This window comes from Pseudoxanthomonas gei, from assembly GCF_010119615.1.
Lineage (GTDB): Bacteria > Pseudomonadota > Gammaproteobacteria > Xanthomonadales > Xanthomonadaceae > Pseudoxanthomonas_A > Pseudoxanthomonas_A gei.
Genome location: NZ_QOVG01000009.1, coordinates 70001 through 126547, shown reverse-complemented (window position 1 = coordinate 126547; position 56547 = coordinate 70001). Strand labels below are relative to the sequence as shown.

Annotated in this window: 48 protein-coding genes, 1 tRNA gene and 3 rRNA genes (2 of these 52 only partly in view); 28 read left to right on the top strand and 24 right to left on the bottom strand. The window is 66.0% G+C overall.

The window, feature by feature from the left end:
- The 3 genes from DT603_RS13435 to DT603_RS13425 form a co-directional block, all read left to right on the top strand.
- Positions 1-193 carry the end of a tryptophan halogenase family protein gene (locus tag DT603_RS13435; protein ID WP_162350485.1) on the top strand. It extends 1319 nt beyond the left edge of the window, so 193 of the gene's 1512 nt are visible here — the last part of the coding sequence; its start codon lies off the left edge, out of view; its stop codon occupies positions 191-193.
- Between the two features lie 5 nt (positions 194-198).
- Positions 199-1443 (top strand): cation:proton antiporter, encoded by a 1245-nt coding sequence (locus tag DT603_RS13430; protein ID WP_162350484.1) that lies wholly within the window; start codon positions 199-201, stop codon positions 1441-1443.
- Positions 1444-1609: 166 nt separating this feature from the next.
- Positions 1610-1816 (top strand): hypothetical protein, encoded by a 207-nt coding sequence (locus DT603_RS13425; RefSeq protein ID WP_162350483.1) that lies wholly within the window; start codon positions 1610-1612, stop codon positions 1814-1816.
- A gap of 74 nt (positions 1817-1890) precedes the next feature.
- On the opposite strand, the gene DT603_RS13420 is transcribed toward DT603_RS13425, so the two are convergent.
- The 4 genes from DT603_RS13420 to DT603_RS15980 all read right to left on the bottom strand — a co-directional run bounded on the left by DT603_RS13420 (position 1891) and on the right by DT603_RS15980 (position 7168).
- Entirely contained in the window at positions 1891-2511 is a 621-nt protein-coding gene (locus DT603_RS13420) for a DUF6891 domain-containing protein (protein WP_162350482.1), read from the bottom strand.
- Between the two features lie 281 nt (positions 2512-2792).
- Positions 2793-3203 carry a VOC family protein gene (locus tag DT603_RS13415; protein ID WP_162350481.1) on the bottom strand — a complete coding sequence of 137 codons (411 nt, stop codon included), beginning with the start codon at positions 3201-3203 and terminating at the stop codon, positions 2793-2795.
- Positions 3204-3283: 80 nt separating this feature from the next.
- Positions 3284-4345: a hypothetical protein gene (locus tag DT603_RS13410; RefSeq protein WP_162350480.1), complete on the bottom strand. Its 1062-nt coding sequence runs from the start codon at positions 4343-4345 to the stop codon at positions 3284-3286.
- A gap of 3 nt (positions 4346-4348) precedes the next feature.
- Positions 4349-7168 (bottom strand): hypothetical protein, encoded by a 2820-nt coding sequence (locus DT603_RS15980; RefSeq protein WP_211368437.1) that lies wholly within the window; start codon positions 7166-7168, stop codon positions 4349-4351.
- A gap of 376 nt (positions 7169-7544) precedes the next feature.
- Here DT603_RS15980 and DT603_RS13400 point away from each other — a divergent pair, with 376 nt between their 5' ends.
- The 4 genes from DT603_RS13400 to DT603_RS13385 all read left to right on the top strand — a co-directional run bounded on the left by DT603_RS13400 (position 7545) and on the right by DT603_RS13385 (position 11154).
- On the top strand, positions 7545-8117 hold the full coding sequence (locus DT603_RS13400) for an NADPH-dependent FMN reductase (RefSeq protein WP_162350479.1): 573 nt from the start codon (positions 7545-7547) through the stop codon (positions 8115-8117).
- Between the two features lie 47 nt (positions 8118-8164).
- Positions 8165-8971, top strand: coding sequence for an NAD-binding protein (locus DT603_RS13395; RefSeq protein WP_162350478.1), 807 nt, complete (start codon positions 8165-8167; stop codon positions 8969-8971).
- A gap of 518 nt (positions 8972-9489) precedes the next feature.
- A complete protein-coding gene (locus DT603_RS13390) occupies positions 9490-9705 on the top strand; it encodes a hypothetical protein (RefSeq protein WP_162350477.1) in 216 nt (71 codons plus the stop codon).
- A gap of 333 nt (positions 9706-10038) precedes the next feature.
- Positions 10039-11154, top strand: a complete 1116-nt coding sequence (locus DT603_RS13385) for a sensor histidine kinase (RefSeq protein ID WP_211368436.1) — start codon at positions 10039-10041, stop codon at positions 11152-11154.
- Positions 11155-11241: 87 nt separating this feature from the next.
- Here the strand turns inward: DT603_RS13385 and DT603_RS13380 are convergent, their stop codons facing one another.
- A complete protein-coding gene (locus DT603_RS13380) occupies positions 11242-11745 on the bottom strand; it encodes a hypothetical protein (protein ID WP_162350476.1) in 504 nt (167 codons plus the stop codon).
- 289 nt (positions 11746-12034) lie between these two features.
- Here DT603_RS13380 and DT603_RS13375 point away from each other — a divergent pair, with 289 nt between their 5' ends.
- Positions 12035-12295, top strand: a complete 261-nt coding sequence (locus DT603_RS13375) for a hypothetical protein (protein ID WP_162350475.1) — start codon at positions 12035-12037, stop codon at positions 12293-12295.
- Between the two features lie 512 nt (positions 12296-12807).
- Here the strand turns inward: DT603_RS13375 and DT603_RS13370 are convergent.
- The 5 genes from DT603_RS13370 to dtd all read right to left on the bottom strand — a co-directional run bounded on the left by DT603_RS13370 (position 12808) and on the right by dtd (position 18942).
- A tRNA-Ile gene (locus DT603_RS13370) sits at positions 12808-12883 on the bottom strand.
- A gap of 66 nt (positions 12884-12949) precedes the next feature.
- Positions 12950-14842 carry a glucans biosynthesis glucosyltransferase MdoH gene (gene mdoH / locus DT603_RS13365; RefSeq protein ID WP_343037761.1) on the bottom strand — a complete coding sequence of 631 codons (1893 nt, stop codon included), beginning with the start codon at positions 14840-14842 and terminating at the stop codon, positions 12950-12952.
- Positions 14839-16368 (bottom strand): glucan biosynthesis protein, encoded by a 1530-nt coding sequence (locus DT603_RS13360; protein ID WP_162350474.1) that lies wholly within the window; start codon positions 16366-16368, stop codon positions 14839-14841. Before DT603_RS13360 ends, mdoH begins: the two co-directional genes overlap by 4 nt.
- A gap of 170 nt (positions 16369-16538) precedes the next feature.
- Entirely contained in the window at positions 16539-18392 is a 1854-nt protein-coding gene (gene rpoD / locus DT603_RS13355) for an RNA polymerase sigma factor RpoD (RefSeq protein ID WP_162350473.1), read from the bottom strand.
- 109 nt (positions 18393-18501) lie between these two features.
- Complete coding sequence (gene dtd, locus DT603_RS13350; protein WP_162350472.1) at positions 18502-18942, bottom strand: D-aminoacyl-tRNA deacylase; 441 nt, start codon at positions 18940-18942, stop codon at positions 18502-18504.
- Positions 18943-19084: 142 nt separating this feature from the next.
- Between dtd and DT603_RS13345 the strand changes: the two genes are divergently transcribed.
- Genes DT603_RS13345 through DT603_RS13330 form a run of 4 tightly spaced genes read left to right on the top strand, consistent with a single transcriptional unit; the run spans position 19085 to position 22643 of the window.
- On the top strand, positions 19085-19585 hold the full coding sequence (locus DT603_RS13345) for a hypothetical protein (RefSeq protein ID WP_162350471.1): 501 nt from the start codon (positions 19085-19087) through the stop codon (positions 19583-19585).
- A 55-nt stretch (positions 19586-19640) separates the two neighbouring features.
- On the top strand, positions 19641-20555 hold the full coding sequence (locus DT603_RS13340) for a lauroyl acyltransferase (protein WP_162350470.1): 915 nt from the start codon (positions 19641-19643) through the stop codon (positions 20553-20555).
- Positions 20552-21091: a PH domain-containing protein gene (locus DT603_RS13335; RefSeq protein ID WP_162350469.1), complete on the top strand. Its 540-nt coding sequence runs from the start codon at positions 20552-20554 to the stop codon at positions 21089-21091. Before DT603_RS13340 ends, DT603_RS13335 begins: the two co-directional genes overlap by 4 nt.
- Positions 21092-21134: 43 nt before the next feature.
- Positions 21135-22643 (top strand): PH domain-containing protein, encoded by a 1509-nt coding sequence (locus tag DT603_RS13330; RefSeq protein ID WP_162350468.1) that lies wholly within the window; start codon positions 21135-21137, stop codon positions 22641-22643.
- A 5-nt stretch (positions 22644-22648) separates the two neighbouring features.
- On the opposite strand, the gene DT603_RS13325 is transcribed toward DT603_RS13330, so the two are convergent.
- A complete protein-coding gene (locus tag DT603_RS13325) occupies positions 22649-23632 on the bottom strand; it encodes a glycosyltransferase (RefSeq protein ID WP_162350467.1) in 984 nt (327 codons plus the stop codon).
- Positions 23633-23873: 241 nt separating this feature from the next.
- Here DT603_RS13325 and DT603_RS16265 point away from each other — a divergent pair, with 241 nt between their 5' ends.
- Positions 23874-24944 carry a glycosyltransferase family 9 protein gene (locus DT603_RS16265; RefSeq protein WP_162350466.1) on the top strand — a complete coding sequence of 357 codons (1071 nt, stop codon included), beginning with the start codon at positions 23874-23876 and terminating at the stop codon, positions 24942-24944.
- On the opposite strand, the gene DT603_RS13315 is transcribed toward DT603_RS16265, so the two are convergent.
- The gene (locus DT603_RS13315) at positions 24923-25978 is read right to left on the bottom strand and encodes a CDP-glycerol glycerophosphotransferase family protein (protein WP_162350465.1); all 1056 of its coding nucleotides are present in this window, start codon (positions 25976-25978) and stop codon (positions 24923-24925) included. The two genes, DT603_RS16265 and DT603_RS13315, sit on opposite strands and share 22 nt — an antisense overlap.
- Before the next feature lie 4 nt (positions 25979-25982).
- On the opposite strand from DT603_RS13315, the gene DT603_RS13310 reads away from it, so the two are divergent.
- Positions 25983-26804 (top strand): glycosyltransferase family 2 protein, encoded by an 822-nt coding sequence (locus DT603_RS13310; protein ID WP_162350464.1) that lies wholly within the window; start codon positions 25983-25985, stop codon positions 26802-26804.
- Between the two features lie 15 nt (positions 26805-26819).
- Here the strand turns inward: DT603_RS13310 and rsmB are convergent, their stop codons facing one another.
- From rsmB to def, 3 genes are all read right to left on the bottom strand, one after another.
- The gene (gene rsmB / locus DT603_RS13305; RefSeq protein ID WP_162350463.1) at positions 26820-28127 is read right to left on the bottom strand and encodes a 16S rRNA (cytosine(967)-C(5))-methyltransferase RsmB; all 1308 of its coding nucleotides are present in this window, start codon (positions 28125-28127) and stop codon (positions 26820-26822) included.
- Positions 28124-29044 carry a methionyl-tRNA formyltransferase gene (fmt, locus tag DT603_RS13300; RefSeq protein WP_162350534.1) on the bottom strand — a complete coding sequence of 307 codons (921 nt, stop codon included), beginning with the start codon at positions 29042-29044 and terminating at the stop codon, positions 28124-28126. The genes rsmB and fmt overlap by 4 nt, the downstream gene beginning before the upstream one ends.
- Positions 29045-29132: 88 nt before the next feature.
- On the bottom strand, positions 29133-29654 hold the full coding sequence (def, locus tag DT603_RS13295) for a peptide deformylase (protein ID WP_162350533.1): 522 nt from the start codon (positions 29652-29654) through the stop codon (positions 29133-29135).
- 131 nt (positions 29655-29785) lie between these two features.
- Between def and DT603_RS13290 the strand changes: the two genes are divergently transcribed.
- From DT603_RS13290 to DT603_RS13250, 9 genes are all read left to right on the top strand, one after another.
- A complete protein-coding gene (locus DT603_RS13290) occupies positions 29786-30970 on the top strand; it encodes a LysM peptidoglycan-binding domain-containing protein (RefSeq protein ID WP_162350462.1) in 1185 nt (394 codons plus the stop codon).
- 81 nt (positions 30971-31051) lie between these two features.
- Entirely contained in the window at positions 31052-32179 is a 1128-nt protein-coding gene (dprA, locus tag DT603_RS13285) for a DNA-processing protein DprA (protein WP_162350461.1), read from the top strand.
- A gap of 41 nt (positions 32180-32220) precedes the next feature.
- A complete protein-coding gene (locus tag DT603_RS13280) occupies positions 32221-32694 on the top strand; it encodes a DUF494 family protein (protein WP_162350460.1) in 474 nt (157 codons plus the stop codon).
- A gap of 50 nt (positions 32695-32744) precedes the next feature.
- On the top strand, positions 32745-33434 hold the full coding sequence (locus DT603_RS13275; RefSeq protein ID WP_162350459.1) for a pilin: 690 nt from the start codon (positions 32745-32747) through the stop codon (positions 33432-33434).
- A gap of 53 nt (positions 33435-33487) precedes the next feature.
- A complete protein-coding gene (locus DT603_RS13270) occupies positions 33488-34411 on the top strand; it encodes an RDD family protein (RefSeq protein WP_162350458.1) in 924 nt (307 codons plus the stop codon).
- 157 nt (positions 34412-34568) lie between these two features.
- Complete coding sequence (locus DT603_RS13265) at positions 34569-37124, top strand: DNA topoisomerase I (RefSeq protein WP_162350457.1); 2556 nt, start codon at positions 34569-34571, stop codon at positions 37122-37124.
- A gap of 78 nt (positions 37125-37202) precedes the next feature.
- Complete coding sequence (tsaC, locus tag DT603_RS13260; protein WP_162350456.1) at positions 37203-37772, top strand: L-threonylcarbamoyladenylate synthase type 1 TsaC; 570 nt, start codon at positions 37203-37205, stop codon at positions 37770-37772.
- A 91-nt stretch (positions 37773-37863) separates the two neighbouring features.
- Complete coding sequence (locus tag DT603_RS13255) at positions 37864-38529, top strand: DUF4124 domain-containing protein (RefSeq protein ID WP_162350455.1); 666 nt, start codon at positions 37864-37866, stop codon at positions 38527-38529.
- On the top strand, positions 38529-39194 hold the full coding sequence (locus tag DT603_RS13250) for a DUF4124 domain-containing protein (protein WP_162350454.1): 666 nt from the start codon (positions 38529-38531) through the stop codon (positions 39192-39194). Before DT603_RS13255 ends, DT603_RS13250 begins: the two co-directional genes overlap by 1 nt.
- Before the next feature lie 310 nt (positions 39195-39504).
- On the opposite strand, the gene DT603_RS13245 is transcribed toward DT603_RS13250, so the two are convergent.
- Positions 39505-40281, bottom strand: a complete 777-nt coding sequence (locus DT603_RS13245; protein ID WP_162350453.1) for an SDR family oxidoreductase — start codon at positions 40279-40281, stop codon at positions 39505-39507.
- Positions 40282-40350: 69 nt separating this feature from the next.
- Between DT603_RS13245 and DT603_RS13240 the strand changes: the two genes are divergently transcribed.
- Positions 40351-40587: a hypothetical protein gene (locus tag DT603_RS13240; RefSeq protein ID WP_162350452.1), complete on the top strand. Its 237-nt coding sequence runs from the start codon at positions 40351-40353 to the stop codon at positions 40585-40587.
- A 54-nt stretch (positions 40588-40641) separates the two neighbouring features.
- Here the strand turns inward: DT603_RS13240 and sppA are convergent, their stop codons facing one another.
- On the bottom strand, positions 40642-42543 hold the full coding sequence (gene sppA, locus DT603_RS13235) for a signal peptide peptidase SppA (protein WP_162350451.1): 1902 nt from the start codon (positions 42541-42543) through the stop codon (positions 40642-40644).
- 51 nt (positions 42544-42594) lie between these two features.
- Positions 42595-43989, bottom strand: a complete 1395-nt coding sequence (locus DT603_RS13230; protein WP_162350450.1) for an MATE family efflux transporter — start codon at positions 43987-43989, stop codon at positions 42595-42597.
- Between the two features lie 165 nt (positions 43990-44154).
- On the opposite strand from DT603_RS13230, the gene DT603_RS13225 reads away from it, so the two are divergent.
- A complete protein-coding gene (locus tag DT603_RS13225) occupies positions 44155-44466 on the top strand; it encodes a DUF4286 family protein (protein ID WP_162350449.1) in 312 nt (103 codons plus the stop codon).
- Here DT603_RS13225 and DT603_RS13220 read toward each other — a convergent pair.
- The gene (locus DT603_RS13220) at positions 44460-45098 is read right to left on the bottom strand and encodes a DUF3106 domain-containing protein (protein ID WP_162350448.1); all 639 of its coding nucleotides are present in this window, start codon (positions 45096-45098) and stop codon (positions 44460-44462) included. The genes DT603_RS13225 and DT603_RS13220 overlap by 7 nt on opposite strands.
- Positions 45085-46086: a hypothetical protein gene (locus tag DT603_RS13215; RefSeq protein ID WP_162350447.1), complete on the bottom strand. Its 1002-nt coding sequence runs from the start codon at positions 46084-46086 to the stop codon at positions 45085-45087. Before DT603_RS13215 ends, DT603_RS13220 begins: the two co-directional genes overlap by 14 nt.
- A 457-nt stretch (positions 46087-46543) precedes the next feature.
- Between DT603_RS13215 and DT603_RS13210 the strand changes: the two genes are divergently transcribed.
- The 3 genes from DT603_RS13210 to DT603_RS13200 all read left to right on the top strand — a co-directional run bounded on the left by DT603_RS13210 (position 46544) and on the right by DT603_RS13200 (position 51602).
- Positions 46544-48772 (top strand): primosomal protein N', encoded by a 2229-nt coding sequence (locus DT603_RS13210; protein WP_162350446.1) that lies wholly within the window; start codon positions 46544-46546, stop codon positions 48770-48772.
- 236 nt (positions 48773-49008) lie between these two features.
- Positions 49009-50325, top strand: a complete 1317-nt coding sequence (locus DT603_RS13205) for an MFS transporter (RefSeq protein ID WP_162350445.1) — start codon at positions 49009-49011, stop codon at positions 50323-50325.
- Complete coding sequence (locus tag DT603_RS13200) at positions 50322-51602, top strand: NAD(P)/FAD-dependent oxidoreductase (RefSeq protein ID WP_162350532.1); 1281 nt, start codon at positions 50322-50324, stop codon at positions 51600-51602. The genes DT603_RS13205 and DT603_RS13200 overlap by 4 nt, the downstream gene beginning before the upstream one ends.
- 499 nt (positions 51603-52101) lie before the next feature.
- Here the strand turns inward: DT603_RS13200 and rpoH are convergent, their stop codons facing one another.
- From rpoH to DT603_RS13180, 4 genes are all read right to left on the bottom strand, one after another.
- On the bottom strand, positions 52102-52974 hold the full coding sequence (gene rpoH, locus DT603_RS13195; protein WP_162350531.1) for an RNA polymerase sigma factor RpoH: 873 nt from the start codon (positions 52972-52974) through the stop codon (positions 52102-52104).
- An 800-nt stretch (positions 52975-53774) separates the two neighbouring features.
- Positions 53775-53889: ribosomal RNA gene (gene rrf / locus DT603_RS13190) — 5S ribosomal RNA — on the bottom strand.
- Between the two features lie 111 nt (positions 53890-54000).
- Positions 54001-54115 (bottom strand): 5S ribosomal RNA (gene rrf / locus DT603_RS13185).
- Positions 54116-54247: 132 nt separating this feature from the next.
- A 23S ribosomal RNA gene (locus DT603_RS13180) occupies positions 54248-56547 on the bottom strand; it runs 566 nt beyond the window's last position.

The window sequence follows — 56547 nt, the reverse complement described above, 5'->3', positions numbered from 1 at the left end:
CTGGATCCAGGTGATGATGGGCCAGGGCATCGTGCCGCAGCAGTACCATCCGATAGCCGACGTGATGAGCCAGCCCGACCTGACCCGCTTCCTCGGCGACATCAAGAGCAACGTCGACAACACCGTGCGCCAGCTGCCGGCGCACATGGACTACCTGCGCGGTTATTGCCCGGCGCCCGTTCCGGTGCGCTGACCGCCATGCACACGTTGTTTTCCACCGCCACCGACGCGCTGATCTTCATCGGCCTGGCCTGGGGCCTGTGGCGCCTGCTGGGCCGCTCGATTCCCATTGCGGTGATCCCGATAATCATCGGCCTGGTGCTGGCCGCGACCGGCGGGCTGCCCGAATCGTGGGGCGTGCCCTCGCCGCTGGGCGACAACATCGGCTGGGTAGGCGTGCTGTTGCTGGCCTTCACCGCTGGTCTGGAGACACGGCAGTCGCGGCATGACGACGGTCCCGACGATGCGCGGCCGCCCACCCGTGCCCGCCGCGTGCGCTTCCTCGGCAGCGCCGGCCTGGCCCTGCTGCTGCCGTTCGCGGTAGGCGCGACCCTGGCCTACAGCTACTTCAGCGGCCTGCCCAACTGGGCCGCACCCAACGGCAACCGCGTGCTCGGCGCGATCGCCATCGGCCTGTGCATCGCGGTCAGCGCCCTGCCGGTGCTGATCGGCATCGTCCGCGAGCTGGGTCCCTTGCACCGCCCGCTCACCCGCGTGGCGGTCAGCATCGCGGTGTTCGACGATGCGGTGCTGTGGATAGGCCTGGCGCTGTTGTTGCTGGTGGCCGACGCCAGTCCTGATCCGGCGCGCTGGTCGGGCGTGCACGTGCTGGCGCTGGTGGTGCCGGTGGTGCTGGCCGCGCTGTCGGCGCTGGTGCAGCGACGCGGCTGGGTACCGCCGCGCGCGGTGATCTGGCTGGCGTTGCCGCTGTACCTGGCCGCCGGCGCCTGGGCCAGTTCCAAGCTGGGCCTGCATGCCCTGCTGGGCGCTTATTTCGCCGGCGCCATCGTGGCCCCGCTGTGGGCGCAGCAGTTGCCGGTCGAACGCCTGGGCCGGTTCGCCTTGCTGGGCCTGGCGCCGCTGTTCTTCGGCCACAGTGGTCTGAAGATCGATGGCGAGGCGCTGGGCTGGGCTTCGCTGCAGATCGCCGGCGCGCTGCTTCTGGTTTCGGTGCTGACCAAACTCGCCGCCGCGCTGCTGTGCCCGCCGGTGCCGGGCCTGTCGCGGCGCGAAGCCCTGGCCATCGGCGCGCTGTTGCAATGCAAGGGCCTGATGGAAATCGTGGCCGCCACCATCCTGCGCGACAAGGGCCTGCTGTCCGAACACGCCTTCGCCGCGCTGGTCACCCTGGCGGTGCTGTCGACCCTGCTTACCGGTCCGTTCTTCCGCTTGATGCTGCGCGACCGCGCCGCGCAGAACCACACTGCAAAACAAACTGCATAAGTGGATGACCCTGCACCAGCAATGCGAGCGCAAAAAAAAACACGATCTGCAGTCTGGTTCAGGCCAGTGCTCACGCAACGCTACCTGGCAACCCCGTAGGCTTGCTTCACCCGATGCGGTTGGGCTCTCGGGATTTGCTAGCCCAGCTAAGTCGGGTCAACCATGAATGGAAAAGAACAATGATGCCGAGCTCCAGCTCCGCAATCTCGCGTGCCTGGTTCCGCAGCTGCACGCCAGGGATGTCGCCGCCTCGCTGGTGATTGCGGCACGCCTACGTGAAGAGATCCAGACCTATCCCGACGACCAGCAGGGACCGCTGCTGATCCGGCTGGAGTACATCGTGGACGAACTCACCAGACTGACCGGCGGCTAATGAGCCTGTTGAGGTAGGGCCTGTCTTGGTGTCCAAGGATGGGTAGTCACCTTCGCGCTACGCCACCGCGCAACTCATTCCTCTTCCGACCACGGCCGCCGCCGCTTCCAGTCCAGCCACACGGTGATGCGCGTTTTCCAGCTGCCGCTCCAGTCCACGGCCAGGCCCTGCAGGCGCAGGGCATCGGCGACTTCGTTGCCGATGCGCACGGCACCCTCTTCGCTTTCGTTGCGGCTGCCGGTGCCGAAGCTGATGCACAGGCCGCCGCCCTCGACGGCCACGGCGACATCCAGGCGGTGGTAGAAGGCATAGCCACGCGCACGCTTGCCGCTGGCGATGACCTTGTCCATTTCATCGACGATATCCTCGATGTATTCCTCGTCGTCCAGGTCGCACTCGAAGTTGTGGCGGGTGACGATGTCTTTACCGGCCAGCTTGTCAAATGCGATGTCCAGGCGTTCGCAGTCGGTGACCAGCGGCCAGCCGATCTGCGCCTTGTAATGCTTGTAGAAACTGGATGCCGCCATTTCCTGGGCCAGGGCACGCAGTTCGCTTTCCTTGGCTTCGCCCTCGAACCTGTCAACGGCCAGCTTGATGATCTCCGCGCGCGTGGAGAAGCCGGCTGCCACTTCACGCCTGACCAGCAGGCCTACTTCGCCGACCAGTACGAATTCCGGGTCCATGTCCATATCCATGCAGTGCACCTCCTTCCTTGTGGGGTAGGGGGCAGGATAGCGCGAGGTTCGCAGGAAAATGCCTCCGTAAGGCGCCGCGATGAGCCCCTCCCTTGCGAACCAGGGGAGGGTTGGGGAGGGGTTGCTCTTGGCGGTGCAACAGGTGGCCTTGATACTCAATGCCGTACGCCGCAACTACCCAATCACTGCAGGGTCATCGCGAAGAGCACCCCTCCCCAGCCCTCCCCTTTGCTGCGCAAAAGCGAGGGGACCACCGCGCAGCTCCGCCCAGGCCAAGACCCTTAATCGCCGGTCGGCATCGCCTCCATATCCATCCAGAACGGTCCCCACACATGGCCGTCGGGATCGGCGATGTCGCGGCCGTACATGAAGCCGAGATCCTGGACCGGGTTGATGTCGCCGGTGCCGCCATTGGCCGCGGCCGCGGCGTTGAAGGCATCGACGGCGGCGCGGTCGTCCATGGCCAGGGCCAGCGACACTTCGCTGGACGTGGGGGGACAGATGGGGCGGGTAGTGAAGCTCTTCCACTTGTCGTGGCTCAGCAGCATGACGTGGATGGCCTCGCTCCAGACCATGCAGGCAGCGGTGTGGTCGGTGAATTGCGGGTTGTTGCTGAAACCCAGCGCCTCGTAGAACTTCATCGAGGCGGCAAGATCGGTGACGGGCAGGTTGACGAAGATCATGCGGGGCATGGAACGGTTCCTTGGGGTGGCGTAGTCCTGTCGGCGACGAACGACGGTGTCGCGGATCGACAGGCGCGCACCGTTGGCGTTCAACCCACCCGCATCGCCTCGATGCGGTCGGTCAGCCGCCGCTGCAGGTCCCGCGGCGAATCGAACGGCCCCTTCTCCACGCGGGCGGTGGCCACGCGCCTCGCGTCGTCGAACCAGGCCTTGCGGTGCTCGACGAAATCCACCGCGTCGATGCGCGCCTTCAGCACGTCGGTGTAGAAGCGCGCGCCGCGGTCCTGGTTGCGGAAGAACCAGCTGACCCGCCACCAGCGGTCCTTGCCCAGGTCCGGCGGGAATTTGCCGCGGTACACCACTTTCTTTTCCCCGCCGGTGACCGGCACCACCGGCCCCGGTTCGGAACCGTAGCCGATCGGCGCGGCCCACACCGCCAGGTTCAGTTCGCTGGCCATGACCATCGGGAAGCTGTCGCCGATCGAGCCCAGGTAATCGGCCAGGTGCGCCTTGCGCGCCGCGTCGCCGCTGCTGCCCTTCGGCGCCTTCAGGTAATTCTGCATCTGCTGGCGGATGCCATCGGGCGCCACGCAGCCCCACAGCTTGATCAGCGCGTCGCTGGCGAAGGCATCGGCGAACTTGCGGCCCTCGGCGCCGGCCAGCGGGTTGGAGCCGAAGAAATCGCGGATGCGGAAGTCGGTGTCGTTGGGGTCGCGCGGCTTCTGGTCCAGCGGCTCCAGCTTTTTCCCGGCCGGATCGTATTCGGCGCTGTTCCAGACGATGGGCCCGCCCATCCAGCCGTGGCTGAAGACCTGCAGGCTGCGGATCGACTGCTTCGGCTGTTGCTTGACCCAGTCGTACATCAGGGTGATCGAGGGGCGCTCCCCGCCCAGGGTGCCGTCGGCATTGCGCATCTTCACCAGCGGCAACAGCACCGTTTCCGAGTCCGGCGCGGCGGTCGGCGCGCTGCCGCGCTTGAGCAGGATGTTCTTCCAGATCTTCAGCTTGGCATTGGGATAGTCGAAGAACACCAGGCACACCGATTCGGGCGCGGCCTCCTGGTCCGGGTCCAGGTGGAAGAACATCCACGGGAAGTCGGCCTCGTTCTTCTTGCCGCCCTGCACGAACACCACCGTCCTGGCCTTGGCCACGGCTCAGCTGCCCTCGTCCGGCACCCACTCCCAGGCCTTGGGCGCGGTGCGTTTCCACTTCGGCAGGTCCGAGTCCGGGCGCACCAGCACCAGCGCGGTGGGCACGCGGTTGTCCCAGGGCTCGCCGACCGGGATCTCGCCACGCGGGGCGCCGGTGCGTTCGCGGATCTCGTCGATGATCGACACGTACAGCGGGTTGTGGATGCGCGGTGGTTCGCCCTCGCCGCCCCACAGCTTGCCGGTCTGCAGGAAATGGCTGACCGCCGCCTCGAAGCCCGGCCGCGCCGGCACCACCACCCGCGCCGAACCGGCGCGCAGGAATTCCAGGAACAGCGGGTCGATCTCCTGCTTGCTGAAGCGCTCCACCCAGGTCGCCTTGCGCGCCCAGAAATACGGGTAGAACACGTACTGGATCTGGTCCCATTCGAAGGCCTGCTCGAAGAAGCGGATGTAGGCACCCTCGGCGACGGCTTCGGCGAAATCGAAGTAAGGCGGGCTGGCGTCCCTGGTCGCATCGAAGGCGTCGTAGCGCTGCTGGGTCAGCATCGAGATGCAGTGCTTGCGCAGTTCGGTGGTGATGGTCTGGCGGTTGGTGGCCGGCGGCGCGCCGAACGGCAGGCGGTTGTCGCGCTCGGCCCGGGCCTCGGCATCAGCGCGCAGCTGGGCGACCTTGCCGTCGTACTCGCGCACGCGGTCTTCGTAGGCGGCGCGGAGCTTGTTGTAGGTGGCCAGGCGCCAGCGGTCCTCGGCTTCGTCGGTGCGCTGGGCCACCACCACCAGGTCCAGCGACCAGGTCGCGGTCTCGTGGGCCAGGATCGACACGCCCAGCTTGGAGTCGGTGCTCAGCGCATAGGGTTCGGCCGCCAGGTACAGGTACAGCGCCGGCTGGTAGGCCAGGGTATGGCCGCCGCTCATCGCCACCCGGCCCGCCGCCGTAGGCTGCCACAGCGCCCGTTCGCTGCCGATGGCCACGGCGATGACCGGGTTGTCGTCGCTCAGCGCCAGGCCGCGTGCATGCGCGCGCAGCGGCCGGTAGCCGGCCGGCACGGTCAGGTCCAGGCGCTGCACGCCGCGCGGCTGGCCGCTCTCGCTGGCGTTGTCCTCGCCGTGTTTGGCGCCGGCGGCGATCAGCAGGTAGGGCGCGGGCATGGCGTCGATCTCGGCGCCGAACTCGGCGGCCAGGGCGAAGGCCAGGTCGTCTTCCAGGTACGAGGCATTGGGGCAGACCAGCTCGAGCTTCTGCGGCGCCGGCGGCAGGTCCACGTCCAGGGTCGGGTTCTTTTCCACGTACCAGAAGAACGAGGCCGGTTCGGGAATCATGAAGTCGAACATCTCGCGGATGCCGTAGTTGAACACCTGCGTTTCGTAGACCTTGTCCAGGAACTGGTAGACGCCGTTGATGTGCTTGCCGGTGCCGTTGGCGCCGCCGTTGTCCAGCTCGTGCAGGCTGGTTTCCTCGGTCTCGCGGATCAGGGTGCGGGTGCGCACCTCGCGCACCCGTTCGGTCAGCCGTTCCAGCGAGCGGCTGACCACATCCTTGGCGTATCGCGAGGAATTCTTGCTGGCATCCTCGCTGGAGGAAGAATCCTCGATCACCACGCTGTTGGTGAACTCCACGGTGGGCCCGTACTTGCCCGACAGGCTCAGGCCGAAGCCCTGCTTGTGGTCGTTCTTGACCGTACGCGAGGCTTCGCGGTTGAGTTCGAAGCGGTCGGTGGTCTGGACTTCGGTTTCCTGGCTGCGGGTACTTTCGGTTTCGTTGAGGACGGTCTCCTCGCTGCGCTCGAGCTGGCGGTGGGCGCGCGATTTCTTTTCGCCGATCAGCACGTTCTCGATGTGGGCGATCTCGGCGCCTTCGTAGCGCTTGATCTGCTGCTTGACCACCAGCAGGTCGGCCACCCCGGCCGGTTGCACCAGCGCCTGCCGCGGCGCCGGTGGCAGGGTCACGCCCGGCTGGGTGGTGACCACCGGCCGCGGCCAGTGCACGCCCTTGCCCGGCAGCCGCCATTTGTCGGCGAACAGGCGCTGCACGGCGGTGTCGATCGGGGTCACGGCCAGGTCCACGCCCTGGCGCTGCAGCACGGCCTGGGTGGGCGCCGAGACGTTCCTGCGCGCCTTGGTGGTCAGGGTGAAGGGAATGCTGCCCTCGCGCGCGCCGCCGTTGGCGTCTGGCTGTTCCAGCAGTTCGCGCCGGTCCAGGCGCAGCAGTTCGGTGATTGCCACGGTCAGGGCCTGGCGGCCCTGGTCGGGGGCCGTCGCCGGCAGCGGGGGTGGCGGCGTGGATTCGTCCTTGCGCTCGATCTGGGGGGCCAGCAGCGAGCGCCCCAGGTAGTCGGACAGCAGTACGGGCGGGTGGGCCGTTTCGCCATCGGGCGACAGGGCATCCGGCAAGCGGTAGACGCGATAGAGGTCCTGCAGGGCGCGCAGTCCTTCTGGAAAACCGCCGCTGGCGAAGAACGAGGCCAGCAGCAGGTCCGACAGGGCCGCGACGCGGGCGGGGAAGTCGCGTGCGCTGCGAGCATCGCCCAGGCCGGGCAGGCGCGCGCGCAGGTCCTCGAGGGTGGCTTCGGCATTGCCGCGCAGTTCGGCGATGGCGGCCACGATGTCGGTACCCAGCGGCAGGTCGGCGGGGCCATGGATCGTGGCCGACTGCAGGAAGGCATTGGCGGTGGCCACGCGCTTGGAGACGCTGCCGGCGCCGGCCAGTTGCTTGACCAGGGGCGTGTCGGCCACCAGCAGGATGGGCTGGGCTTCGTCGACGGGGCGCCGGGGGCGCAGCTGCACGAAGCGGAAGACGTCGTTGAGGGAGGTTTCGTCGGTCATCTCGAACCCATGAATGACAGTATGTGACTGGCCCCCCGACTCTTGAGTCAACGCGGCATCCTGGCGCATGCGGCCATCACCCTACGCCGTGGGCGCCGGCTTCCCGAGCGGCCAGTTGCGGTGAATGTGGGATGGCAATGGCGGGGCAACACCCGCCGTACGTCATTCCCCCCTTCGCCGCCTACCCACTGACCCACGGGTCGTCATCCCGGCGTGCGACGGGATGAGGGCTTTGAATCTTGCGCCGCTCCCAAGACAAGCCCGCCCGCCAATAGGCAGCGACCGGCGGCACCGCGCCTTCCTCGTAACGTCTGTTTAATCGCACTGCGTCCAAGCTGCGGGGGCCAACTCGTGGCGGCCGATGGGAGCAGCGCGAATGACCACTTACAAAGTGGGGTACCTGATCGGCAGCCTGTCGACCACCTCGATCAACCGCCTGCTGGCCAGGGCCATGATCAAGCTGGCGCCGAAGGAGCTGGAGTTCGTCGAGATCCCCTTCGCCGACCTGCCGATCTACCGGCCCGAATACGACGCCGACTACCCGGCCCCGGCCCGGGCCTTCAAGGAAGCGCTGGCGGCCGTGGATGCCTTCCTGTTCGTGACCCCCGAATACAACCGCTCCATTCCCGGCGGGCTGAAGAACGCGATCGATTTCGCCAGCCGCCCGTACGGGCAGAACTCGTTCGCGCGCAAGGCCTCGGCGGTGATCGGCACTTCTCCGGGGGCGATCGGTACGGCCGTCGCCCAGCAGCACCTGCGCAGCCTGCTGGGCTACTGCAATTCGCCGCAGATGAATTCGCCCGAGGCCTACATCCAGTTCAAGCCGGGCATGATCAGCGACGACGGCAGCGTCACCATCAAGGACACCGAGGATTTCCTGCGCAATTACATGCAGGAACTGCATGCCTTCATCGTGCGGGTGACGACAGTGCACCCGCGCAAGGCGTAGGCTGCAGGCAATGCAGTGAGTGCAACGACCCGCAGGAGGAACGCCCCATGCATCTGTTGATCGGGCTCGGGCCCATTGGCGGCAATATTGTCGAACAACTGGCCAGCCCGCCGCAGCCGCGGCGCAAGACCGACGGCGATGGCAGCGGCTTCCACGCCGTGCCGCTGAGCAACTGGTCGCAGCCCCCGCAGCAGCCGGTCAATGTCGACCTGGACGCGGTGGACTGGCATGCGGTGCGCAGCGTGCACATCTCGGTGCCGAATGCGGCCCAGGTTGAGTCGGTATTCGAATCGCTGCTGGATACCACCGCGCTGCCACTGACCGTGTTCGTGCACACTACCCTGGCCCCGCACGATGCGCGCGAGATCCTGTCCTCGGCGCCGGACACCTGGCGCACCTTCGAGGCGCCGCTGGCCATGGGTCCGCAGGGCGCACGGGCCGAGGCGATGACCGTGCTGCTGGCCGGGCCGGCGACCACTGCTGCCGAAGACAGCTTGCTGGCCAGCATTTCCGGGCGCGTGGTGCGCATGGACGCTTACGGGCAACCCGCACTGGTGAAGCTGCTAAACAACACCCTGGCCGCTTACAACCTGGCCGCCACCGCGCGCATGCTGACCCTGGCCTCGCAACACGGGGTGCGACCACGCGATGTGGTCGAGGCCATCGGCGTGTCCAGCGGACGCGGTTGGCTGAGCGACAACCTCGCCGACGTGTCCTACCAGCACCTGCTCACCGACGTGGAACTGCTGGCAGAGGAACTGGGGCCCCTGCCCGCCGTGGCCCTGGACCACGAGGTGGAACCGGTAATCCTGCAGGCGCGCGCCCTGCTGGGCGGCAGCTCGGCAGGCGACTGAGCCTGGGCGCCCACGCGCCGTTACGAACGCCGTGCCTGGGTCGCACGGAGCCTCGTGTAGGAGCGACGCAAGTCGCGAAGCCGGGAAAGCATGGTGCCCGACAAGGAAGGCACTCGGACGTTGCGCGCTTCGCGACTCGCGTCGCTCCAACAAAAAACGTCACGCCGCGCGCAGAGCCTCGTTCCCACATCTTCCCCGACTTTCAAGGTCGTCATCCGGCGAATGCCGGGATCCAGGCGGTAGCGCAAGCGCACCCACGCCAGGCACGGTGCGTTGGGTACACGGGTGCTGCAGGCACCTTCTCTCTGGCAGCTGGATCCCGGCGTACGCCGGGATGACGACCGCCAAGGTGCAAGTGCTCCTTGCGCTTTCTCCCAGGATAACTGGCTGCCAGCGCGCACCTGACTGAACCAGCGCGCTTGCGCCCAGGTACGGAGCGAATAACCAACACAGCACAAATCGCTAACACCCCGCGACTAGGATCGGATGCAAGCCAAGGCATCAACCAGGAGATTGCAATGCAACTTGTCCAGAGTCCGAACACATCACGCTGGGCGCAAAGCCCCAACCCGGGCCAGGATCCCGCCCAGCCGCCGGTACCGACCGGACCGGGCCCCGGTGAAGTTCCCAGCCCGGCACGCGATATCCCGCCCGGCCAGCCCACCGATCCGGTGCCGAACCAGCCCATCGATATTCCGCCCTACCAGCCCACTGATCCGATTCGTCCCAGCTGATCGACCCGAGCAAGCCACGACGCGGCCAGGGTCATGGGCATGGCGTGGCCGCGTTTTGCCAAGGCACGTCGGCCCTTCATTGCCGCAGCACCCGGCGCATGATCCAGGGCCACTGCCTGCTGGAATGACGCCCGTTCATGCCCGGTGTGTTCCATCGATTCATCCAGGACCACCTGCCTGCATCCTGGCCGCCCCTGCCGCCGCGCAGCTCCGAACTGAATTGCAGGGTGGGAACTCCACCTGGGCGACCGGGTGGGTTCTGACCGCTCCTGTATCCTCGCCACAGGACAAGGGGAGGCGGCCATCAAACTTTCGACATTCATCCTGGACGACATGGAGCGGATCCTGACGTGCTGGGACGAGTACGCCCAGACCATGTCCCCCGCTGCCGACGAGATGTCGCTGCATGCCTTGCGCGACCACAGCGAGGCGATGCTGCGCGCGGTTGCGCTGGACATCGACTCGCCGCAGAGCAAGCGCGAGCAACGCGAAAAATCGCTGGGTGAAAGCGACGAAGACGGCTCCAGTGCCGCGTCCGAACACGGGCACCTGCGCCATGCCTCCAACTTCACCCTGATCCAGCTCAGTTCGGAGTTCCGGGCCCTGCGCGCCAGCGTGTTGCGCTTGTGGCTCAAGCACGTGGAGACGGTAACGCCCGACGTGCTCGACGACGTCATCCGTTTCAACGAAGCCATCGACCAGGCGCTGGCCGAATCGATCGTGACCTATGCAGCGCGCGCGGCGCACTCGCGCGACCTGTTCGACGCCATCCTCGGGCACGACCTGCGCGGCCCGCTTTCGGCCATGAGCCTGTCCGGGGAGCTGCTGACCCGCGGCGGGATGCCGGCCGCCAAGGCGGTGGAAATGGGCGCGCGCGTCACCAGTTCGGCGCGCTACATGGCCAGCATGGTCGATGACATGCTCGAATTCGCGCGCACACGGCTGGGCAGCGCGCCCATACCGCTGCATCTGCGCTCGGCCAGCATCGAAGCGATCTGCAGCGGCGCGATCAGCGATGCGGCGGCCATGCATCCGCGCAGCCGGTTCGAGATGCAACTGGAGGGCGGCCCGGAAGCCTCGATCGACGCCGATCGCGTCCGCCGGTTGCTGATGAACCTGCTGGGCAACGCGGGCCAGCACGGCACACCCGACCGGCCGGTCATATTGCATGCGCAGGCGGGCGAGTCCGAAACCATCTTCCGCGTCATCAACGAGGGCCGCGATATTCCCTCCGGCCACCTGCGCAACATCTTCGAGCCGCTGGTGCGCCTGAACTCCGAAAAGGAAGACGACGGCATCCGCACCACCAGCCTGGGCCTGGGCCTGCATATCGCCCGCGAGATAGCCGCCGCACACGGTGGTTCGATCACCGCCGAGAGCGCAAACGGGCAGACCACCTTTACCGTGCGCCTGCCGGTGCGCTTGCCCGAGCCCGCCCCTGCCGGCTAGGCAGATGCACCGCGTCGATCCTGGCTGAGCCCGGTCACCGCGGAGGCCCGCGCTGTCCTGGAACCATTCCGTTCCTGGCCAGTGACGTCAGCTGTCTTCGGCCCCCGGGGCCGCTTGCACTTGTGGCACGGCGCTGTCGCGCGTCGAGATATTCTGCAGCCGGGCCACGGTGCGGCTGAGGCGGAACGCGGTCTTGCGCTCGGCGCCCGGGCTGGGGTGCCACGTCTTCGCCGCGGCGTCATGGGGTCCGCCACGCATCAATCGCAACCACACGGCGACGATGACGCGCGTCATGCGTGGCCATTCCAGGCGTGCGCGCGCCGGAAGCGCCTCCGCATACTTGTGCTGCAGGGCGGGCAGCAGCAGGGCCAGCGGCTGTCGTGAGTAGAGGAAGTAGGCGTCGTAGGCGAACTTCAACGACGGCAGGTAATCGGCGAACGAGCGATTCCCTGCATGGAAACCGCTGGCGCGGTACGCGGTTTTCCAGTACGCCAGTTCCGCGCGGATATCGACCACCATGGCGGCTTCCGCCGCGCACGTCTCGGGCTGCACCGCGGAACGGGCGGTAATGCGACCTCGCGATCGCGACATGTCATTGCACTCCCCAAGGGCGGGCGTCGCCTGCGATTACCGGAATCGCGGGCAGCGTCCTCCAGTACCCCTGCTCAGATAGCAACGCGCCGCCGCTTCAATCCCGGCCAGCGGCCAGGCGGGCCGACACGACGCACCGGCCGGAAATGCATCAACGCACCGCGTGGATGCGGCGCTCGCTTCGCCCGCCTGGACCGCGACCGGGCTTCACACCACTGCCGCAGACAGAATTCGCTCAGTCGGCCGAGGGCCCGCCGTCGATGTACTGCAGCATCACGAGCACGGCCACATGGACCCGGTCCAGGTGGTCGCGGTGGCCACGCAAATCCAGCAGCAGATCGCCTACATGGTTGCCAACTGCAAACTGCAGCCCCAGGCCGATGCAGCCCTGCACCTGATCATTGCCCAGCTGGCCGCTGGCGCGCAGGCGCTGAAAGACCATCCCGGCGACCTCGGCCCTGTTCCACCGATGCGCCAGACGCTGCAGCAGTACCCCCGCCAGTTCGACGATTCCACCTGGACGGCTGACGAGGCGGAAGAAGCGCACTGAACCGGTACCCTGGACACCGCAGGAATGCCTGGCTCAAGCGGCTGCCGCCACGGTGTCACGCATCAACTCACCAGCAGCCGTAAGAGCATGACCGAGTCCCGCAGGCCACGCTGGGTTACCTGTCGATTCCGGACCACACGCGGGTCGTCCCTACGACAAGGCCCGCACCATCGCGACGTTCGACGGCAAGACGTCGCGCAAGTCGGCAAGTGACTCAGCCAGTCCGCCAAGCCTTTTCGCCGCGGGCGCACTTCGTCGCAGAGGCCACTGGTGTATGCGTCGCGGTATGCGCCCTCACGCAGCTTGAGTGAGTGCAGCATGATGTCGGTGCGCATGCGAGTCGGCGATTTGTGAGTCAGAACGACTGGGCACCAGTCGGTGGCTCACCATCTGACTCACTTTTTGGTGGGACTGAAGTGGAATCGCTAGGACTAGCACGGACAAAAAACCCCGCGATATGCGGAGTCTTTATGTGCTTACTGGACTTTACTGGACATCCTTGTACGTAAGCGTGGTGGGCCCACCAGGACTCGAACCTGGAACCAAAGGATTATGAGTCCTCTGCTCTAACCATTGAGCTATGGGCCCGCGCGCTGCAATTGTAGCTGGCCGCTCGCCACGCATGTGGGCGCGCCATGACGATGCATTGATAAGTCAGTGCGCGGTGTTGCCGCGGCCACGCAACTGAGCGGCGCGTTGCAGGATCGGCGGAACCTGCGTTTCTTCGGGAATGCTCAACAGCTGGTGCCGGCGCAACCACTGCCCGGGTGCGCGGGCGGAGGTCAGGGCCACGATGGGAATGGCCAGGGCCATGCCGAGGGTCACCGGTGCCATCCACGCGGCCAGTGCAGGCGAAATCAGCAGGGCCACGGCACCGGTGCAAAGACCGAACAGGGTCACACCGCCGTAGCTTTTGAGCAACGCCGACAGCGGCAGCGTGCCGTCATCGCGGCGTTGTGATTCCCAGCCCGAGTCGCGGCCGGCCAGCACCTCGGCCACGCCGCGCGACTGCACGTACATCACGATGGGTGCCATCAATGCAGCCAGCACGCTTTCGATGAGGATGCTGGCCAGCGCCCGCAGCGCGCCACCGCAGCCGCGGCGCTCGACCGGATCCAGCAGCAGCGCCAGGTAGCCTAGTAACTTGGGCGCGAACAGCGCGCCCATGCTGGCCACAAACAGCCACAGGATCCGCTGCGGGTCCAGCGACTTCCAGTAGGCCACCGGTGAGAACGCGGCGGCTGCGCCCTGCAGATCCAAGCTGGCGTGTTCCAGCGGGATGGCCAGGCCGACCAGCATCAGCATTGCCCACATCGGCGCGGTGAAGTAGTGGCCGATGCCGATCATGAAATGCCAGCGGCTGACCCAGTGCAGGCCGCGCGCGCGCAGCACCGCGGCGTGCTGCAGGTTGCCCTGGCACCAGCGGCGGTCGCGCACCAGCAGGTCGGTCAGCGAAGGCGGACCTTCCTCGTAGCTGCCGCGCAGCGCAGGCACCATGTGCAGGGCCCAGCCGCCGCGCCGCATCAGCGCGGCCTCGACGAAATCGTGGCTGAGCACGTGGCCACCAAAAGGCTTGTTCCCGGGCAGTTCCGGCAGGCCGGCATGCGCGGCGAAGGCCTGGGTGCGGATGATGGCGTTGTGGCCCCAGTAGTTGCTCTCGGCGCCATGCCACCAGGCCACGCCATGGGCGATGACCGGGCCGTACACGCGCCCGGAGAACTGCTGCATGCGCGCGAACAGGCTGGTGCCGTTGACGATGCACGGCAGTGACTGGATCAGCCCGACGTCGTCGTGGCTTTCGATGGCCGCGGCCAGGCGCACGATGGTGTCGCCGGTCATCAGGCTGTCGGCGTCCAGGATCAGCATGGCCGGATAGGCGCCGCCGAAACGCCGCACCCATTCGGCGATGTTGCCGGCCTTGCGCTCATGGTTGTCGGCGCGCCGGCGATAAAACAGGCGCCGCTGCCCGCCGGTGCGTTCCACCAGGGCATGGAACTCGGCGATTTCCTGCGCGGCGATGTCCGTGCGGGTGGTGTCGCTGAGGATGAAGAAATCGAAGTGGTCCAGGCAGTCGGTGTCGCGCACCGATTCGTAGATGGCCTGCAACCCCGACATAAGCCGCTGCGGGTCTTCGTTGTAGGTCGGCATCAGCAGGCCCGTACGCAGGGACAGCGACGGCAATGGCGCGCGCGCATCGATGCCCAGCATCGCGGGCCGGCGCGACAGCAGCAGCACGAACCCGACCACCGCGCCGAGGAACGACTGCGCGATCCACGCGAACAGAAACACGAACAGCAGCAGCAACACACCTTCCAGCACACCCAGGCCATCCACGCGCAAGACCCGCCACATCTGCCAGGCCGCCACGGCGGTCAGCGCGGCGGTGCCCCCCAGCATGTACAGGCGCCGCCAGGCCATGCGCGGCGGCGCGCTGGGCAACGCGCGCGCCTGCAGGCTGCCGCTGGCCAGCGCTTGCACCGGCATGGCCAGCGGCGCGGCCGGCGGCATTGATTCGTAGGCATCGCTTGCCACTGCGCCGGCGCTCACGGTGTCCAGCGATACAGCCAGGTTTCGGACAACGGCTGGGTACCGCGAGCCAGCCGCGCATGCAGCTCGATGGCCTGCGCGCCGGCCGGGTCCAGCTCGAAGCCGATGCGCCAGCCGCCGGTGGCTTCCACCGCATGGGCGACCGCGTTGGACACCTTGCCCGTGCTGGCCCACACGTCCGGGGCGATGCCCGCGTCCTGGCCGAGGTCCTTCAATGCATCGCCGGCGAAGTCGATGATCACGCGGCGGCGGCCTTGCGCAGCGGCCCCGATCATGGTGTTGGCGACGGTCGCCAGTTCCGGCCTCCAGCTGTGCTGGTTGCACCAGTGCAGGCGGTAATCGAAGCGATGTTCGCGCCCGGCCGCCAGCGGGGTGGCAGGCTTCCAGAAGGCAACGATGTTGTCGTGGTATTCGTCGGCGGTCGGCAGCTCGATGAGATGCACCGCACCCTTGCCCCAGTCGCCTACCGGCTCCACCCAGGCACTCGGGCGTTTTTCGTAATGCGCTTCACTGTCTGCGTAATCCGAAAACTTCCGCTGGCGCTGCATCAGGCCGAACGCGCGGGGCGCGTTGTCCTCGAAGCCACTGTCCTGCACCAGCGCCGGATTGTTCAGAGGCCGCCAGACCTGCTCGCCGGCGCCGGTCCACAGGGCCAGGCCTTCCGAATCGTGCACGGCAGGGCGGTAGTCATCGACACCGACGCGATCACTGGCGCCGAACTGGTACATGCTGGTCAGCGGCGCGATGCCGGCATGGCGCAATTCCACGCGTGGATACAGCCGCGACTGCACCTCGAACAACGTTTCAACTCCAGGCCGGATGAGGAAACGGAAGGCGCCGGCCACGCTGGGACTGTCGAGCAACGCGTGCACGACGACGCTGTCGGCATCTGGCGCGGGCTGTTCCATCCAGAAGCTGCGGAATACCGGGAATTCCTCGCCCGCGGCCTGCACCGTGTTCAATGCCAGGCCGCGCGCGGACAGGCCGTAGACCTGGCCCTTGGCGACGCCGCGAAAATAGCTGGCACCCAGGAAGGCGGCGATCTCGTCGAAATAATCGGCACGGTTGATCGGCGCATGCAGGCGCAGCCCGGCGAAGCCGAGTTCGTGTTCGTTGCGTGCGCGTCTGGCTGCGTGGCGAAAGGTGAAGAGGTCGGGTGAGTAATCCACCGGCGTGGCACGGCCGCCGCTGACGGTGAACAGCTGCACGCGCTGCTTGAACAGGAAACCGCGATGGAAGAACTGGGCCTGGAACGGCAGGGCCTCGCGGCGCCACAGCGCATGCGCCGGATTGAAGCGCAGGTCGCGGTATTCGTCATAGCCGATAGCGGCCAGCCAGGGCGGCAGATCGGTGGCCGGGGCAATGTAGGGGGCGGCGGCCAGCACCCGGGCCAGGCCAGGCACGGTGTCGGCATCAAACGCGCTGGTGGCGGTCAGTGTCCGGACGGGCGCGGCCAGCAGGCTGTTGCTGCCCAGTGCGATCAGTGGCAGCGACAGGCCGCCGAGCAACAATTGTCTTCTGTGCACGGGGCACCTCGCGTCGCGACCGGGGGAAGTCGCGGTGCATTGTAGGCATCGATGCGATGGCGGCGGAACCGCCCTCGCGTGCGGCCGCGCCCATACCTGCCGCTGAAACGCAGGAGCCCCGCTGGTGGCGGGGCTCCTGGATGTTGCGGCGACGCGGCTTGCGGGGCGGCTTACTCGATGTCGAGGAAGCTGCGCAGCTGTTCCGAGCGCGAGGGATGACGCAGCTTGCGCAACGCCTTGGCCTCTATCTGGCGGATGCGCTCGCGGGTGACATCGAACTGCTTGCCGACTTCCTCGAGGGTGTGGTCGGTGTTCATGTCGATGCCGAAGCGCATGCGCAGGACCTTGGCTTCGCGCGGGGTCAGGCCGGCGAGCACGTCGCGCACGGTTTCGGACAGGTTGATGTTGACCGTGTTCTCGATCGGGGACTCCACGTTGGTGTCCTCGATGAAGTCTCCCAGGTGCGAATCCTCGTCGTCGCCGATCGGGGTTTCCATGGAGATCGGTTCCTTCGCGATCTTCATCACCTTGCGGATCTTGTCCTCGGGCATGTCCATTTCCTTGGCCAGCTCCTCCGGCGTGGCCTCGCGACCGTACTGCTGGAGCATCTGGCGGGAAATGCGGTTCAACTTGTTGATCGTCTCGATCATGTGCACCGGGATGCGGATGGTGCGCGCCTGGTCGGCGATCGAACGGGTGATGGCCTGGCGGATCCACCAGGTGGCATAGGTGGAGAACTTGTAGCCGCGGCGGTACTCAAACTTGTCCACGGCCTTCATCAGGCCGATGTTGCCTTCCTGGATCAGGTCGAGGAACTGCAGGCCGCGGTTGGTGTACTTCTTGGCGATGGAGATGACCAGGCGCAGGTTGGCCTCGACCATTTCCTTCTTGGCCTTGCGCGCCTTGGCTTCGCCATAGGCCATCGCCCGGCTGATTTCCTTGATGTCCAGCAGGCTCAGGTGCATCGCGTGTTCGATGGCGATGGTGGCTTCCTGCTCGGCGATGATCTGCTCGCGCACGTCGCGCAGCGCCGACGACCACTTCTGCTTACGCTTGAGTACTTCATCGACCCAGCCCACGTTGGTCTGGTTGCCTTCCCACGCACGGATGAAATCCTTGCGCGGCATCTTGGCCGAATTGGTGGACAGGAACAGCACGCGACGCTCGTGGTCCTTGATCTGCTGGACCACTTCGCGGAGCTTGCGCACCAGGGTGTCGGTCAGGGCCAGCGGCAGCTTGAGGGTGACGAACACGTCGGCCATCTCGGCGCGCAGCTTGACCGCGGCCTTGTTGTCGGCGCCGCCCTTGGCATAGGACTTCTTGAACTTGGCGTAGGTGTCGGCCATCGCCTGCATGCGGCGCGCGACCTCTTCCGGATCCGGACCGGTCGGACCGGCCTCCTCGGCCTCTTCCTCGACTGCGGGTTCTTCTTCCTCGTCCTCGGCCTCGGCATCGTCGGCCACCGGCGCGACGACCACGGGCTCGGGGACTTCCTCGACCAGGTCATTGAAGCCGACCACGATCTCGGCCAGGCGCTTCTTGCCGGCCTTGTGGGTTTCGTAGTCTTCCAGCAGCAGTTCGACCGACCACGGGAAGCTGCCCAGCGAAGCCTGCACCTGGCCCAGGCCTTCCTCGATGCGCTTGGCGATGGCGATTTCGCCTTCGCGGGTCAGCAGCTCGACCGTACCCATCTCGCGCATGTACATGCGCACCGGGTCGGTCGTGCGACCGCCTTCGGTATCGAGGGTCAGGGCGGCGGCGGCTTCTTCGGCCGCGGTGTCGTCGACTTCACGGTTGCCCGTGCTGTTGCCGGCGAGCAACAGGGTTTCGGCATCGGGTGCGACTTCGTGCACCTCGATACCCATGCCGTTGATCATGCCGATGATGTCTTCGATCTGCTCCGCGTCGACGATGTCGTCGGGCAGGTGGTCGTTGACTTCGGCAAAGGTCAGGTAGCCCTGTTCGAGGCCCTTGCTGATCAGCAGCTTGATGTCGGATTGTTGGGCAGGACGTTCGTTGGCCATGTGTGCTTGCGCCACCGGATAAGGAGAATGGGGAACCCAGCATTATACCCGCCAGGAGGGGGTTGGGGCCCGATCAGGTTGCGCCGGGGTCCACTTCCCCCTATCAACGTCAGGGTCGAAGCAGGAAGGTCACCGGCCCGTCGTTGATCAGGCTGATCACCATATGGGCACCGAAACGGCCGGTTTCCACCCCTGCGGCGTGCTTTTCCCGGCACAGGGCGACCAGACGGTTGTAGCCGCGTTCAGCCTCTTCCGGCGGGGCGGCGGTGGTGAAGCTGGGGCGCATGCCCGAACGGGTATCGGCAGCCAGGGTGAACTGGCTGACCAGCAGCAGGCCGCCGGCGGTGTCGGCCAGCGAGCGGTTCATCTTGCCGGCCCCGTCGGCGAACACCCGATAGCCCAGCAGGCGTTCGGCCATGCGTGCGAACTGGACCTCGCTGTCGCCGGGCTCGACCGCCACCAGGGCCAGCAGGCCGGGACCGATGGTGCCGACCACCTGTCCTTCCACGCTGACGCTGGCCTGGGTAACGCGTTGAATGAGTGAAAGCATGGGCAGTGTGGGTCCCGGACCCGGAGCAGGCAGGGCCGAAGCGTACCGCCTCGCAGGCACGGCGGGCGCGGGTTGAATGCGCATGGGCCGCCGCTTACCCTCGGGCCCACGCAACGGATGCGGTGCCAGGGAAGGAGCAACAATGAAATGGGACGTCTTCACCATCGTCGAGCAGCTGCTCATCGTGCTGACCATTGCCGGCCAGGTCTGGATCGCCGGCAAGGTGATCCTGAATTCGCAAGGCCCCGAGCAGTACGTCAGGATCATGTCGTATGCCACTGGCATCCTGATGTTCCTGATCAGCAAGGCCTTGGGGCTGACCTTCGCCCACCTGCTGCTGTCCTCGTTCCACCAGCGCGAACTCGCCATGCTGGTGCTGATCGGCGCCGTGGTCCCGTTCCTGGTCGGGGCGCTGGTGTCGGAGGTGACCATCCTGGCGATCGGGATGGGCATGCCGGTGTTGACCCGCACGGTGTTGATGGTCGGCGCGTTCACTGCCGCGCAGGCCGCCTATACCAACTTCATTGCGGTCACGACCGCGCTGACCACGCTGGACAAGGCCTTCATCCCCAACCTCTGCTACGCCGTTTCGGTCGGCCTGTGGCTGACCTTCCGCTACCGCGACCGTACTGCGGCGGCGTGAGCCGGCAGCGGCCATGGACGTCGGCTGGGCGCGGCAAGCCGATAGACTCCGCTGCATGAAACCCGAGACCTCGGCCGGCCTGCTCCATCGCGGCGCCGCCCTGCTGACTTCCCTGCCCTGGCCCTGGCTGCGCGCGCTGGCCGACGCGCTGGCCTGGCTGTGGCGACGCCTGGACGCCCGCGAAAGCCAGGTAGCGCGGTGCAACCTGCGCTTGGCCTACCCCGAACTGCTGCCGTCGCAGCGCGCCGAGCTGCAGCGCCGGGTGCTGCGTACCACCGCGCGCCAGGCCCTGGAAACCCTGCGCTTCTGGACCCACCCGCATGCCGACAACCTGGCCTGCCTGCGCGAACGCCATGGCGAAGCGCTGTACGACGCGGCGCTGGCCTCGGGCAAAGGCGTGATCGTGGCCGCGCCGCACTTCGGCAACTGGGAACTGCTCAACCAGTGGCTGTCTTCGCGCGGGCCCATCGCCATCGTCTATGCGCCGCCGGAGTCGGCAGTGGGCGATGCCTTCCTGCTGCGCGTGCGCGGTGCCGACAACATCCGCCAGGTGCGGGCGGAAGGGCCGGCGGTGCGGCAGTTGTGGAAAGTGCTGAAGGCCGGCGGCGGGGTCGGCATCCTGCCCGACCAGCAGCCGAAGCTGGGCGACGGCGAATTCGCCCCGTTCTTCGGCAAGCAGGCCCTGACCATGACCCTGGTGTCACGGCTGGCCGAACGTACCGGCGCCACCGTGCTGTTCGCCTGGTGCGAGCGCACCGGCCCTGACCTTGACTTCGCGCTGCACGTGGAGCCGGCGCCGGCCGGCATTGCCGATACCGACCCGGTCGCCGCCGCGGCCGTGCTCAACGCGACGGTCGAACGCATTGCCCGTCGCGACCCCGCGCAATACCAGTGGACCTACAAGCGCTATGGCGCGCGGCCGCCTGGCAGCGGCGAACCCAATCCCTACAAGGAACCGAATCCGACATGAGCGACCACGACGCGCCGCTGGCTGCCGATCAGATTTCCACTGCACCTGTCGGGGAAGGCCGCGTGGAAGGCGGGGCATGGCAGCACCTGCCCGCGCGCGGGACCAAGTTGGCCGCCTTTGGCGGCGGCCTGGGATTCGCAGTCCCGGCCACCCTGGCTTCGGGCGTGCTGGCGACGGCCACCCATGTGGCCAACCCCTGGCTGGCAGCGCCGGTGTGCGGCCTGCTGGGCGCGGCCCTGGGGGCCTGGCTGGGGGCCAAACGCCACCGACGTACGCTGTGGAAACTGGACGAGGACGGCTTCGCCCTGCAACGGGGCCGCTGGTGGCAGACCGAAAGCCGGGTGCCCATTTCCCGGGTCCAGCACCTGGATCTCAAGCGTGGGCCGCTGGAACGCGCGTTCGGCCTGGCCACGCTGGTGGTGCACACGGCCGGCACGCGGATGGCGGCCGTATCGGTCGCGGGCCTGGACGGCGACGATGCCGAACGCCTGCGCGACCGCCTGGCGCGCCAGCTCGACCACGACGACGCCCTGTGACCTCTCAGACCCCATGGAAGCGGGCCGCACGGAGGCGATCGCCATGAGCGAGGCGCCCAGTTCGGACCTGCTGCGCGAGCATCGCCTGCACCCGTGGTCGTGGCTGTTCGTGCTGCTGCAACAGCTCAGGCAATTCCTGCTGCCACTGGTGGCGCTGCTGGTCTTTGGCGGCGGCTCCGGCCGCGAGGGGTTCTGGACCGGCATCGGGCCGTTGATCGCGGTGGGCGTGCTGGTGGTGATCTCGGTGCTGCAGTACTTCACCTACCGCTACCGTATCGGCCGCGACGGATTGAGCATCCGCGAAGGCTGGCTGCACCGCAGCCTGCGCGAGATTCCCTATTCGCGCGTCCACAACGTGGTGCTGCACCAGACGGCTTTGCACCGCCTGTTCGGGGTGGCCGAAGTGCGCCTGGAATCGGCCGGCGGGCAGAAGCCCGAGGCGCAGATGCGCGTGTTGCGCCTGGACCAGGCCCTGGCGCTGGAAAGCCTGGTCAAGCATCGCGGCCAGGTGCTGGCCGTGGATACGCCGGTGGTGCCGGTCGACAGCCTGCTGTCGCTGCCGACTGCCGAAGTGATCCGCCTGGGGCTGGTGTCCAACCGCGGCATGATCGTGATGGCGGCCGCATTCGGTGCGGCGTGGCAGCTGTTTCCCGACCAGGTGATGGCGAACTACGTCGAGACGCTCGGGCGGCGCCTGTTCGGCTATGCCAGCCACCTTCAATACGGCTGGTTCACCACTGCCGCGGCGGTCATGGCGCTGGTGCTGCTGGCACTGCTGGCCTTGCGCCTGTTGTCCGTGGTGCTGGCGCTGATGCAGTACCACGGCTTCCGCCTGAGCGAGGAAGCCCGGCGGCTGATGGTCGAGCGCGGCCTGCTGTCGCGGTTGCGCACCAGCGTGGCGCGGCGGCGGATCCAGGCCTGGACCCTGCACGAAGGAATGCTGCATCGCCTGCTGAAGCGACGCAGCCTGCATATCGACACTGCCGTGGCCGAACAGCAGGGGAAGGGTGACGGGCGCGCGCTGAAGGAACTGGCGCCCATCGCCACGCCCGAGGCCTGCGACGCGCTGGTGCGGCACCTGTTGCCGCAGGTGCACTGGCCGCGGACGGACTGGATCGCCCTGCCCGCCAGCGCCTGGTGGCGGCTGTTCCTGCCTGGCGCACTCCTGTGCGTGGCGGGCGCGGCAGTGCTCAGCGCGTGGCAGCAGCACGCCTGGGGATTGCTGCCGCTGCTGTGGCTGCCATGGAGCGCTTATGCCTCGCGCCAGCAGGCGCGGCGCGCGGCCTATGCCGTGGACGAGCGCCTGGTCGCGATCCGTGGCGGCTGGTGGTCGCGCTATTGGCGTTTTGCGGAAATCGACAAGCTGCAGGCGCTGCGGCTGGTGCGTTCGCCCATTGATCGCCGCATGGGCACGGCCAGCCTGTGGCTGGATACCGCCGGTGCCAGCGGGCTGGCGCCGTCCTTGCAGCTGCGGTTCCTGCCGGAAGCCGATGCGCGCGCGCTCTACCGGCAACTGTCGAGTGCGCTGGCACGTCGACGGCTGCGCTGGTAGCGGAGCTAGAGCCAGCCGCGGACCACGGCGGGCAGGCGTTCCCGGAAGGCGGCGTCGTTGGCGAGGAAGAAGCGCCGTCCCGCCGCGCCCAACGCGTCACACTGGGCCTCGTCCAGGGCCAGCGCGCGTTCGACCGCTTCCGCAATCCCGGCCGGATCGGCAAGCCAGGTCACAGCCGCTGCCTGCCGGCCAGTACGGGCCACTCCGATCAGGATGCCGCGCTCGGCGGTGACCAGCTCATTCATCGGCGCCCCGTCGGTGGTCAGGGTCACCGCACCCACGCTGAGCGCTTCCATCAGGTAGTGCCCATAGCCCTCGGTCTCCGACGGACACAGGTGGAAGCGGTGGGCGTTCTGCATCTCCCGCAATTCCTGTTCGGGCACGTAGTCGGTACGCAGGACGACGTTGGCCAGCGGCTCCTCGCTGCCGGCGGGGCGGCGCGAGCGCTGCACGATGGTCAGTGGCGGCCAGTGCGGGTGCTGCTTCCACGCGGCCAGCAGTGCCCCGGTACCCTTGTTGCCGCTCTTGCCGGGGACATGCAGGAAAGCGCGCCGGCGTTCGACCCCGCCTTCGTACCGGTCCTCGCTGGTGAAGCCGATGTATTCGGTGCGGCTGCCGAGGCCGGCGAAGATCTCCCCGGCATGCCCGGTCTTGACGAACACGCAGTCCATCTTTCCCAGCAATGCGATGTCCTTTTCGTTGAGGTACTCCGGATGCGGGACCAGCACGTTGCGATCGGCCCACGGCAGGTACTCGGCACGGATGTGTTCCTGCATCAGGTTGAGGCGGAAGGGCGGCTTGCGGCCGCAGACCCGTCGCCACAGGTTGCCTGCCCGCACTCGCCAGGGACGGAACCATTTGCGCAATTTTCCGCGCCGCAGGGCGGTAATGGAGATGTCCAGCCCGGCATCGGCCAGAGTCCTGGACATCAGATGCATGTCGCGGGTCAGGCCCGCCCCGTTGTCGGCGATGATCAGGTTTATGCGCACTTCGGGATTCCGTGGATAACCGGCGGCAGGTAAGGTGATGCTGGGGGCGCCACATTCGCTGGTGACCGGCGACGATCTTGCGGATCCGGCCCCTGTGCACGCCTGTGCATTGTTTCCGTCACCCCCCTGAATCGATCGGGAAGCCAAGGATGCGCCTGAATCTTGAATCCGGCCCGCAATCAACCGCCTGGCCCTGGCGCCTTCTGAATCCTGGCGCTGCATTCCGCAGGGGATACGGGCGGTGACCGCGCCCCCGTTGCTCGTTCGCTGCGGGGCCTTCGGCGATGTAGTGGTGCTGACCACCCTGGTCCACCTGCTGGCCGCACGCTACCAGTCACCGGTCGATGTGGTCGGTGCCGGTGCCTGGACCCGCGCGCTGCTGGCCGGCGACCCGGCGGTGGATCGGGTCGAGCTGATCGCCAGCCGCAATACGCCTTACCCGTTGTGTCCCAGCCAGTGGCGCGTGGCGCACTGGTTGCGCCAGCGCGGACGTGGGCCGGTCTACATGTGCGACAACCACCCACGCCTGCTCGCGCTGCTGCGACGCGGCGGCGTGCCGGAGGAAGACATCGTGCGTCGTCCGCGGGAACCCGCCGGTGCCGCGCCGCGGCTCTGGCCCGACCTGTGGCTGGAAATGGGCCAGCAGGACCCACCCGCTTCGTATCGCACCGTCGCGGTGGCCGCGCAGGATTACCGGCTGCCCGCGCTGACCGTGAGCGAGGCGGCGCGCGTGGAATTCAAGGCCTGGCGGACAGCCAGGGGGCTGAGCGGTCCGCTGGTGCTGCTGCAGCCGGGCAACAAGCGCACCCACAAGCGTGGGACGCTGGCCACGCGCCAGCATCCCAAACACTGGCCGCCCGAATCATGGGCCGCGCTGGCCCGGGCAATCTGGCAAAGCAACCCGGATGCCCAGGTGCTGCTGTGTGGTTCGCCGGCGGAAGCGGAGGTGCTGGAGGAAGTGCGCGCGGCGGCGGCCAACGACCCGCGAATGCACAACCTGGCCCCTGACCTGCCGATCCCGCGCCTGCTGGCCCTGATCGAAGCGGCCCACAGCATGGTCTCGGTGGACACCGGTCCCGCCCATGCCGCAGCGGCCCTGGGCTGCCCGCTGGTAGTGATGTTCGGGCCGGCCTCGCCGCTCAAGTGGCGGCCGCTTGGCCCGGCCCAGGTCATCGCATTGCAAGTCGACAAGGGCGACGACAGCCAGGTGCGCGACCTGCCGGCGGCACGGGTGATTGACGCGTGGCGGTCATTGCAGCCGCGGGATCACTGCGGCCCGCCTGCCGAAGGTCAGCCAGGCAATCCCCAGTAACCCAGCCGCCCGCGAATCTGCAGTGCACGCAGTCGCGCCGCCAGCGGCTTGCGGCACAGCACGCCGAGCCTGCCGGCACAGAAATCCTCCGCCGCGGCCAGCACGCGTTCGCTGGAACGACCGTCGCGATACGGGTGGATGCTGTCGGCGTAACGCACGATTTCGCCCTGCAGCTCCGGCGAGGGGGCGAAGGCCTGCGCCAGCATCGCCGGCAGCTGTGCCGGATCGCTGAAATCGAGCATGTGCGGTTTCGGAGCGCGGTTGCGGAAGGTCACCACCGGCTTGTACTGGACCAGGAATTCGGAAACGATCGATGAGGTGTCCGACACCAGCACGTCGGCGGCGCGTTGCGCGGCCACCAGCTGCTCGGTTTCCACGAACGCCGCGTGGGGTCCCGCCAGTGCGCGATAACGCTCGAACAGTTCCGGCGCGCACTTGGGATGCAGGGTCAGCAGCCAGTAGCGGTCACCGCGCGCGATTTCCGCGGCGATCGCATCGAGCAGCCACGGCGCGGCGCTCAGGCGTTCGGTGAAGGTGGAACCAAACAGCACGACCGGGCGGCCGCCGGCGGGCGCCTTGAGCAGCAGGTCCTCTCCAGTGTCGTCCCGGAACAGCGGATCGAGCTTGGGCCAGCCGGTTTCAACCACGGCGAAATGGCCCTGGCTGGCCGCCAGTGCCTGGAACGGGGCGGTGGTGGCCGGTCCCTGGGTGCAATACAGGTCGAACATGCCGCGCACCCGGAAGTGCCCGCGCGCGTCGCCGCGCTTTTCCACGTTGAAGCCATGGAACAGCTGCACCTTGGCACCGGCAACGAAGGGCGGCACCCAGTTGGCGGCGCTGAACACGGCGCGGGGCTTCAGCTGCACCGCCTCGCGCATCCCGACAGCCTGCACCGGTGCCTGCCATGTGCCGCCGGCCGCCGCGCCTTCCAGCCAGGCGTGCACCGAGTGGCCCGCTCCATGCAGGGCCCAGGCCAAAGGTTGCAGAATAGGCAGCGCATACCGTTCGGTAGCAAACAACAGGTAATCGGCCATCGACATGTCCTCCAGCGCCACCGGCAACGAGCGGCCCCGGCTTCCGGCCTGCAAACTTTCAGCCTGCATTATCACGTTCAACGAGGCCGACCGCATTGCCGACTGCCTGGCTTCGGTGTCGTTCTGCGACGAAGTGGTGGTGGTCGACTCCGGCTCCACCGATGACACCGCGGCCATTGCCGAGCGCCTCGGCGCACGCGTGCTGCTGCGGCCGTTCGATGGTTACCGCAGCCAGAAGGCGTTCGCCGCGGCGCAGGCCGGCAATGACTGGATCCTCAGCCTGGACGCCGACGAGCGCATCAGCGAGCGCCTGCGGCAGTCGGTGCAGGAAGCCCGGGCGGGTGGTTTCAGTGGTGCGTCGGGCTATCGCTTCGCGCGGCTGTCGTTCTACTTCGGCAAGTTCCTGCAGCATGGCAATGCCTATCCCGACCAGGGCCTGCGCCTGTTCGACCGCCGCCGCGGCGGCTGGCGTGGCGAGCGCGAGATCCACGAGGCGGCCAGCGTGGACGGCCCGGTGCTGCTGTTGCAGGGCGACGTGATTCATTACCCCTACCGGTCGCTTGAGCAACAACTGGCCAAGACCCAGACCTACGCGCGGATGATGGCCGAACACGAATACGCCCGCGGCAAGCGTGCCTCGCTGCTGAAACTGGTGCTGTCGCCGGCGTGGCGCTTCTGGCGCGGCTATGTGCTGCGGCTGGGCTTCCTGGACGGATGGCAGGGCCTGGTCTATGCCTACGTGCGCGCCAATTACGTGCGCCAGAAGTCGATCATGTTGTTGCTGATGCAGTACGGGCAGCCGGTACGCACGCCGCCACGCGAGTGATCCGATCCGCGGGCTTCAGCCCTTGCGCAAGCGCGCATAGAAGAACCCGTCCATGCCCTGCTCGCCCGGTAGCCGTTGGCGTCCCGGCCCGGCCTCATGGCCGTAGCGTGCATCCAGCGGCTCGGCGCGTGCGTCGGGCGTGCGGGCCAGGAAAGCCGCGACCTGGTGTTCGTTCTCGTCCTTGAGTATCGAGCAGGTGGCATAGAGCAACACGCCACCGGCGCGCAGCGTTTTCCAGGTGGCATCCAGCAGGCGCGCCTGCAGGGCGGTCAACGCCACCAGGTCCTCGGGCCGCCGGTGCAGGAGCACGTCGGGTTGGCGGCGCACGATACCGGTCGCCGAGCACGGCGCATCCAGCAACACGGCATCGAAGGCTTCGCCATCCCACCAGGTCGCGGTATCGGCGGCGTCGGCGGCGCGGAATTCGGCGCTGGCACCGACCCGCGCCAACGTTTCGCGCACGCGGTTGAGGCGGCGCGCATCGACATCCAGCGCAAGCAGCCGAACCGAGGGATCACGTTCCATCAGGTGCGCCGCCTTGCCGCCGGGCGCGGCGCAGGCATCAAGCACGCGCGCACCTGGCGAAAGCGCAAGGGCATCGGCAACCTGCTGCGCCGATCCGTCCTGCACCGAGGCATCGCCTTCGGCAAAACCGGGCAGGGCCGATACCGCAACCGCCACGTCGATGCGCAGCGCGTCGACCAGGCCGGGCTCGGACAGCGATTGGATTCCCTCGGCCTGCAAGCGTGCGGCATAGGCCTCGCGAGTGCCCTTGCCACGGTTCACGCGCAGCCACAGTGGCGCGGCATGGGCACTGGCTTCGAAAATGGCCGCGGCGTGGTCGCCCCAGTCCAGGTTGATCCGGTTGCGCAGCCAGGCAGGCCAGGCCGCGGCCGGGCTCGATTCCGGGAAGCCCTCGCGCTGGGCGCGGCGCAGCACCGCGTTGACCATGCCGGCCTGGCGCGGACGCCCTAGCGCGCGCGCCGCTTCGACCGTGGCCGACAACGCCGCATGCGCGGGCAGGCCCATGGCATCGATCTGCGCGAATCCGGCCAGCAGCAGCGCGTGCAGGTCGCCGTCATTTTCCCCCAGCGGTCGCTGCAGCCAGTTTTTCAGCGCCGCGTCATAGCGCGCACGCTGGCGCAGCGCGGAGAAGCAGATCGCTTCCAGCAGCGCGCGGTCGCGCGGGTCGGGCAACTGCGGCAGGGCGGTGGCAAGTTCGCCTTTCAGCGAGCGCCCGCGATGGATCACCGCAGCCAGCACCTGGGCGGCCAGCACGCGGGTGGCCACGCCGGGCGCCTGCGGACCCGCCGCCTGGGTCATGGCGTGGCCAGGTCGCGGCGCGCGTTGAGGTAGTCGGCCGCGGTGATGGCCTTGCCGCCTTCGCGCTGGACCACGCGCAGGCGCAGGGCACCGTCGGCGCACGCGATATCGATTCCCTGCCGGCCTGCCGCCAGCAAGGTGCCGGGTGCGGCGCCGTGGGCCAGGTCCAGCGCCACCGCGCCGTGGATGCGCAGGCGTTCACCCGCGACCATGGCCTCGGCAACCGGCCAGGGTTCGAACGCAAGAACCTTCCGCGCCAGCACGGCGGCGGACTGGTTCCAGTCCAGGCGGGCCTCGGCCTTGTCCAGTTTATGGGCGTAGGTGACGCCGGCTTCGGGCTGCGGCCACGGCTTGGGCAGGATGTCGGCGCGGCGCAGGGCCAGGCCATCGCTGAGCACGCTGGCGCCAAGTTCGGCCAGACGGTCATGCAACTGGCCGCCGGTTTCGTCGGAACCAATAAGCGTGGTCTGGGCCAGCAGCACCGGCCCGGTGTCCAGTCCGGCTTCCATCTGCATCAGGCAGACGCCGGTTTCGGTGTCGCCGGCCTCGATGGCGCGCTGGATCGGCGCGGCCCCTCGCCAGCGCGGCAGCAGCGAGGCGTGCACGTTCCAGCAACCGAAGCGAGGAATCTCCAGCACCGCGCGCGGCAGGATCAGTCCGTAGGCCACGACCACCAGCAGGTCCGGCGCCATCTCGCGCAGGGCGTCCTGCGAAGACTTGCGCCGCAGGCTTTCAGGCTGCAATACCGGAATGCCACGCTGGGTGGCCTCCAGTTTCACCGGCGAGGGCGCCACTCCACGGCCGCGGCCCGCAGGACGGTCGGGCTGTGTATAGGCGGCGATCACTTCGCCCTGTGCATGCGCGGCGCGCAGGCTGGGGACGGCGAAGGCCGGCGTGCCGGCAAAAACGATTCTCAGGGACATGTGCGGGTTCTCGGTTACCGGTGGCTCGGGGAGGACACGCTGCGGACGTCCCAACCACCGGGAACCAGCAACCGGGGGCGGCTCAGGCCGCGTCGCCCGCCAGCTTGCGCTGCTTGGCCAGCTTCTTGCGCACCATTTCGCGCTTCAACGGCGACAGGTAGTCGACGAACAGCTTGCCGTCCAGATGGTCCATCTCGTGCTGGATGCACACGGCCAGCAGGCCATCGACCTGGATCTGCCGGGCCTGGCCGCTGCGGTCGAGGAAGCGCACGTCGATGGCGTCGGCCCGGGTCACATCGGCAAAGATGCCGGGTACCGACAGGCAGCCTTCCTGGTAGACCTGTTCGCCGGTGCGGGACAGGATCTCGGGATTGATGAACACCTGCGGGCCGGTCTTGTCCTCGCTGATGTCGATGACCATGAAACGCTGGTGCACGTCGACCTGGCTGGCGGCCAGTCCGATGCCGGGCGCTTCGTACATGGTCTCGAACATGTCGTCGAGCAGGCGCTGGAAGGCCGGATCGGCAACCTGGGCGGCATCCACCGGCGTTGCCTTGGTGCGCAGCCGGGGGTCGGGGAATTCAAGGATGGTGAGCAGTGACATGGCGATCGTATTGATGGGGATGCCGTCGGAATTCGGCAAGGCCTCACGGATTCTAACTCGCGGGCTTGCTTAGTGCCCCGGTTTCTGACCTATAGTAGGGACAACCTGTGGGGAATCAGGTGGGGATCATCATGTTCAGAAAATTTCGTACGGTTCTTGCCGCCGCCGCGTTCATCGTGGTCACCTATGCCGCGGCTGCCGAAATGTCCGGCACCCATCCCGACACCTATGTGGTGAAGCGGGGCGACACGCTCTGGGACATCTCGGGGAAATTCCTCAGGAAGCCCTGGCTGTGGCCGGAGATCTGGCAGGCCAACCCGCAGATCAAGAATCCACACCTGATCTATCCCGGCGACGTGATCAGCTTGGCCTACCTGGACCGCGTTGCGCTGCAGCCCGGCCCGCGCCAGGAAGCGCCGATCGGCGCGATCCCGCTGTCGGACATCGAGCCCTTCCTCAAGAACCTGCGGGTCACCGACAGCTTCCAGGATCTTCCTCGCGTGGTGGGGCTTGAAGAGGACCGCCTGCGCAGCTCGGGCGGCCAGCTGGTCTACACCGCCGGCCTGGAAGGCGCGCCGGTGGGCCAGCGGTTCGCCATCGTCCGCCCCACCCTGCGCTACACGCAGACGCGCTTCGTCTCCAACGGCCGCTACGGGACCTACAAGGAAGACCTCGATTTCCGCGGCAAGCGCGACGGCTCGCAGACCATCGACTGGGACCGCAACTGGAACAGCGCGGCCCTGGATACCGGCCCGCAGCTCGAGTTCCTGGGCTATGAGCTGGCCCAGGTCAGCGTTGGCACCCTGACCCGCGGCGTGGTGCCCGGTTCGAATGTCAGCACCCTGGCCCTGGAAGGCAACGGCCACGAAGTCCGCGTCGGCGACCGCCTGATTCCGGTCGAAGTCCAGCCGTATGACCTGCAGTTCTTCCCGCACGTGCCCAAGGTGCCGCAACCGGAAGGCAAGCTGCAGATCGCCGCAGTGGCCAGCGCCCTGACCTCCGGTGGCCCGCGCGACGTGGTCGCCATTTCCGGCGGCAGCCGCGAAGGCATCGACAACGGCACGGTGTTCTCGATCTGGCGCGAAGGCAGCCATATCGTCGACCGCCAGCACGACCCGGAAGACTCCCGCCCCACCGCGACGCGCCCGAACACGCGCACCGCCAAGGACGCCGGCGATTTCGTCCTGCCCGATGAGTACTCCGGCCACGTGATGGTGTTCCGCACCTTCGAGAAGGTCAGCTACGGCCTGGTCATGGAAGGCACCAAGCCTTCGCGCGTGGGCTACCAGCTCAAGCATCCCGACGCCACCTACTGATCGATCGGGTAGGGAACTTCCTATGCAACAACACGACGGCGCCTGAGGGCGCCGTCGTCGTCTGCAGCCTAGTCTGGGCGCATGGCCGATGACTCCCTTGCACTGCTCCAATTCATCCTTGCCGGCGGCGCCGTCGCCAGCCGCCGCGCCCTGCTCGACACGCACCTGACGCCGGCGCGCACCCTGGCTGCCGGCGCACCGGCGTGGCGCGCGGCCGGGCTGGCCGAAACCCAGATCCAGCGTCTGCGCCAGCCGCCTGCCGAGGAGCTGCAGCGCAGCCTGGACTGGCTTGCCCAGCCCGGCCATCGCCTGCTCGGATGGCATGACCCGGACTATCCCCCGCTGCTCCGCCGGATCAGCAGTCCGCCGCTGGCGCTGTTCGTGGAGGGCGACCCCGCCCTGCTCTGGCATGCCGGGGTGGCCATTGTCGGCAGCCGCTCGCCCACTGCCGGTGGGCGCGACAACGCCTATGCGTTCGCCAGGGCCTTTGCGGCCTCCGGCACGTCGGTGATCAGCGGCATGGCCACGGGCATCGATGCGGCCGCGCATGAAGCCGCGCTGGCAACGCCGGACGGCGTCACCGTCGCGGTACTGGGCACGGGTCCCGACTTGGCCTATCCGCCGCACCATGCCACCCTGCGGGACCGCATCGCGGCGCAGGGCGCGGTGGTCAGCGAGCATCCGCCCGGCACGCTCGCCAAGCCGTCACATTTCCCCAGCCGCAACCGCATCCTGGCCGGCCTGGCGCTGGGGACCCTGGTGGTGGAAGCCACCGAGCGCTCGGGCGCGTTGATCACCGCGCGCCAGGCAGGCGACTGCGGGCGGGAAGTGTTCGCCGTGCCAGGTTCCATCCATAACCCGCTCGCACGTGGCTGCCACCGCCTGATCCGGGACGGTGCCGGACTGGTGGAGACCGCCCAGGAAGTCCTGGACGCCCTGGTCCCGATGGCCAGCGAACTGGCCGAATTCCTCCGCGGCCGCCTTGCAGGCAGCGCCGCCCGGCCCCATATCGGCTCGGACAACGCGCTTGCACCATTGAGTCCTGACTACCAGCCCTTGTGGCTGGCCTTGGGTCACGACCCAACCGGTATGGATTTGCTGGTCGAGCGCACTGGATTGACGACCGCCGAACTGTCCTCCATGCTGCTGGTCATGGAACTGGATGGACGGGTGGCGGTCGAACACGGGCGCTACTCGCGCAAGACCTAGTTTCTTTCCTCCACAGCGTCAGGGACGCAGGCCGAGGGGCAATGAAAGAGAGCATCCTGGATGTACTGCTATACCTGTTCGAACACTATTTCACCGAAGACGCGGACCCGGTCCGTGATCGCGACTCGCTCCAGAACGGCCTGATCCAGGCCGGCTTCAGCCCCACCGAGATCAGCAAGGCGTTCGACTGGCTCGATGCCCTGGCCGAACAGCGCCCGGCCGCCAGCGAACCCCGCATTGGCGGCCCCACCCGCGTCTACCACGGTCCGGAGCTGGAAAAGCTCGACGTCGAGGGCCGCGGCTTCCTGATGTTCCTGGAACAGCACCGTGTGCTGGATGCCGACCAGCGCGAGCTGGTGCTGGACCGTGCCATGGCCCTGGACCAGGACGAACTGGACCTGGACGACCTGAAATGGGTCGTGTTGATGGTGCTGTTCAACCAGCCGGGGTCCGAGGCGGCGTATGCGTGGATGGAGACCCAGATGTTCGACGACGAACCTGAACCGGTACACTAGCTCCTGAATTTCTTCCCTATGCAAGGGAAGGCGAACCGTGCAGGGGAAACATGAGCGAGTGGTACTACGCAGCCGGCAATGACCGGCGCCTTGGGCCGTTGTCCAGCAACGATCTTGTCACCGAATTCCGCCAGGGCCGCATTGGCCTGGAAACCCTGGTCTGGCGCGAGGGGCAGCCGCAATGGCAACCCCTGGCTGACTTTTCCAGCGAGCTGGGACTGACCGGGGATACCGGTTCGGTCCTGCCGCCGCCGCTTCCCGTCGGCCCCGTGCGCGCCCCGCAAGCCTCCGCCCCGCCGCCCAAATCAGGCCTGTCCGGCTGCATGATCGCGCTCATCGTGGTGGCGGTGCTGGCGATTCCGGTGATCGGGATCCTGGCGGCAATCGCCTTGCCCGCCTACCAGCAGTACGTGGTGCGGGCCAAGGTCGCCAGCGTCTTGCCCGTGGCCGAAGCGCACAAGCCTGCGGTCTCTTCCTACCTGGCGCGCGAACAGGCATGCCCCGGCAATGACGACGCCGGTTTCGAGGCGCCCGAGCGCTACGCACAGGGCAGTGTCGCCTCCCTCACCTTCGGCAAGTTCGAGAGCGACCTGTGCGGGATGGAAGTGATCCTGGCCGTGCCCGGCACCAGCAAGGTGGATGGCAAGGCGCTGTGGCTGGAATACAACCCGGCCGATGAGTCCTGGCACTGCAGCTCGGAAATCGAGGACAAGTATCTGCCGGCCCAATGCCGCGGCTAGCCGGCGGCTACGGCATTCAATAAACGTGCGCATCTGATCTGGGGAAAAAACCGATGTCGAACTGGTACTACGCCGACGCCCAACGCCAGCGGCAGGGGCCGCTTGCTGCGGAGGAGCTGGCCCAACTCTTCCATCAGGGCCGCTTGCGCCTGGATACCCTGGTGTGGCGCGAAGGCCTGGCCGACTGGCGGCCGCTGCGCGACTTTACCGGGGAATTGGCGCTTCACCAGGCGCCGGCTGAAACCTTCTACAAGCCGGTCGATGCCCTGCCCGCGGCGGCGGCATCGATGCAGGCCGGCCCGGTCGGCGGCGACGCCGGCGCTCGCTCGGATTCGCCGTATGCGCCTCCCGCCGCCGCCCTGACCTCCGATGGAGCCCTGTACGGGGATGGTGAGGTGGTCTACGCCGGTTTCTGGAAACGCGTCGCCGCTTACGTGATCGACGGCATCTTGGTCGGTATTGCCGGCGGCATCATGGGGGCCATCGTCGGTGGCGTGCTCGGGGCGCTGATGTCGACCGGCAGCAACGGCTTCGGTGGGGGCTTCATCTTCATCCAGGTGATCACCAACGTGGTCTCGATCGCGCTGGCTGCGGCTTACTACGCCGGCTTCCATGCCTCCACCTCGCAGGCCACGCTGGGCAAGATGGCCATTGGCATCAAGGTGGTCCGGACCGACGGCAGCCGTATCAGCGTGGGCCGGGGCGTGGGGCGTTATTTCGCCACCATCGTCAGCAGCCTGATCCTGGGCATCGGCTTCCTGATGGCGGCCTTCACCGAGCGCAAGCAGAGCCTGCACGACCTGATGTGCGACACCCTGGTGGTGGACAAATGGGCCTATACCGCCCATCCGGAATGGCAGAAACCTGAACTGGGGACGGTGACCGTGGTGGTCCTGGCCCTGTTTGGCGTGCTGATGCTGCTTCTGGGGCTGGTCATGGCCTTCGCAATCGCAGGAATCGCCGGTTCCATGCGTTGACCGGAGAAAGTCCGCGCTTGACAGGGCGGGGTCCGGCATGATTCCACTATAAATAGAAGAAACCTGAACGCCCGGGGCAAACACCCCGGGCGTTGGCTTCTACGCCCCGACAAACTCAAGGACACTCGCCGGCCCTGCCGGCGCTTCGAACCCAACCATGCCAAAGCACCTGCTTATCGTCGAATCGCCGGCCAAGGCCAAGACGATCAACAAATACCTGGGCAAGGACTTCACCGTCCTGGCCTCCTACGGCCACGTCCGTGACCTGGTGCCGAAGGAAGGCGCGGTCGACCCCGACAACCAGTTCGCGATGAGCTATGCGCTGATCGAGAAGAACGAAAAGCACGTGGAAGCGATCGCCAAGGCCGCCAAGGGCGCCGACGACATCTTCCTGGCGACCGATCCGGACCGCGAGGGTGAAGCGATCAGCTGGCATATCGCCGAGATCCTGAAGGAACGCGGACTGCTGCAGGACAAGCCGCTGCACCGGGTGGTGTTCACCGAGATCACCCCGCGGGCGATCAAGGAAGCCATGACCAGGCCGCGCCAGATCGCCGGCGACCTGGTCGATGCCCAGCAGGCCCGCCGCGCACTGGATTACCTGGTCGGCTTCAACCTGTCGCCGGTGCTGTGGCGCAAGGTCCAGCGCGGGCTGTCGGCCGGCCGCGTGCAGTCGCCGGCGCTGCGCATGATCGTGGAGCGCGAGGAGGAAATCGAAGCCTTCATCGCCCGCGAATACTGGAGCATCCAGGCCGAGTGCCTGCATCCCTCGCAGGCTTTCACCGCCAAGCTGACCAAGCTGGACGGGCAGAAGTTCGAGCAGTTCACCATTACCGAAGGCGATACCGCCGAAGCGGCGCGCCTGCGCATCCAGCAGGCCGCCCAGGGCGCGCTGCATGTCACCGACGTGGTCAGCAAGGAACGCAAGCGTCGTCCTTCGCCGCCGTTCACCACCTCGACCCTGCAGCAGGAAGCCTCGCGCAAGCTTGGCTTCACCACCAGCCGCACCATGCGCGTGGCGCAGAAGCTCTATGAAGGCGTGGCGATTGGCGACGAAGGCACCGTCGGCCTGATCAGCTACATGCGTACCGACTCGGTCAGCCTGTCGGTCGATGCGGTGGCCGAGATCCGCGACGTGATCGCACGCGACTTCGGCACCGGCGCGGTGCCCGACAAGCCCAATGTCTACGTGACCAAGTCGAAGAACGCGCAGGAGGCCCATGAGGCCGTGCGCCCGACCTCGGCACTGCGCACGCCCGCGCAGGTGTCCAAGTACCTGGACGACGACGCCCGTCGCCTGTACGAACTGATCTGGAAGCGCGCCGTGGCCTGCCAGATGGTGCCGGCGACCATGAACACCGTCAGCGTCGACCTGGCCGCAGGCAGCGAGCACAACTTCCGCGCCAGCGGCACCACCATCATCGACCCGGGCTTCCTGGCCGTGTACGAGGAAGGCAAGGACACCAAGACCGCCGATGACGAGGACGAGGGCCGCAAGCTGCCGCCGATGAAACCCGGCGACCGCATTCCGCTGGACCGCATCCACACCGACCAGCATTTCACCGAGCCGCCGCCGCGCTTCAGCGAAGCGTCACTGGTGAAGACGCTGGAGGAATACGGCATCGGCCGTCCGTCGACCTATTCGTCGATCATCCAGACCCTGCTGTTCCGCAAGTACGTCGAACTGGACAGCCGCCGCTTCAAGCCCAGCGACGTCGGCCGCGCGGTCAGCAATTTCCTCAGCGGGCATTTCACCCAGTACGTCGATTACGACTTCACCGCCAAGCTCGAGGACGAGCTGGACGCGGTGTCGCGTGGCGAGGAGGACTGGGTGCCGTTGATGGAACGCTTCTGGACGCCGTTCAAGCAGATGGTCGACGACAAGATGGAATCGGTCGACCGCAGCCAGGCCACCGGCGCGCGCGAGCTCGGCGAGGATCCCAAGACCGGCAAGCCGGTCAGCGTGCGCCTGGGCCGCTACGGACCGTATGCGGCGATCGGCAGCACCGCCGAGGATGCCGAGGACAAGCCGACGTTCGCCTCGCTGCGCCCGGGCCAGAGCATGCACACCATTTCCCTGGAGGACGCGCTGGAGCTGTTCAAGCTGCCGCGCAAGCTGGGCCAGGACAAGGAAGAGGAAGTCAGCGTCGGCATCGGCCGTTTCGGCGCCTTCGCCAAGCGCGGCAGCGTGTATGCCTCGCTGAAGAAGGAAGACGATCCCTACACCGTCGACCTGGAGCGCGCGGTGTTCCTGATCGAGGAAAAGGAAGAGATCGCGCGCAACCGCATCATCAAGGAATTCGAAGGCAGCGACGTCCAGGTATTGAACGGCCGCTATGGTCCCTACCTCAGCGACGGCAAGCTCAACGGCAAGATCCCCAAGGACCGCGAACCCGCTTCGCTGACCCTGGAGGAAGTGGTCAAGCTGATGGAGGAAACCGGCAAGCCGATGCGCAAGGGCTTCGGCAAGAAGACCGCGGCCAAGAAGACCACCGTGAAGAAGGAAGCGGCGCCGAAGAAGGCGGCCGCCAAGAAGGCGCCGGCCAAGAAGGCGGTAAAGAAAGCCGCGAAGGCCGTGGCCAAGAAGACGGTCGCCAAGAAGGCCGCGGTGCGCAAGCCGGCCTTCGCCGTGGTCGAACCTGCCAAATCCCTGCTGACCCCCTCGGCCAACATCGAGCTGGGCAAGAAGCGGATCGTGAAGGCGGCCAAGTAGGCGCTTTTGCTTGCTGCGGTCGGGTGACCCACGCGACCGCCTCGCCCCCGGTTGAATAGCTGCACGGCAACGTATTCCATGAGCGCATCGCCACTCTCGATTGCAGACACCGCCACCGCCCTGCGCGCTGGCGGGGTCATTGCCTACCCCACCGAAGCGGTCTGGGGCCTGGGCTGCGATCCGCGCGATGAGCAGGCCGTGCTGCGCCTGCTCGCCATCAAACGGCGCGACGTGGACAAGGGCCTGATCCTGATCGCCGCGCGGCTGGAGCAATTGCGGCCGTACCTGGACATGGCAAAGGTGCCGGCGCAGCGGTTGGCCGAGGTGCTGGCCAGCTGGCCGGGTCCGCACACCTGGGTCATGCCCGCAAGCAGCGAGGCGCCGCCCTGGATCACCGGCATGCACACGGGCATCGCCGTGCGCATCAGCGCGCACGCCGGCGTGGTGGCGCTCTGCAGCGCCTACGGCGACGCCATCGTCTCGACCAGCGCCAACCTCGCCGGGCAGCCAGCACCCCGCGCCCGTGAGGCACTGGACGCGGCGCTGCTGCCGCTCGTCGACGGCGTCATGTGCGGGGAAACCGGCGGCGGGGCCGGACCGACTTCCATCCGCGATGCACTGACGGGTGCGACCATTCGCCTGGCCTGAGAACACCCCACCGCCATTGTCTGGCCGTAGGAACTGAACGGCCTCGCGGCCCGGCCTTCTTTGCTGCTGCCGATGCGAGCAAGATGCGCGCATGCGTTCCCTGTACCTATTGCCCTTGCTGGCCTGCACCTTGATCACGCCGCTCGCTGTGCCGGCGGCAGCTGCGGACGTGCTGATCTATCGCTGCGTCGCGGCCAGTGGCAAGTTGACCTTGCGCGACTCGCCTTGCGCCAAGGGCGAAACCCAACAGGTCCGCTCGATGCTGCGCCCGAAGGACGCGGCAGCGGGCGTGGCTCCGGCAAAGCCCCCAGCGCCGCCCGCCGTGGCACCGAGGCGCGAAGTACAAGTGGTCTACCGCATGCCGGCCCGGCCGATGTACGAATGCGTCACTGCCGAGGGCGAGCGCTACGCCAGCGACAATGGCGAAGGCAATCCGCGCTGGCTGCCCTTGTGGGCGGCAGGCTATCCAGCCTGGTCGCACCGCGGCGGCGGCAACGGCCACCGACCACCGCGCGACCGTCCCGATGGCGGCTATCGTCCTCCACCGCAGGCGGGCGTGTTGCTGCCCGCCGGCGGCACCTGGGTGCGCGATGAGTGCCACGCCCTGCCGCAGGAGGAAGTCTGTTCGCGCCTCTCTGATCGCAGGTATGAAATCATCCGTCGCTACAACAGCGCGCTGCAAAGCGAACGGCGGCAACTGGAACTGGAACAACGCGGCATCGATGCGCGTATCGACAACGATTGCGGAAACCCCTGATGAAAATGCAAACCCTGTTGCTGGCCCTGTCGCTGTGCGCGCTGGATGCGTCAGCCAATGAAGTGGTGTTCTATCGCTGCACCGATGCAAGCGGCGCGCTGACCCTGCAGAACATGCCCTGTCCCAAGGGCGACCGGCAGGAAAAGAAGGTGATGCAGGGCGTCAACACCATCCCCATGGGTTCGGCAGCCACGCCGGCCCGCGCGACTCCGGGCACGGCGGCCAAGCCAGCGGCACCGCCCGCGCCGGCTGCCGCGGCGAGCCCGCCTTCCCGACCGGCCTCGGAGATCATCCCGGCGGAACCCGTGCAGACGCCTGCCCCGATTGCCGACTCGGCCCGTTTGCCGCCGCCGGTGCTGTTCCAGTGCATCACCTACGACAAGGACAGCTACATCACCGAGAGCGACGAGCCCAAGTCACGCTGCGTGGCGATGCAGACGGTAGGATTGGACGGCAATCCGCAGACGGGCGCCGGCGAAGCCTGCGAAATGAAACGCGACGAATGCGCCCGTGTTGCCGATGGCGCACTGTGCGATGCCTGGAAGAAGCGCGTAGGCGAGACCGAAGTGGCCTGGCGTTTCGCCCGCGTCGGCAACGAGGAAAAGAACAAGATCGAGTTCGAGCGCGCGCAGAAGATCTACCGCGAGAGCACCTGCGGCAGGTAACAGCGTTTGCTGGAAACGTCCGGGCCGCTGATCCCAGACGAGTCAAGCTTGCCAGCGGCTGTCCGGTCAAACAGCCAAGAGCAGCCGAACCATATCGACGCTGCGAGGCCAATGCATCGCCACGTCCTGTCCCTGCCTCGTCGCGGCGGGCGCGGAATGATTTGGCCAGGTCGTTGCAGGAGCGACGCGAGTCGCCAAGCCGGTAAATCATGGTTACGGAAGATGTTGGCAATCCGACGCTGCATGCTTCGCGACTCGCGTCGCTCCTACAACAGCCGCCAAGCCCCTTCTTCCCGTTCGCAGAACGGGCTCAAAACCCGTAGCGCAGGAAGCCGCCATCCACGGCGATGCATTCGCCGGTGATATAGCTGGCCGCGGGCAGGCACAGGAACCCCACCGCCGCCGCCACTTCCTCCGGTTCGCCGATGCGCCGCATCGGCGTGCGATCGATCACTTCCTCGTAGTAGTCCGCATTGGCCAATTTGCCCGAGGTGCGGCGGGTACGGATGTACCAGGGCGCCACTGCATTGACGCGCACGCCATCCTCGGCCCATTCCACCGCCAGGTTGCGGGTGAGCTGCTGCAGCGCGGCCTTGGTCATGCCGTAGGGCGCGCCGCTGCGCACCGCGGTCACGCCCGAGACGCTGCCCACATTGACGATGCTGGAGACCGCATGCCGGGTCAGCAGCGGATGCGCGTAACGCGAAAGCTCGAACGCCGAGAACAGGTTGATCTCGAAGATGCCGCGCCATTCCTCCTCGGTGTAGTCCACCGTGGCCTTGGTCAGGTTGCCGCCGGCGTTGTTGACCAGGATGTTGAGGCCATCGGCGTGGTCTTCGACCCAGTCCAGGATTTCGCGGCGATCCTCGTCGTTGGCCACGTCGGCGGCCATGGCGTGGATGCCGCGATCGGGGAACTCCTCCAGCAACTCGTCGCGCACCGCTTCCAGCGCGTCGGCGTCGCGCGCCACCAGCATCAGGTCGGCGCCGAAACCCAGCAGTTCGCGGGTGATCGCCAGGCCGATGCCGGCGCTGGCGCCAGTCACCAGCGCCAGTTGTCCGTCCAGTCGCCAGCGGTTCGGGGTCATCGCATCGCCTCTGCAGCGCCAGTGTTGGATGGGGTTAGCATACCGCCACGCCCCGCGGAGACGACCTTGATGAAAACGAACCTGTTGCGTAGCGCCTGCCTGGCACTCCCACTGCTGGCGCTGTCCGCGTGCAAACCGGAGCCGCCGCCCACCGACAAACCGCCCGAACCCAAGGCCGCCACCGCAGATGCCACCCAGCTCCGCGACGCGATCCAGCAACCGATCGACAGGGCCAAGGCCGTGGACGCAGCGAGCCAGCAGGCCGCCGATGACCAGCGCGCGGCGATCGACGCCGCAACCCAGTAGCCGTTAGTACATGGCCCCACTCCTTCCTCGTTGCGAGGAAAGAGCTTCAACCAGTCACAATCCGCAGAAGCAGTACACCAGGCCTTTCACCGGGGCGCCGTTGCGGTTGCTGGCGGCCTCTTCGACGAAGCGCAACTGCGCGTCCGTCTCCGGCATGGCCTTGGCCAGCAGGGCGCGGGCGAAGCTGGAATCCTTCAGCCAGGCAGCGCCCATGCGGCTGCCGGCGAAGCCGCCCATGAACTGCGAAAACGGCGAGCTCATCTTCTCGATGTAACGCACGCGGTAGGCGTCCGGCTTGCCCAGCTTGGCGCGCGCGGCCGCATCGGCCAACGCGGCTTCGAAGCCGCCAAGCTCGTCGACCAGTCCGCGTTCCTTCGCCTGCGCGCCGCTCCACACCCGGCCGCGTGCGATCGAATCGATCTCTTCCACCGACTTCTTGCGCGCCGCCGCGACCTTGCCGGTGAAATCGGCGTAGCCCTTGTCGATCACCGACTGGATCACCCGGCCCACCGCCGGGTCCATCGGCCGGCTGATGTCGAAGGCACCGGCGAAACGCGTGGTGCCGACGCCGTCGGTATGCACGCCCACCTTGTCCAGGGTGCGGGTGACGTTGGGGATCAGGCCGAAGATGCCGATGGAACCGGTGATGGTCGAGGGATCGGCATAGATGCGGTCGGCGTTCATCGAGATCCAGTAGCCACCCGATGCGGCCAGGTCGCCCATCGACACCACCACCGGCTTGCCGGCGGCCTTCAGCGCGGCGACTTCGCGGCGGATTTCCTCGGACGGGTATACGCCGCCGCCGGGAGAATCCACGCGCAGCACCACGGCCTTCACGTCTTCGTCGTCGCGGGCCTCGCGCAGCAGCGCCGAGGTCGACTTGCCACCCACGGTGCCGGCCGGCTGCTCGCCGTCGGTGATTTCACCCGAAGCGATGACCACCGCGACCTGCGGACGCTCATCACCGATCTTCAGGTGCTTGGCGTCGATCTGGGCCAGGTAGGCGGGCAGTGCGATGCTGCGGAACCCATTGTCCGAATCCTCGTCGGCCACGCCACGCTGGGTCAGCAGGGTCTCGATTTCTTCCTGCGTCTTCAGTCCGTCGACCAGCTTCTGCTGCAGCGCGAACTTGGCCAGGTCGCCACCCGCGGCCGCGATGCCTTCGGGCATGGTGTCGATACCCGAGGCCAGTTGTTCCGGCGTCAGCTTGCGCGCCTTGGCGATGTCGGCCAGGTAGCGCTGCCAGATGTCGTTCATCCAGAACAGGTCGGCTTCCTTGGATTCCTTCGATGCGGCATCCAGGATGTAGGGCTCGGCGGCGGACTTGAACTCACCCACGCGGAACAGGTGGACGTCCACGCCCAGCTTGTCCTGCAGGCCCTGGCGGTAGTACTGGCGATAGCGGCCAAGGCCTTCCAGCAGCATGCTGCCCATCGGGTCGATGTAGACCTCGTTGGCCTGCGCGGCCAGCAGGTATTGCGACTGTTCCAGGTTCTCGCCGAAGGCCACGACCTGCTTGCCGGAATCACGCAGGCGTGCAAGAGCGGCGGCGACCTCGCGCATCGAGGCATAGCCGCTGGGCTGCAGCTGGTCCACGCGCAGCAGTACGCGTTCGATGTTCTTGTCGTCCCTGGCGGCGTCGATGCCGCGGACCAGGTCGCGCAACTGGATCTCAGCGGCGTTCTTGTCGCCGAAGGCCTTGGCCAGCGCACGCGTGGCCGGGTCGGCGCTGTACTGCTCGACCAGCTTGCCTTCCGGCGCGATCACCAGGGTGGTGCGTTCCAGCAGCGGCTTGACGCCGTTGCCGCGACCGACCGCCGCCACGAAGATCACCAGCAACAGGAACAGCAGGCCGAAGAACAGGAAATTCAGGATCAGCCTGCGGGTGAAATTCATCACGTTCCACAGGCCGACGAAGAAGGCGGCGATGGGACCGCGATGGACGACTTGATTCATGGGGGGCGAGCTCCGGATAACTGTGACCAGCTTACCGGTTGCGTGCCTTGCTTACATGCCCCGTAAGTCACTGGTGGCACTGGGCAAGGCCGATCGCAGCAGGCGCCGGCTGCTGCGCTGGAAGCGCGCGGCCATCAATACCGCCGCGGCGGTCAGGCCCAGGATCAATCCCATCCACATGCCTTGCGGCCCCCACCCCAGGCCCAGGCCCAGGCCGATGCCCAGCGGCATGCCCAGACCCCAGTACGACAGCACCGCCAGCCACATCGGCACGCGCGTGTCCTTCAGCCCACGCAGCGCGCCGGCAGACAGCACCTGGATGCCGTCGGGAAACTGGAACGCCGCCGCATACAGGAGCAGGCTGCCGGCCAGGCCCGCCACCGCCAGGTCCCGCGTGTACAGCGCCACCACGGCACCATGGCCCAACAACAATGCGGTGGCGGACAGGGCCTGCGTGCCCAGCACGATCACGTAGCCGGCATGCGCGGCGCGGCGGATGCCGGCCGCGTCGCCCATGCCCAGCGCATGCCCCACCCGCACCGTGGTGGCTTCGGCCACTCCCATCGGGATCATGAAACACAACGCCGACACATTGATCGCGATCTGGTGCGCGGCCGCGGGCACGGCGCCCAGCCGCGCGATCAACAGGGCGGTGGCGATGAAGAGCCCGCCTTCCATCAGTACGGTCACGCCGATCGGCAAGCCGGTGCGCAACAGCTGCGCGATGGGCCTGGCCTGCGGGCCATCGAAGCGGGCAAACAATTGCAGGTGGGCGAAACGTCCGGTATTCCACAGATAGAGTGCGAAGGCGGCAGCCTGCGACCACATCATGATGGCCGAGGCGATACCCAGGCCGGCCGCCCCCATCTCCGGCACTCCGTAGCGGCCGAAGGTAAAAACATACCCCAGCGGCGCCAGCAGGGCCAGGCCGCCGAACCCGATCAGCATCGTCGGCAGGGTCCAGTGCATGCCCTCGCTCAGGTAACGCATGCAGAAGAACAGGGTCAGCGCCGGCGCGCCCCAGCGGATGCCGTGCAGGAAGCCTTTTGCACCGGGGATGATTTCCGCGCCGATGCCGAATGGAGCCAACGCATAGGGAATGAAGCTGAGGAAGGCGAACATCAGCAAGCCCAGCCCCAGCGCCAGCCACAGCGCCTGGCGGAACAGCGGGCCGATCTCGTCGCGCCGGCCGGCGCCGTTCAACTGCGACACCGAGGCGGTCAGCGAGATCAGCGTGCCGATCGGCACCATCATCGGCAGCCACAACAGCGCGGTGCCGATGGTGACCGCTGCCAGCGTCTGCGTGCCGTGGTGGCCGGCAATCACGTTGTCGACGAAGCCGATCAGGCCGGTGGACACGTGGCCCAGGACCAGCGGCAAGGCGAGCGTGGCGGTGGTGCGTACTTCGCTGCCGAAGCGCGTGGGGGTGAGGGGTTGCGGCGACATCCGGATTCTGGGCCCGACAGCGGAAGCGCGGATGCGCCGTGGCCGGGTCGTGGCAGGGCGACATGGTAACCGCGCATGGGCCGTCGCCCGGCGGCAACCTGGCCTGCGCACCGGGTTCGATGCGTTGGTTGCAGAGCGACCAAGGCTTTCCAGTGTCCGTGTCCCATGTCCGTAATCTACGAAGTCAATCTTTCGGTGCAGAACGAAATCGCGACCGAATACCGCCAGTGGCTGGGCGGACACGTACGGGAAATGCTCGCGCTGCCCGGCTTCATCGGCGCGCGCATCCTGGAAATCGTGGGCGACGCCAGCACCACCGAGGCAACCTTCTGCACCCAGTACGAACTGGTGGACCAGTCGGCGCTGGACGACTACCTGCGCGTGCATGCCGGGCGCATGCGCGCCGATGGGGTCAGCCGCTTCGGTGATCGCTTCCGGGCAAGTCGGCGGGTACTGCGGGACGTAGGCGGCTACTGACCCAGGCGGTGAGCGAGCCAGTTGGAAATCGCGGCCGCCGGGGTGGCCAGAAGTTCGCTGCGCAGCGCCTGCCGGTCTTGCGGGGGCGTGCGCTGCGCAAGCAGGGCCAGCTCACCGCGCTGCTGCGCGTCCATGCCACGAAGCCTGGCCAGCAGCGGCTGGCGCTGTGCTTCAGGCACATAAGCCAGGAGCGGATGCAGCTGTGCGTACTGCGCGCCCAGTACCGGCCCCAGGCGCCAGCCGTGGCGCTGCACATCGTCGAGTGCATCGAATTGCTGGCGCAACGCCTGGCGGCGCTCGGGCGGGTAGGTTTCGACCTCGGCGGCCAGCGCCCGCAGGCGGGCCCGATCGCCGGGGGCCAGCTGCAACCAGGCCTGGAAACGCGCACGCCGTTCCTCGCGTACACCACGTGGCAATGCATTCCATGCGGCCAGCGCCTGTCCGAAACGGTTGCGCTGCTCGGGCGTCATGGCCTGCAAGGCCGCCTCGCGATCCTTCAGCATCCGCGCTTCGCCCGGGGCCGCGGCCGACGCCATCACGGGCAGGCCCGCCAGCAGCAACAGTCCGAGCATGCCGGCCAAGGACGGACGTCGCCACCAATGTGCGGGCAGCCATTGACTAGAACCGGGCATCGGTGGTCTCCGTGCCGGTGACGGCGGGCGGGGGGCTGGCCGCGTCGTCCGTGGACGGGCTTCCAGGTAACGTATCGGCGCCGCTGGCAATCCATGCCAGGAAATCAGCCTGTTGGGCGACCGCTTCCTCATGCACCTGGCTCAGCAATTCGAAATCCGGATGCATCAGCACTCCCTCGGCGGCATCGAAGCGGCCCGCCGGTTCCTGTGCAGGGAGCGGTTCGCTGCGGATATCGACCGGTTCCTGCAGGGGCCGCACGCCTTCATCGACTACGGCAGCGGATTCTGAAGGGTTCAACTGCGGCCACCACCAGGTCGCGGCCAGCGCCGCCAGGCACAGCGCCACCACCAGGGCCACCCAGGGCCAACGTCGACGTGAAGCTGGTCGGTCCGCGTGCTGGCGGCCTGCAGCCCCTGCGGCTGCGCCGCTACGTTCGAGGCGGCTGCCCTTGATCGCCGCCTCGCGCAGGGCGGCCAGTCGTGCGAGCCGTTGTGGCGGCAGGTCGCGCAACCGCTGCTGGATGGTTTCGGCCAACGCGCGCCAGGCCGCGGCATCGGGCCGGTCCTCGGCATCGCGCGGGCAGGCAGCAGCCAGCGCCTGTTCGTAGTGGGTCGCATCGATCCCTAGCACCGCAGCGGCTTCCGCCTCGGGCAGGCTGGCCGCCAGCCGCAGCAGCAGCGCCTGGCGCCGGGAAGGTTCCAGGGCCGCCAGCGATTGCAGCGCAGGCGGCCAGGCGGCGGTGGCGGTCGTCTGGCGTAGCTGCGGGTTGGCCACCAACAGCGCCCAGAAGCGCCGCGGCCAGTCCGCCATGGGCACGGTGCCGGCATGGGTCCGGAAGGCGCGCATGGATGCGGCCAGGGCCGCGTCACCGGCCTCCGGGTCACCACATTGCAGCTCGGCGAACAGTGCGCCGCGTCGTTCGATGCCGCGCAGGAAGGCAGAGAGTGCGGCCGGTGCGGACGCGGCGTCATTCAGATTGCTGGGCATCGGGGAATCGGCGGGAACGTCGCCGCATCATAGCTTCGGGCCAGGCGTGCACGGGTCGCAAAAATTGCTTGACAGCTCCGTGAAATCCGCTCTCCCAAGCACCACAAGGGTTTCAGCCTGGAAATGTTGTGCACAGCCGTCATCGGAATGTCATGGGCCTGGCCCGGACCGGTCGCTGCTCCTTGATGACATTCCTGTTTCACGGGTAAGTTATTGATTGCAATCGACATTACAAGCTTGGCGCTTTTTTAGCCAACTTCACGCAGGACCTTGCAGCAGGCCGTGAAGAGCGTGGAGCAATGCTTTCATGCACAGTTTTATCCACAGACCGTGTGGATAAAGCAGAATCTCCAACCACGGCGGTCACTTGCGTGCTTTTCGTGAATCTTCACACAACAATGACACGCAACTGAGGCCGCGCTGCGGGGCCTGAGCCGCGATCGGTAAACTGGCGTCAATGCCATCCGATTCCCTGTTCCAGGTCGCGTTGCCGGTGCCCCTGCCGCGCCATTTCGACTACCTGCCCCCCGTCGGCCATGTCGTGACGCCAAGCGACGTGGGCAAACGCGTGCGGGTTCCGTTCGGCTCGCGCGAGCTGACCGGGCTGGTGGTAGCCACCGGCATTCCGTCCGCCGATGCGCCGGAACTGCGCCACGCCGTGGCCGTGCTGGACACTACGGCCCTGTTGCAGGGTGAGCTGCTGGACTCATTGCGCTGGCTGGCGCGCTATACCCACACGCCGCTGGGGGAGGTATTGGCCACCGCCCTGCCCGTCACCCTGCGCCAGGGGGACCCGCTGCCCGATACCCACGCCTGGGCATGGCGGCTGACCGCACAGGGCATGGACGAGGCGCCAAGGCTGCGGACGGGGTCGCGTCCGCAGCGCCTGGCCTCGCTGCTGCTGGCTTCACCGCGGGACGAAGACGCCCTGGCCTTGCTGATGCAGGACTGGCGCACCGCGGCCCGCGCACTGGCAAAGCGTGAGCTTGCGGAGCGCGTCGCCGTTGCCTCATCGACGCTGGCCCCCGACCCGCAGCCCGGACCTGCACTGAATCCGCAGCAGGAGGCGGCGGTGGCAACGATCCTGGAGGCGCGCGGATTCGCCCCGATCCTGCTCGACGGCGTGACCGGTAGCGGCAAGACCGAGGTTTACCTGCATGCCATCGCCGACTGCCTGCGCCGCGGCAGGCAGGCGCTGGTGCTGGTGCCGGAAATCGGGCTGACCCCGCAGACACTGGCGCGTTTCAGACAGCGGCTCGGTGTGCCGGTACTGGCGCTGCACTCCGGTTTGAATGATGGCGAACGCGCGCGCGGCTGGGCAGCCTTCGCTCGCGGCGAGGCCAGGGTGGCGGTCGGCACACGCTCGGCGGTGTTCACTCCGCTGCCCGAAGCGGGCTTGATCATCGTCGACGAGGAACATGACGGCAGCTACAAGCAGCAGGACGGCATGCGCTACCACGCACGCGACTTCGCCCTGGTCCGCGGCAAGGCCCTGGACGTGCCGGTGATCCTGGGCAGCGCCACGCCCTCGCTGGAATCGCTGCACAACGCCATGGGTGGTCGCTATCGACACCTGCGCCTGAATCATCGTGCCGGCGAAGCCCAACCTCCTTCGGTTCGAGTGCAGGATCTGCGCAAGCGTCCACTGGAAGCAGGCCTGTCGCGCGACACGCTTGCCGCGATCGGCGGTGCGCTTGTGGCTGGCGGGCAGGTGCTGGTGTTCAAGAACCGGCGCGGCTACGCACCGGTGCTGATGTGCCACGACTGCGGCTGGAGCGCGCAGTGCCGGCGTTGCGGCACGCCTGCCAGGAGCTCGCCGATGACCGTGCACGGCGCCGGTCGTCGCCTGCAATGCCACCATTGCGGAGCGCGCCAGGGCGTGCCTCCGGCCTGCCCGGATTGCGGTGGCCTGGCCCTGCAGCCGCAGGGCATAGGCACCGAACGCATCGAAGAAATGCTGCTGGAAAAATTCAGCGACGTGCCCGTGTTGCGCATCGACCGCAGCACCACCCAAAAACGCGATGCCCTGGCCGGCCATCTGCAGCAGCTGGGCGAGGGTCCCGGCATCCTCGTCGGCACGCAGATCCTGGCCAAGGGCCACGACCTGCCGCACCTTACCCTGGTGGTGGTGGTGGGTGTGGACGAAGGCCTGTTCTCTTCCGATTTCCGCGCGGGTGAGAAACTCGCCCAGCAACTGATCCAGGTTTCAGGCCGCGCCGGTCGCGCCCACAAACCTGGCGAGGTCTGGTTGCAGACGCACCATCCCGAGCACCCATTGCTGCACACGCTGATCAACGGCGGCTATCACGCCTTCGCGGAAGCCGAGCTGGCACAGCGCCAGGCCGCGGGCTTCCCCCCCTTCGCGCACCTGGCTTTGCTGCGGGCCGAGGCAGGCCATATGGAGGTGGCGACCGGGTTCCTTCAGGCCGCCAAAGCCTTGCTGGCACCCGCCGAAAGCCGTGGCGAGGCCCGTGCGGAAGCACGCGCCACACCCGAAATACAGGGCCCCTTGCCTGCCCCCATGTCGCGTCGCGCCGGCATGCACCGCATGCAGCTGCTGCTGTCTTCGTCGAGCCGCCGCGACCTGCACGCGCTACTGGATGCAGCGCTGCCACTGATCTACGCACTACCAGACGCCCGCAAGGTTCGCTGGTCCCTGGATGTGGATCCGCTGGACCTGTATTGACCGACTCGCCACAGTCAGCGTCTGCTGCCAACGGTTTGGCTCGCTCCCATCCGGCTGCTTGAGAGGCAACCACGGCTGGATGCACTGGTTGGTGCCGAACGCGCACTCGTGCTTTTCGCCGAATCATTCAACCTTCCATTGCCTTGCACTCAGATGCCGTCCCGGGCCTGCCTTGCCGCAGCGGCCTGCCGCAACTGGGTTAACCTAACCCTCATCTGCACAGAATCAACCGCCGGATGCGCAGCGCCGATTCCATTACTCCCCGCCAGCGCCTGCGTAGCATCTTCAGTGGATCGGTCGGCAACCTGGTGGAGTGGTACGACTGGTATGTGTACTCCGCCTTCTCGCTGTATTTCGCGCATGCATTTTTCCCCGAGGGCGACAGCACCGCGCAATTGATGAATACCGCTGCGGTCTTCGCGGTGGGCTTCCTGATGCGGCCAGTCGGCGGCTGGCTGATGGGCCTGTATGCAGACCGCAAGGGACGCAAGGCGGCATTGATGGCCTCGGTGCTGTTGATGTGCGCGGGCTCGCTGATGATCGCGCTGACTCCGGGATTCGATCGCATCGGCTACGCGGCCCCCGTGTTGCTGCTGATCGCACGCCTGCTGCAGGGACTCAGCGTGGGCGGCGAGTACGGCACCTCGGCCACCTACCTCAGCGAAATGGCGCAGTCGCAGCACCGCGGGTTCTGGTCCAGCTTCCAGTACGTGACGCTAGTGATGGGCCAGTTGCTGGCGCTTGCGGTGTTGATCGTGCTGCAGCGTTTCCTGCTCAGCGAACAGGAACTGCATGACTGGGGCTGGCGCATTCCGTTCGTGATCGGCGCGGCCTGCGCGGTAACTGCGCTCTATCTGCGGCGCAGCATGCAGGAAACCGAGTCCTTTGCCCGCGTCAGCCAGCAGCCGAAGGCGGGGCAACGCAGCAGCCTGCGGGTGCTGCTGCAGCATCCACGCGAAGTGGCGACCGTCGTCGGCCTGACCATGGGCGGCACGCTGGCGTTCTACACCTACACCACCTACGCGCAGAAGTTCCTGGCCAACACTGCAGGCTTCAGCAAAGCCGACGCGACGCTGATTTCCGCTGTTTCCCTGCTGGTTTTCATGCTGCTGCAGCCGCTGGTGGGAGCGTTGTCGGACCGCACCGGACGGCGGCCCGTGCTGATCGCATTCGGCGTGCTGGGTACCGCCCTGACCATTCCGATCATGCACGGCATGGCGGGCGCGCAGACGCCATTGGCGGCTTTCGGCTGGGTCATGTCGGGACTGGTGATCGTCAGCGGCTATACCGCCATCAACGCCGTGGTGAAGGCCGAACTCTTCCCAGCCCATATCCGCGCGCTGGGCGTGGGCTTGCCTTATGCCCTGACGGTATCGCTGTTCGGCGGCACTGCCGAATACATTGCCTTATGGCTCAAGAACGCGGGCCATGAATCCCACTATTACTGGTACGTTGCCGGCTGCATCGGATGCTCGTTGCTGGTCTATGTCTTCATGCGCGACACCAGGCACCATTCCCGCATCGACCTCGACGACAAGGAGCCACCTATATGAGCGCAATCGTTCCGCATGTCGTCATCGTCGGCGGTGGTTTCGGTGGATTGTGGGCAACACGCGCGCTGGACGCTGCTGCGGTCCGCATTACCCTGATAGATCGCTGCAATCATCATCTGTTCCAGCCGCTTCTTTATCAGGTGGCCACCGCCGGGCTGTCTTCCCCGGATATCGCCGCGCCGTTGCGGCATATCCTGCGCAAGCAACGAAACGTGGAAATCAGGCTTGCTGAAGTGGCCGACATCGATGCGGCCGGCAAGGGCATCGTGCTGGATGATGGAACCAGACTGGACTTCGACTATCTGTTGCTGGCCAGCGGTGCCACCCACGCCTATTTCGGCCACGACCAGTGGGCAGCGCATGCTCCGGGATTGAAGACCCTGGATGATGCCTTGCACCTGCGCCGCCATCTGCTACTCGCCTTCGAGCGTGCAGAAGCAGAAGCAGATCCCGCCAAGCGCGCCGCCTGGCTCAGCTTCGCCATCGTCGGCGGCGGGCCCACGGGGGTGGAGCTGGCCGGCACACTGGCGGAGATCGCGCGTCATACCCTGGTCAATGAGTTCCGCAACATCAATCCATCCGACGCGCGGGTGCGACTCATAGAAGCCGGGCCACGCGTGCTGTCGTCTTTTCCCGAGGACCTGTCGGCAAAAGCGTGCCGGCAACTACGAAAGCTCGGCGTGGAGGTCTCGACCGGCAAAGCCGTTACCGACATCAATGAGTGCGGGTATCAATTAGGCGATGAGTTCATCGCGGCGCGTACCGTAGTGTGGGCCGCCGGCGTAGCGGCATCGCCACTGGCTAGATCGCTCGGGGTTCCGCTTGATCGAGCGGGCCGCGTTCTTGTGAATCCGGACCTCAGCGCGCCCGGCTATCCGAATATCTTCATCGCCGGCGACCTGGCTTCGGTACAACAAGACGGCAAACCCGTCCCGGGTGTTGCACCGGCCGCCAAGCAGATGGGCCGCCATGTGGCCAATGCGATACATGCCAGATTGCAGGACAGGCCGGCGCCCGCATTCGCCTACAAGGACTACGGCAACCTTGCGACCATCGGCCGAATGGCGGCCATCGTGCATTTCGGCAGACTGAAATTGTCCGGCGTGCTGGCGTGGTGGTTCTGGCTGGCCGCGCATGTGTTCTTCCTGATCGGTTTCCGCAACCGCCTGATCGTCCTGCTCAACTGGACCTGGGCGTATTGGAGCTACCAGCGCGGCGCCCGCATCATCCTGGGCAGTGACGAGGCTGGCCAAGTGCGTCAGGACCGCCAGCCGTAGCGTCCGACTTTTTCACGCGGTCGGCGTGCAATAGCAGCGCAGCGGAACCGCAAGAAAAAGCGCAAAATCCCTCGTTCGCCGTGGGCCTTGCACTCGTTTCATCATCAAGTCGTTGCGGATCCCTTATCTCGCGAGCACGTGAGCGTAACGATGTCGCGGAACATCATTCTGCTCGCGTCGTGACTGCTCTGCTGGCCGTTCGCACGCACGCATGGCGGTGAACCACACACCAGAAAAACTGGCGCGGCAGGATGCTCCGCACGCATCCATTGACGACCCTGACTTTGAATCCGCACCTGCGCACTTCGGTGTTGAATGAGGTCGGTGTCTCTTCGGAAAGAGCAACGCAACATGGATTTCAAGATGGTCTGGAACCCAGGGATGCCGTCCTACGGCATCCTTCTATCCAGACCTGGCTCGCAAATATTCAGACACCTTCATCCAAGAAAAAGCCCGGTTTCCCGGGCTTTTTTGTCCTTTCCAAGAATCTGGAAAATGCTCAGGCCGCAAACAGCGCCTTCATTTTTTTCAGGGCGTTGGCCTCGATCTGACGAATGCGTTCGGCGGACACACCGTACTCATCGGCCAATTCCTGGAGCGTGATCTTGCTGTCATCATCCAACCAGCGACGCATGATGATGTCACGCGAACGCTCGTCCAGGCCGGCCATTCCTTCGCGCAACAACTCCAGTTTGTTGCCGTCGGTATCAGCACGCTCATACGCCTGTGACGGGTCCTCATCCTGGGTCATCAGGTAGGCGCCGGGCGCTGGCGGCGAATGATCGTCATCGTCATCGGAAGGCGCATCGAAGCCGATGTCACGGCCGGAAAGACGCGATTCCATCTCCAGGACTTCGCGTTTCGACACCTTCAGATCAGCCGCCACCGCAGTGACTTCCGCATCATTCATCCAGCCCAATCGCGTTTTCGACTTGCGCAGGTTGAAGAACAACTTGCGTTGCGCCTTGGTCGTCGCGACTTTTACGATGCGCCAGTTCTTGAGGATGAATTCATGCATCTCGGCACGAATCCAGTGCACGGCGAAACTCACCAGGCGCACTCCCATCTCCGGGTCGAAGCGCTTGACTGCTTTCATCAGGCCAATATTGCCTTCCTGGATCAGGTCGCCCAACTGCAGCCCGTAGCCGTTATAGCCTCGGGCGACGTGCACCACGAAACGCAGGTGCGAATGAACCAGCTCACGCGCGGCGTCGAGATCCTCGGCATCGCGGAACCGGCGAGCCAGGCTCTGCTCTTCATCAACCGTCAGCACCGGGATCTGATGCACCGCGCCAATATAGGCATCGAGCGAGCCGAGTGCATTGGGAATGGGCAAGTTGTTAGCCACCATGGCGGTGGTTGCAGGATTCATGTTCATGGGCTCATTTTAGCAGTCGCTAGGTAAGACTGCTAACCAACAAAGTAGTTCCATTGTTTCGCTGCTGGAACAGCAAATCAATACCTGATCTACGCATCCTACTGAATTACATGAATTTTCTGGCGGCGCGCCAAAGGGGATCTTGTGTGGCCTGCCTATGGATCGGCCTCCGTCACTGCCAATTTTCAGACCGGCGCAGGCCGCGTCCCACCTCTATCGGGAGCATTCCAAGCCCGGCAATCGCCACAGCACATCTTGCGGGTCGCAACCCGATCATGGCGTCGAATATAGTTCGGCCAATTCCATGGCCCGTGGTCCACCGAACAATCGGATTCTGCTTAATGACGCTGGATAAATTCAGCTACAGCTTCGACTCATCAGCTGTCGCCCGCGGTTGCTACGAAAATCCTGATGTTGCTCGCGCTGTTATCGCAAAGTCGCCAACGGCTTGAATCGGCCGGCTATTAGTTGTCCCGCAGAGGCAAACTTACTTGTCCATGCCTATTCTATAAACAGCCAGGAAATCTGGAGTTGCCGAGGGCTAACCGCGTGCGAAACGCGATCGTCGGCGACGCAGCGGATGGGCGCAACGGCTGTAGTAAAGGCTTGCGGCTCATGCGGCACCCCTGGCCAACGAAGCCGGATCCGTATCGGCAGTGCTTACGCTGCAAACTGAGGCATTCGCCTTGTGCTCTAGGCAACAAGTCGACGTGCACTTCCCCATCCAGGCATCGGCACACAATTTCACGCAAAGAAAAACGCCACCCTTTCGGGGATGGCGTTTCGGTATAAGACCCTGACGATGACCTACTCTTGCATGGCTTAAGCCACACTACCATCGGCGCAGCCGCGTTTCACTTCCGAGTTCGGGATGGGATCGGGTGGTTCCACAGCGCTAATTTCATCAGGGAAACTGTTGGAGCGTCGCTCATACCCATAACACGGGAGTAGCGCCGGTCTCTCATGAAGGTTTTGAATAGAAAAACGCCATCCCTTTCGGGATGGCGTTTTGGGGTAAGACCCTGGCGATGACCTACTCTTGCATGGCTTAAGCCACACTACCATCGGCGCAGCTGCGTTTCACTTCCGAGTTCGGGATGGGATCGGGTGGTTCCACAGCGCTAATTTCACCAGGGAGACGGTTGGAGCGTCGCTCATACCTATAAAAAAATAGGAGTGGCGCCTGTCTCACGTTTGGTCTTGGGAAGTAGTTTGCTATTTGGTTTTCAATTCGACGTGTGTCGAGGCTAAAGCAACTTGAGGTTATATGGTCAAGCCGCACGGATCATTAGTATCAGTTAGCTCAATGCATTACTGCACTTACACACCTGACCTATCAACGACGTAGTCTTCATCGTTCCTTTAGGGGGCTTGTGCCCCGGGAGATCTCATCTTGAGGCGCGCTTCCCGCTTAGATGCTTTCAGCGGTTATCGCTTCCGAACGTAGCTACCCGGCAGTGCCACTGGCGTGACAACCGGAACACCAGAGGTTCGTCCACTCCGGTCCTCTCGTACTAGGAGCAGCCCCTCTCAAATCTCCAACGCCCATGGCAGATAGGGACCGAACTGTCTCACGACGTTCTGAACCCAGCTCGCGTACCACTTTAAATGGCGAACAGCCATACCCTTGGGACCGACTACAGCCCCAGGATGTGATGAGCCGACATCGAGGTGCCAAACACCGCCGTCGATATGAACTCTTGGGCGGTATCAGCCTGTTATCCCCGGAGTACCTTTTATCCGTTGAGCGATGGCCCTTCCATACAGAACCACCGGATCACTAAGACCTACTTTCGTACCTGCTTGATCCGTCGATCTCGCAGTCAAGCACGCTTATGCCTTTGCACACAGTGCGCGATGTCCGACCGCGCTGAGCGTACCTTCGTGCTCCTCCGTTACTCTTTGGGAGGAGACCGCCCCAGTCAAACTACCCACCATACATGGTCCCCGCTCCGGATTACGGAGCTAGGTTAGAACGTCAAGCACGACAGGGTGGTATTTCAAGGTTGGCTCCACGACAGCTAGCGCCATCGCTTCAAAGCCTCCCACCTATCCTACACAGACGAACTCAACGTTCAATGTAAAGCTATAGTAAAGGTTCACGGGGTCTTTCCGTCTTGCCACGGGAACGCTGCATCTTCACAGCGATTTCAATTTCACTGAGTCTCGGGTGGAGACAGCGCCGCTGTCGTTACGCCATTCGTGCAGGTCGGAACTTACCCGACAAGGAATTTCGCTACCTTAGGACCGTTATAGTTACGGCCGCCGTTTACTGGGGCTTCGATCAAGAGCTTCGCCTTGCGGCTGACCCCATCAATTAACCTTCCAGCACCGGGCAGGCGTCACACCCTATACGTCCACTTTCGTGTTTGCAGAGTGCTGTGTTTTTGATAAACAGTCGCAGCGGCCTGGTCACTTCGGCCTCCCCCAGCTATTAACCAGAAGAGGCGCACCTTCTCCCGAAGTTACGGTGCTATTTTGCCTAGTTCCTTCACCCGAGTTCTCTCAAGCGCCTGAGAATTCTCATCCTACCCACCTGTGTCGGTTTACGGTACGGTCTGCGTAAGCTGAAGCTTAGGAGCTTTTCCTGGAAGCGTGATATCGGCAACCTCGTCCAAAAGGACTGGTCCTTAACCTCAACATTAAACCCCCGGATTTGCCAAAGGGTTCTGCCTCAGTTCTCTCACCAGGACAACCAACGCCTGGCTTGCCTAACCTTCTCCGTCCCTCCATCGCACTTACGCGAGGTGCAGTAATATTAAACTGCTTTCCATCGACTACGGCTTTCGCCCTCGCCTTAGGGGCCGACTAACCCTGCGTCGATTAACGTTGCGCAAGGAAACCTTGGGCTTTCGGCGTGCGGGTTTTTCACCCGCATTATCGTTACTCATGTCAGCATTCGCACTTCCGATACCTCCAGCAGACTTCTCAATCCACCTTCAACGGCTTACGGAACGCTCCTCTACCGCGTACATCAAAAGATGCACACCCCAAGCTTCGGTTCATCGCTTAGCCCCGTTAAATCTTCCGCGCAGACCGACTCGACCAGTGAGCTATTACGCTTTCTTTAAAGGGTGGCTGCTTCTAAGCCAACCTCCTGGCTGTCTGTGCCTTTCCACATCGTTCACCACTTAGCGATAAATTTGGGACCTTAGCTGTGGGTCTGGGTTGTTTCCCTTTTCACGACGGACGTTAGCACCCGCCGTGTGTCTCCCATATAGTCTGTCTTGGTATTCGGAGTTTGCAATGGTTTGCTAAGCCTCGATGGCCCGCTAGCCATAACAGTGCTCTACCCCCAAGAAGATTCGTATGAGGCGCTACCTAAATAGCTTTCGAGGAGAACCAGCTATCTCCGGGTTCGATTAGCTTTTCACTCCTAATCACACCTCATCCCCGTCTTTTGCAACAGACGTGGGTTCGGGCCTCCAGTACCTGTTACGGCACCTTCACCCTGGGCATGACTAGATCACCCGGTTTCGGGTCTACTGCCCGCGACTATGCGCCCTTATCAGACTCGGTTTCCCTTCGCCTCCCCTATACGGTTAAGCTTGCCACGAACAGTAAGTC

What these genes read in the sequence shown, in the direction of transcription:
- DT603_RS13250 (WP_162350454.1), top strand. Translation starts at nt 38,529, where the DNA reads ATGAAAATGCAAACCCTGTTGCTGGCCCTGTCGCTGTGCGCGCTGGAT.
- DT603_RS15980 (WP_211368437.1), bottom strand. Translation starts at nt 7,168, where the DNA reads ATGACCGACGAAACCTCCCTCAACGACGTCTTCCGCTTCGTGCAGCTG.
- DT603_RS13340 (WP_162350470.1), top strand. Translation starts at nt 19,641, where the DNA reads ATGAAACCCGAGACCTCGGCCGGCCTGCTCCATCGCGGCGCCGCCCTG.
- sppA (WP_162350451.1), bottom strand. Translation starts at nt 42,543, where the DNA reads ATGAATCAAGTCGTCCATCGCGGTCCCATCGCCGCCTTCTTCGTCGGC.
- dtd (WP_162350472.1), bottom strand. Translation starts at nt 18,942, where the DNA reads ATGCTTTCACTCATTCAACGCGTTACCCAGGCCAGCGTCAGCGTGGAA.
- DT603_RS13290 (WP_162350462.1), top strand. Translation starts at nt 29,786, where the DNA reads ATGTTCAGAAAATTTCGTACGGTTCTTGCCGCCGCCGCGTTCATCGTG.
- DT603_RS13395 (WP_162350478.1), top strand. Translation starts at nt 8,165, where the DNA reads ATGCATCTGTTGATCGGGCTCGGGCCCATTGGCGGCAATATTGTCGAA.
- DT603_RS13425 (WP_162350483.1), top strand. Translation starts at nt 1,610, where the DNA reads ATGGAAAAGAACAATGATGCCGAGCTCCAGCTCCGCAATCTCGCGTGC.
- DT603_RS13230 (WP_162350450.1), bottom strand. Translation starts at nt 43,989, where the DNA reads ATGTCGCCGCAACCCCTCACCCCCACGCGCTTCGGCAGCGAAGTACGC.
- DT603_RS13200 (WP_162350532.1), top strand. Translation starts at nt 50,322, where the DNA reads ATGAGCGCAATCGTTCCGCATGTCGTCATCGTCGGCGGTGGTTTCGGT.
- DT603_RS13225 (WP_162350449.1), top strand. Translation starts at nt 44,155, where the DNA reads ATGTCCGTAATCTACGAAGTCAATCTTTCGGTGCAGAACGAAATCGCG.
- DT603_RS13375 (WP_162350475.1), top strand. Translation starts at nt 12,035, where the DNA reads ATGGACCCGGTCCAGGTGGTCGCGGTGGCCACGCAAATCCAGCAGCAG.
- DT603_RS13255 (WP_162350455.1), top strand. Translation starts at nt 37,864, where the DNA reads ATGCGTTCCCTGTACCTATTGCCCTTGCTGGCCTGCACCTTGATCACG.
- DT603_RS13335 (WP_162350469.1), top strand. Translation starts at nt 20,552, where the DNA reads ATGAGCGACCACGACGCGCCGCTGGCTGCCGATCAGATTTCCACTGCA.
- DT603_RS13270 (WP_162350458.1), top strand. Translation starts at nt 33,488, where the DNA reads ATGTCGAACTGGTACTACGCCGACGCCCAACGCCAGCGGCAGGGGCCG.
- DT603_RS13310 (WP_162350464.1), top strand. Translation starts at nt 25,983, where the DNA reads ATGTCCTCCAGCGCCACCGGCAACGAGCGGCCCCGGCTTCCGGCCTGC.
- DT603_RS13345 (WP_162350471.1), top strand. Translation starts at nt 19,085, where the DNA reads ATGAAATGGGACGTCTTCACCATCGTCGAGCAGCTGCTCATCGTGCTG.
- DT603_RS13240 (WP_162350452.1), top strand. Translation starts at nt 40,351, where the DNA reads ATGAAAACGAACCTGTTGCGTAGCGCCTGCCTGGCACTCCCACTGCTG.
- DT603_RS13385 (WP_211368436.1), top strand. Translation starts at nt 10,039, where the DNA reads ATGGAGCGGATCCTGACGTGCTGGGACGAGTACGCCCAGACCATGTCC.
- tsaC (WP_162350456.1), top strand. Translation starts at nt 37,203, where the DNA reads ATGAGCGCATCGCCACTCTCGATTGCAGACACCGCCACCGCCCTGCGC.
- DT603_RS13265 (WP_162350457.1), top strand. Translation starts at nt 34,569, where the DNA reads ATGCCAAAGCACCTGCTTATCGTCGAATCGCCGGCCAAGGCCAAGACG.
- DT603_RS13275 (WP_162350459.1), top strand. Translation starts at nt 32,745, where the DNA reads ATGAGCGAGTGGTACTACGCAGCCGGCAATGACCGGCGCCTTGGGCCG.
- DT603_RS13330 (WP_162350468.1), top strand. Translation starts at nt 21,135, where the DNA reads ATGAGCGAGGCGCCCAGTTCGGACCTGCTGCGCGAGCATCGCCTGCAC.
- DT603_RS13205 (WP_162350445.1), top strand. Translation starts at nt 49,009, where the DNA reads ATGCGCAGCGCCGATTCCATTACTCCCCGCCAGCGCCTGCGTAGCATC.
- DT603_RS13280 (WP_162350460.1), top strand. Translation starts at nt 32,221, where the DNA reads ATGAAAGAGAGCATCCTGGATGTACTGCTATACCTGTTCGAACACTAT.
- rpoH (WP_162350531.1), bottom strand. Translation starts at nt 52,974, where the DNA reads ATGAATCCTGCAACCACCGCCATGGTGGCTAACAACTTGCCCATTCCC.
- DT603_RS13400 (WP_162350479.1), top strand. Translation starts at nt 7,545, where the DNA reads ATGACCACTTACAAAGTGGGGTACCTGATCGGCAGCCTGTCGACCACC.
- DT603_RS13220 (WP_162350448.1), bottom strand. Translation starts at nt 45,098, where the DNA reads ATGCCCGGTTCTAGTCAATGGCTGCCCGCACATTGGTGGCGACGTCCG.
- rpoD (WP_162350473.1), bottom strand. Translation starts at nt 18,392, where the DNA reads ATGGCCAACGAACGTCCTGCCCAACAATCCGACATCAAGCTGCTGATC.
- DT603_RS13215 (WP_162350447.1), bottom strand. Translation starts at nt 46,086, where the DNA reads ATGCCCAGCAATCTGAATGACGCCGCGTCCGCACCGGCCGCACTCTCT.
- def (WP_162350533.1), bottom strand. Translation starts at nt 29,654, where the DNA reads ATGTCACTGCTCACCATCCTTGAATTCCCCGACCCCCGGCTGCGCACC.
- DT603_RS13210 (WP_162350446.1), top strand. Translation starts at nt 46,544, where the DNA reads ATGCCATCCGATTCCCTGTTCCAGGTCGCGTTGCCGGTGCCCCTGCCG.
- DT603_RS13420 (WP_162350482.1), bottom strand. Translation starts at nt 2,511, where the DNA reads ATGGATATGGACATGGACCCGGAATTCGTACTGGTCGGCGAAGTAGGC.
- DT603_RS13430 (WP_162350484.1), top strand. Translation starts at nt 199, where the DNA reads ATGCACACGTTGTTTTCCACCGCCACCGACGCGCTGATCTTCATCGGC.
- DT603_RS13415 (WP_162350481.1), bottom strand. Translation starts at nt 3,203, where the DNA reads ATGCCCCGCATGATCTTCGTCAACCTGCCCGTCACCGATCTTGCCGCC.
- DT603_RS13245 (WP_162350453.1), bottom strand. Translation starts at nt 40,281, where the DNA reads ATGACCCCGAACCGCTGGCGACTGGACGGACAACTGGCGCTGGTGACT.
- DT603_RS13380 (WP_162350476.1), bottom strand. Translation starts at nt 11,745, where the DNA reads ATGTCGCGATCGCGAGGTCGCATTACCGCCCGTTCCGCGGTGCAGCCC.
- rsmB (WP_162350463.1), bottom strand. Translation starts at nt 28,127, where the DNA reads ATGACCCAGGCGGCGGGTCCGCAGGCGCCCGGCGTGGCCACCCGCGTG.
- DT603_RS13390 (WP_162350477.1), top strand. Translation starts at nt 9,490, where the DNA reads ATGCAACTTGTCCAGAGTCCGAACACATCACGCTGGGCGCAAAGCCCC.
- DT603_RS13315 (WP_162350465.1), bottom strand. Translation starts at nt 25,978, where the DNA reads ATGGCCGATTACCTGTTGTTTGCTACCGAACGGTATGCGCTGCCTATT.
- dprA (WP_162350461.1), top strand. Translation starts at nt 31,052, where the DNA reads ATGGCCGATGACTCCCTTGCACTGCTCCAATTCATCCTTGCCGGCGGC.